Genomic DNA, 55961 nt, shown 5'->3' on the forward strand with positions numbered 1-55961 from the left:
CTCTCGATCGGCACCGCCTTGTTGTAGGCCAGGCCGATATAGCTCATGCCGACGGGCGAGTCCGAAAAGCCGCCGCCCACGGCGCTATTTGCATACTTGACCCAGGTATAGGTCGTCACGCCATCGGCGGCCAGCCGCGCGGCAGCCGCCCATTCGCTGGCCGGGATGTCATCGGTGGCGCCGCGCGCGGCGGCCGTGGCTCCCGACGTGAACAGGTAGGCGCCGCCCGCCACCGGCACCTGCGTCGACCAGCCATTGTTCAGGCCCGTCAGCGCGCCCGTGGCAAAGGTGAATGTGCACGTCGCGCTCGGCAGCGCCGGCGCGATGCTGCTCGCGCCGCGCTGATAGATGCGCACCGGCGCCACGTTCAGGCCATCGACGCCGTTCGCGCCAGGTACACCATCGGTCCCAGCCGTGCCGTCCCTGGCCAGCAGCACGGCCGCAGTCCACTCATTGGCAGCGATGTTGTCCGTGGCGTTGCGCGAACTGGCGCCCGCCACGCGCACATACAGCGGCGAAGTACCGGCCGGGATATTCTTCGACCAGCCATTCGCCAAGTCATTGCCGGCCGGCGCCGTGATGGCCGCGCTGGCAAAGGTATAGATCACATCGCCCGGGGAATCGACGGGCACGGCGACGGCACGCTTGTAGGCGAAGGCTTGCGCGGTGTTGATGCCGGCCAGGCCCGTGTCGCCCGCCACGCCATCGAATACCTTGCTGACCATATAGCTGGCGATGTAGTCGACGCCGAATTCGCGGATGCGCGCCTGCACGGTGGCCATGTCGGTCGTCATGCTGGCAAAATTGACCGTGGCCACGTTGCCGTTGACCGTCAGCGTCGTGCCAGCCGACACCGAAAAAACGATATCACCCACCACATTCACGGGCTTGGCCGTGATGGCAATCGAGGCGGGCGACCCGGCGCCCCTACTGTCGACGCGAAACACGGGTGTGGCGCCGGACATCAGGATGGCCTTACCGTCTGCCGTGGTGCTGAAGCGCACAGCCGACGCCTGCAAGCGCTTGTCGCGCGAACCCCCGATGGCGCTCATGCCAGCACTCCCACCGTCACGCGGCCATCGAGCCACCGGTGCGACAGCAGCACCACCACGCCCGGCACGCCATCTTGCAGGCCGTAGCGGCGATTGCGCAGCACCACGGGCTGCCCCAATTCCAGCATCATCATTTCAGGTTTGCCTTCAAATTCGTAAATGGTGCGTTGCACCTTGTTCAGCGCCAGGCGCCGGGCCGCTTCCGCCGCCGCATCCTCGTCCTGCTTGAGGCAGGTTTCGATCTGCGGCGGGTCGTCGGTCAGGCGGTAACGCGTGCGCACCGCCTCGTCGACGGCCGTGACCGTCATCCATTCCGTCGCATACATGTCGGCGTGCTCGGCCGGGATGCTCGTGGTCAGGCTGGGCTGCAATGTGTAGTTCCGGTCGTAGGCGATCTTGACGGCCGCCACCACCGGCAAGCGCTCCACCTGGCGCAGCGAGCCCTGCATCATCTGCGCGGGTCCGATGTCCACCGGCACGCCGGCCGCCGGCAGCGCGACCTGCACCAGTCGCAGTTGGCCGGTGCGCGACATGACCGCCTGCGCGCCTACGCTGGCCGCCAGTTGCTGGATGGCCTCGGCCTGATTCATCCGGTCCGCCACGTACAGGCCTACCAGCTGCTGGTGGGAGGCATCGAAGGCGGCCAGGTTGGCCAGATCCAGGTCGGCCAGCGTGAAGCGGTCGGCCGCCTTGCCATAGGCGGTAGCGATGCGCTGCACCAGCGGCGCGATGCGTGGCAGGTAGCCGCCGCCCTTGTCGCCCTGCACGCTGACCGTGATCGTGGTGGAAAACGGATCGCTGGTCAGGTTGAAGCGCCCCGCTTGGTCGTTCAGGGCCACGGCAATCGGCTTGCCATTGGTGCGCACCTCGAAACTCGACTCGACGGCCCCCAGGAAGCCATACTCCAGCGTGGCTGGATTCGTCAGCAGGGGCGCCACGTTGAAGCATTCACCGAAAGGAACCGGCAAGGTCACATCCTTGTTAGACGTCGTGCCGCCCAGCTTGGCCTCGGTAATCGGCGTATCCAGGCGCTGCATCTTGTCGCGCAGCGCCAGGTTGATCGATTCGGGGCCAGCGCTGCTGACATCGGCGACCAGGCCATCGAAGACCAGGCGGAAGTCCGCGCGCGGCCAGCGCAGGTCGCCGAACCAGACCTTGATCGACCGATTGCGCCAGACGTCGGCCAGCCAGCCGTCGAGCGAGCCGTCGGTGTTGGCCAGCTCGATATCGCCGCCCGACAGGCCCGCTTCGCCCGTCAGGCTGATCTGCTCCGTGAAGGCCAGGCCCCCCGTGGCCAGGGCCAGATACGCGGTGTTGGGCGGCACTTCCAACGGGCCGGTGATATACGAGCGCGAAGCGATATACCGCGTCACTTCGGCGCCTGCCACGCTCACCTGCACCTCGATCAGGGCCGTGCGGTGCGCCGCGTCATCCTGCAGCCATTCCAGAAATTGCCCATCGTTCATTTCGAAAACTCCACTTGTTTTGCCCACGCAGAGGACTTAGTTGATTTTTCGACGCCGGCCACGATCTCCTTGGCTGCCTGCTTGTTGGCGTCATAGTTGCTGGCGATTTGAGCACCGGCATTTTTGTTGGCGTCCGCATTCAGCTTGTCGATCTTCTCGTTCAGCTTCTTGTTGTCCTCGCGCAGACCACGGATTTCCGCAACGAGCGCATCCGATCCGGCATTCGATCCAGCTGAATACCGGGCGGCATCGAAGACCACCGGCGCGGGAGTGCTCGACAAAGCGGCCGAAGCGGCAACCGCCGGCGCATTGGTAAATTCCACGCGCAGGCCGCTCGACACGCCCATCGCCGCCTGCAGGTTGGCGATGGCTTGCGCCACCGTCAGCACGCTGTCGTTGATGGTGATCAGGCCCGATACCTGCGCCGTCAGGGCATCCAGGCTGGCCTGCTGCACGTCGACCTGCATGCCCGCCCATTTCAGCGCCTCGTCGTTGGCCGCCATCACGCGGGCGTAATCGGCCACATACTTGGCGTCCGAGGCGTTGACCACCTGCGAGGCAGCCAGGAATGCCTGCTCGGCTGCCGACAGGCCGGACTGCGCCGTCGTGTCGCCGGCATTCGCCGCCGCCAGGGTCTTCTCGAACTGGGCCCGCGCCTCGGCATACTTCTGCTCCGGCGTCAGCGTCGACTGGGCGCCCAGGGCCACGCTGGCGTTCAGGCCGTTGAGCGTGGTCACCCACGACTTTGACCTGTCCAGCGCCGTCTTGGCCGCCGCCGATTCCGTGTCGTAGGCCTTGGCCAGTGCATCCTTGGCCGATACCACGGCCTTGGCTGCCTGCACCTGGTCGAACAGTGCACGATTGACGTCGGCGATGCCGGCGCGCTGGATAGCCAGCAGCTGCGTTTCGCTTTTCGTCAGTTCGTTCAGCTGCTTCTGCAGATCCATGTGCTCGCTGGCGATCTCGCTGGCGGTTTTCACCACAGCGGCGTAATCGCCAGTCGCTGCCGCCAGTTGGTTGGTGTAGTCAGCCCCCGCCTTGAACGCGGGTGCCAGGGCCAGCAACTTGATATACATCTCCTGCCCGCTCGTGCTCGACAGGTCCAGGCCCAGCACCACCTGCTTGTACTGGTCGACCGTTTTTACGCCCGACATATTCAGCGCCGCCAGCGTGTCGGCGACGCTCGACAAAACCGGCGCCATCTGCTCGGCCTCGGTCAGGAAGTTTTCGGCAAAGAACTGAGTGCCGCTGGTCAGCGCGTCGAGGGTACCCGCCAGCTTGACCAGGTTTTCGCGTGCACCGATGGTGGCCACGCCCACCGCGCCGAAGGCATCTTGCGACGTGCGGCCGATAAGCTGCAGCGCGGCGTCGACGCCAGCGTAGTTCCCGGCTACGCGCTGCAGGGTCGCGCTGAGTTCTTCGTTGCCGATCTTGAACTGACCGAGACTCGGGACCAGCTCCAGCGCTATCGCATTGCCTACGCCCTCGAAGAACTTGGTGACGGCACCCAGCCTGTCCGCTTCCGTGGTGAGGCCGGTCAGGTTGATATTCAGCGCCTGGGTGCGCGTGGCCAGGCTGGCCGTGTCGACGCCCAGCGTATTGGCCAGCGTTGCGGACACATTGCGGATAGCCGCGTAGGTCTCCACGAACGCCGCCGACGTGGTGGCGTCGACCGCACTGGTGTCAGTGCCTGATTTGTCGCTGCGGAACCAGCCTCCTTTCTGCGACCATTTGGCGTAGTCGTTACCGGTGAACCCGGTCCCGGTCAACGTGCCTGTGATGCCGGTCTCGCCGTATTTCTTGTCACCCATGCCGAACAAGCGATTGCCAATGCCCCCAATCACGCCGCCCAGCGCCCCACCGATGGCGGCACCGATCGGGCCGCCCATGAACGCGCCAGCCACCGCACCAATGGCGGTACCGCCAATCACCGTGGCATTGCTGCCGAACTGGCCGGAAATAAGCTTTCCGCCCAGCACTCCGGCAGCGATGCCAGCAGCTGCCGTCAATGCCGCACCAGCGTAGGCGCCGGCCGTGACCGCGCCAGCGCTACCGATGCCTCCCGATGCCGCGTACAGGCCAGCAGCATCAGCAGCACCCACCAGGCCGGTACTGCCCAGGCCGGCACCGAAGGCCTCGATCGCGGTCGAGCCAAACAGCGTGCCCAGGCTGACCACACTGGTGCCCAGGCCTGCTGTCAGGCCAGCAAAACCCTGCGTGGCGATGGTGTAGGCAGTCTTGGCGCTCTGCACCAGACCGCCGACGCCACCCAGCCCACCGGCCGCGCCGGTACCGCCCAGGCCACCAGCAGAGGCAATGCCTGCTACGCCGGTACCGGATACAGAGGCGCCGATATTCAGGATCCATTTTTTGATGGTCATCTGATACAGCAGGTCGAGCAGGCCGTTTTTCAGCGTGTCGCGCAGGCGGTCAAATGCGGATTTTCCACTGTCGAAAATCGACACAAACGTATCGTGCGCCGTCGAATCGATCGATTCCCACATTTTGCGGTTGGCCTCGATCTCGGGCTTGGCCAACTGGTTGCTGTACCAGATCGAGTACTCTTCCTGCACGCGCTTCTGCGCCTCGGTACCGGCGCCGGCCAGGGCGATACGCTCCTGCCACATGGCCGCGTCGATTTTCAGCAGTGCGGCGGCGCGCGCCTTTTCATCGAACAGCGACTCGGCAGCGAAGCGGCGATTCTCGTCGGCGAGCTGGGCGGCATAGCCCAGCGCCTTGGTCTGCGCCAGCGTGGCCTGCTCGACGCGCACGCGCACGGCTGCCTCTTCCGTCAGGCGCTTGATCTGGTCCTCAGTAACTACCTTGCCGGCCAATTTTTCCTGAAGCAGGAATTTCTCCAGCGAAGTTTGTTCGCGGACCGCCACCATGGCCAATTCACGCGCATCGCTGGACTTGCCCATCATTTGATATTCCACCGCAAGCGCCGCAGCGGAGTCCTGGCGGGCCAGCGTGCTCTCCTGAATACGCGCAGATACGTCCTTTTCCGTGGCTCGAGCCTTGGCGATCTTTTCCTCAGCTGCCAGCTCGTCCAGCGCCGCACGCGCCACAACTAGGTGCGCGTCAGCCAGTTTCAGCTTGCCTGTCTTGATTTCCTCTTCCAGCTTGATGCGCAACTTCTGGCTCTCGGTCGCATCGACGTCAGTGGCGTTCTCCAGGCGGCCAGCCTCAATCTTCTCGCGGATGCTGGCGATCAACGTGGCATAGGCCTGCTCTTCCTTCTTCAATCCTGCCGCAGCGCCCTTGTCGGCATACTTCAAATTGATACGGCCCAAGATGTCGGCGTACTGCTCCGCATTCAGATTGCGCGTTTTCAGATCGGCGATCTCGGCCGCACGCTGTTCTTCACGGGTGGCGTAGGTCTTTTTCCACTCGTTATAGGCTTCGTTTCCCGTGACCTTCGCAACATCGGCCGCGCCCTTGGTGGCCTTTGCTTGCTTTTCAAGCAACTCGTTAATCTGCTTGTTCAACTCAATGCGCTTGAAAATCGCATCGTCGTTGCTGATTCCTGCAAAATCACCAGTGCGCGCATTGAGGTCGCCCATCCTTTTGGTTGCCGCCTCCAACTGCTTGATAATGGGCAGTTCCTTTTCCGCCTGTTGATTGGTCAGGCCCAAGTTTTTCAACTGCAGAAGGTTTTCCTGTTTATCAATCTGCGCATCAAGGGCCTTGATGATACGAGCGTGGGATTCCTCGAAAGACTCCGCAGCTTGATCACTGGCGACTTTGGCCTTTTTCCCGAAAACCTCCCACGCCAGAGCAGCAGTACCAAGTAGCAGAATGATGGCCCCGATCGGACCGCCCAAAAGACCAATCGCTTTGGATGCGACACCGGCAGCCGTAATGCCTGCAGCAGTTACGCCATTTAACGCAGCTTGAGCGGCAACCTGAGCAGCTGTCGCAGCTGTAAGTTGCCCAATAGCCGCCACCTTGGCGCGGTCAAGTGCTGCTGACTCTGTCAAGTATGCCGCGCGCAACGTTTCTGCGACGGCAAGTTCAGCGGTGGCCAAGCGCAACGTGCGCAGTGCGAAACTCAATGCGCCAGCAGCACTTGCGGCAGCAATTGCTGCTTGGGCGGCAACCATGTCAGCATTGGCCGAGCGAAGCCTGACAAGTGTAGCCTCATGAGTAACGGCAAGACCGGCGATTGCCGCCTGCGACTGAGCCACAAGAGACGTAGTTCTTGCCATTTCTGCTTCAGCTTGTGCCACTGTTGCTGCACGCAGGGCAATGCTCGCCGAAACCTGCTGATACGTTTTAGTCACCCATGTTGCCAACCACGTACCGATCTGGTACGCCGTCAAGGTCTTGAGGATGATGACCAGTCCGCCCAAATTCTCAGACAGCAGCCGAATAGCGCCAGTAATAAGCGCCACAGTGCCGTTTGCCTGTGCCTGTATGCCAAAAAATTCCAGCATTTCGTTCTTGAGCACTGTAAATGCGCCAGCGATCGTCTGGATGTTTTTACTTTCCTCACGCAGCGACTCCAGTGCCTTCGGCAGCACCGTAGCCATGATATTGGAGGTGATCTGCCCCTCCCCCGCCATTGCCTTGAGCGCGCCCACCGGCAGGCCCATGCCATCTGCCAGCGCTTTCATCAGCCGCGGCGCGGCCTCGTTGACGGCGTTGAATTCCTCACCGCGCAGCGTGCCGGAGGCGAAGGCCTGCGACAGTTGCAACTGAGCGGAAGCCGATTCCGTCGCCGTGGCGCCGCTCACACGCAGCGCCAGGTTGACGGTCTCGGTGATGTCGGCCACCTGCTTTTGCGTCGTCCCGAGTTCCCGCGTGCCATTGGCAATTCGGGCGTACAGCACCCCCGTGCTGGCCAGGTCCTGCTGCGACGTCCTCGCAATACGCTTGACGGCGTCATAGGACGCCGCATAGTCGGCCGCTGACGTCGACGCCAGGCGCAACTGCGCCGTGAACTTGGCGTATTCATCGGCCATTTTGATGATTTCGGCCAGACCGGCGCCAATGCCGATGCCGGCCAGCGCCGTCTTCATGGCATTGGCGGCCGCATTGATCTTGTCCTGGGTTTCCGTGACGACGCGGCGCGCCTGGGTCATGTCGGCCTGCAGCCGGGCAATGTCGGCGCGCAGCCGGATCTCAAGATCGCCAACAATCATCGCGTATCCAATAAAAAAGCCACCTCATGGGTGGCAGACGAAAAAAGACCGCCACGTGGACGGTCTATGCAAGAAACAACTCAAGGGCGCGTGCTGCTGCGCGGTCGTGGCTGATGCGCACGGCAACCGATCCACTCCAAGGCGGCCGGCAGTCGCGCTGCGTGGCGCGGTGCGATTCGGCCAGGTAGTCGACAGACAGGCGCCGAAGTAGGCGTGCCTCCCAGGGCGCAAGCTCAAACCCGCGCGCGGCCTGCCAGGCGGCCATCTCGGAAAACGTCACCGGTCCGGCGCCCATGCCGGCCGCCACGGTCGGGCCCAGCTCGTACAGATAGGCAATCAGGTACTCGCCCTCGTCGAATGGCGGCATTTCAATCTCGCCGCCATCGCGCTCAATGCGCTCGCGGCGAGACAGCTTGACGGCATCGGCGGGCACGCCGTTCTTTGCCTCTGGCACAGCGCCGAGCCAGGCACTGTGCCGTACGAACAGGCTTAGTTCGTCGCCGAGGCCTTCGTAAAATTTGCCCAGTCATTCAGGTAGGCGTTGACCTGGGTGGCGATGAAGCCAATGGTGGTGTCCAGGTAGACGGCCTTGTACAGCGCTTCGCCGGCCAGCAAGTCATAACCGATGTTCTCGAACGAATGCGTGAGCTGGGTCAGCGTATCGGCGCTTTCCTGCGCCTTGTCGTCGGCCGACTGATCTTCCTTGCCTTTTTTCTTCAGGCGGGTGAACAGCTTGTTGTTGTTGGCCGCCTGTACCTTGGCGTATTTCTTGGAGCCGGGACCGTACAGCGTGATGCGCATCGGCTTATTGGTGTCGGGCTTGCCATCGGCGCCATCGGCGTACATCAGCTCATCGTTGGCATCCTTCAGGTGCAGGACGGCGGTTTCTTCTACTGCGAATTTACGGATATCGGTCATGGTGTTTCCTTTCGAGGGAGATAAAAATGCCCGTGTCAGGCCCGCCCGCCCCTCGAAGGGCGAAGCGGGCCTGGTCGGTGCTGGGGTGGCCTGAGGCCGTAGGGGTTGCCGCTTACGCGGTGAGGGTGTCGGTCTGGCGCAGCAGGGTGAAGGCGCCTTTGACCGTGTCGTTGCTGGTGCCCAGGTTTTCGATGAATTTGGAAACCTGCGCCGTGAAGTAGCGCACGCCGCCGCCCTGCTTTTCCAGCTTGAAAGCGGGAATGGTGTAGTTGTTGGCGGCCGCTTCGACGATCATCTGACCGGCGTCATCTTCGACCCAGGCACATTCCATTTCCGCGTTCGGCAGCTTGTAGCTGCCCTTTTTCTCGCGGTCGTGTGCATTGCCGACCGTCGACAGCGTGGAGGTGCTGTATTCGCGGCCTTTCACGCCGCCGACGTTGGTGATGTCACCGACCTCGACCCAGGTGAGCGCCGCGAAGGCGGCGACCGTGTCGGTTGCCGGACGGGTCGCGCAGACAAACAGCTTGGTTCCGGCGACTGTTTCGAAATCGTTTTCGAATGCCATTTTGATACCTTTCAATAAAAAAGCCCGCACGCAGATTGCGGTACGGGCGGGCTGGAAAACCTGATGAAATTGCTAATTTGCTTCGACAAAGACCACTTTGAAGTCGCGCGACTGCTGATAAACGCCGGCCTCGTCGTCGGTCATATCGGGGCCAACCACATCGCGCATCACGCTGCGCACGGCAACTCCGGCCACGGTGCCGGTATGCGCGCCCGTGCCCAGCCGGGCCGCCTGCAGCACGGCCTTCTGTTCTGGGTAGGCGCTGGCGTGCACGGTAACCTGGACGCGCGCGGTGACCTGCACGGCGCGCTGGCCCCGCGACACGGTGGGTAACTCGACCCGGCTGATTTCCGTCAGTCCGATGGCCGGCAGCGGCATGCCCTGCGGCACGGTACCGGCCACGATGCGGGCCGCCGGCACCAGGCCCAGCACCGGCGCATGCGCGGCCAGCAGCGCGCGGATCACTTTGATGGCGCTCATTTCTTGGCCCGGGCCTTGCGGACGGGTGCGGCCGGCGCATGGTCACTGCCAGTGGTGGCGTCGATGACTTCGACAGCCTCGGCGCGGCGAATGTAGGCAGCAGCACGGCGCTGGCCGCGCGCAGCGTCGGTCATGTTGTATTCGGTACCGGCCTGCAGCTCGATCACGGTCACGCCATCGATCGAGCCGGGCATGGTTTTGAGCATCTTGATTTTCATGGTGGTCCTAATCGGTTTCGGCAGCTGGCACATTGATGCCCTCGGCAGTCAGGCGCTTGCGGATCTGCGCGCCCACGGCAGCGATGGCGGCGTCGGGCTTGGTGTCGAACGCCGGCCGCATATATGGGCGCGGCTTGGCGCCCGGGTGGTCAACCACCATGGCGCGGGTCTGGCCGATGACCAGGGCGCCCTTCTTCTTCGGCACGATCTTGTGCGGCTTGGTGCCGAACTCGACCATGTGCCCGTACCAGGCGCGCTTGTTGCCAACGCGCACCGATGCTGTCACGCGGCCGCCCTTGGCCTTGGTCACCACGCGCACGCTGCGGCGCAGCTCGCCGCTGTCGACCGGGATGTTTTCCCGCACCTCGGCCTTGAACACGTTGGCGCCCTGGCGCAGCGCCGAGCGCATGATGTTGCTCTCGATCTTGGCCGGCAAGGATTTGAGGAAGTCGTCCAGCGCCTTGCCGCCGGTGATGTTGCGGTCATCTGCCATTATTGCCCCTGGGTTGAATACTGCTCGATAGTCATTTCCAGCCATTCCCGGCGGCCAATCTCGGCCGGTCCACCGACGATCTGGAAAACCACGTCGGCTTCGCCATGCAGTGTGATGCGCATGGCGGAGGTGATGCCGCGTAGATAACGTATGCGCAGGCGCGCCGGGCGCGTGGCCACGGCCAGACCGTCCTGCACTGTTTCCGACTTGCTGGGCAAGGCGTCCTGCACCTGGGCCGGCACGCGCGTGGCGAACGGCGCCCAACCGCCAGGCTGCGGCCCATACTCACCCTCGACCATGCCCGGGCGCTCAATGGTGATGCGACGGTCCAGCTGTCCGGCGCGCATCAGACGCCATTCCCGATGCGGTGCGGGCGCAGCAGCTCGCGCGAGCCCAGCGGCAGCCCCGCCACCGACACCGCCAGCACGCTGTCCTCGCGGTTCTCGTACATGTCGCCGAACAGCTTCAGGATGCCGACCTTGATATCATCCGTAATCACCATCGGGAACAGGCCGGCGGTACCGGCATCGACAGCGGCCGCCATCGCTGCCGCGTCGACGAACACCTGACGGTTCAGGTAGGCCAGCGCGGCGCCTTCGGCGGCCGACAGGATCAGGGCGATCACATCGTCCTCATCGTTGCCGACGATGCGCTGGTAGCCCTTGGCCAACTCAAGTGTCAGGAACATGAATTACTTGTCCTTTTTCTTCGACTCAGTCGCTTCAGGCATTTCGAGCACTTCCAGGCTCAGCGCCGCGTCAACCAGCTCGGGCGGGCATTCCTCGCCCGGCTGGAACGTTTCTGGGTAGATCTCACCATCGCGTACGCCACGGAACTCTTTGCTGAAAATCATGGTTACTCCTTTCAAGGGTCGCGCCGGGCCAGGGAGGCCCGGCGTATGGGGTTAGGCTGCGATCTTGTGAGCTTTGAGCACGTCCGGGTTAAGCAGGCCGCCACCAACGCGTTTGGTGGTGTAGAAGTGCACGTACGGCTTGTTGGTGAATGGATCGCGCAGCACACGCACACCGGTGCGGTCGACGATCAGGTATCCGCGTTTGAAGTCGCCAAACACGATCGGCGTCGAATTGGCGGCAACATCGGGCATGCCCGCCATCTCGGCGATGCCGTAGCCCAGCACGGTGGCCGGCGCACCAGCTTCGAAAGACGGCTGCCACAGGTAATTGCCTTGGCCATCTTTCAGCTTGCGGATTGCCGCCTGGGTATTGCGGTTCATCGCAGCGCGGGCATTGGCCGTGTACTCACCGGGCAAGGCATACACCAGGTCGATCAGGCCGTCAGCGGTCAGCGTCGCCGCCGCGCCGCTCTTGACGGTCTTGATATCGCCCCAGGGATGGGCCGCCGCGTTGGCGCCGCCGGTGATGTAGGTCAGCAGGCCGTTCGGTTTGTTGATGCCATTGCCGGTCAGGAAGGCAACGCCTTCCTGAATCGAAAACTCGGTTTCCACTTCCGCCGCCAGCCACGCTTCCAGATTCACCGCAGCGTCGTCGAGCATCTGCTGCGTGGCGGCAGGGTTCGCGTAGAGCTCGCCGGTGTTGTACGCCAGGCTGCCCAAGGTAGGCCCGTTGGTTTCAGGGCGTGGCGCCGTTTCGCCCACCCAGCCGGAACTGGTGCCACGGTTATTAAACAGCTTGCTGAAGCCGTTGGTGCTGATCGATTGAATGGCACACAGGGCACGCATCGGCGACACCACCAGCAGACGGTCGGTGATGGTGCGGTCCCACTCGACCGGCGCCAGATAGCCGCCTTCGCTGGCCGTACCCTTGTTCAGCGAGGCCTGCACTTCGCCTTTTTTGAAGTGGGCGCGGAATGCTTCGGTGTACTCCTTGTCCTTCAGCTGGTTACCGCCACCATTCATGGCGGCCGCAACCATCAGCTCGTTGGCAGCATCGACCGATGCCTGCAGCTTGGCGATTTCTGCGTTGATGTTGTCGACTTTCAACGCCTGCAGGGCATCAGCGTTGCCCTTCTTGACGTCTTCCAGTTGCTTTGTGTGCTCTTCCTTGAAGGCGTGAAATGCCTTGTTCAGATCGGTGATCAGGGCATTTACGTCGCCGTCGGCGCGCACCGCCACAATACCGCGCGGGATAGGTTGGCTGGCCTGGTCAGCGTGCGCCGCCAGGGCGCTGGCGATCATCGCCGTGGCGATGCTGGTCATCATTACTTTTTTCATTACTTGCCTTTCAGATTGTTGATCAGGGTTTGCAGTGACGCTGCTACTTCTTTGGTGCCAGCGCTCGGCGTGGCGATTTTTCCAGCAGCGCCCGGCGTGCCAGAAAACAGGGACTTGATGGCTTCGCGGCGCACCGAACGGGAATGCCCCGCCCGGGCCATGGCCGCTTCCACCATCGCAAGATATTTCGTGTCGGCGCTGGCCTCTGGGTCGTGGCCCATCTGCTCGCGTGCCAGGATGCCGCTGGCGAAGCCCTGCTCGACGGCTTGCGTCGCGCCTAGCCAGCTTTCCTTGTCCATCATGGCGGCCGCCTCGGCCGCGCTCAGCCCGGACCGGGCGGCGTAGACCGAGGCCATGGCCGCATCGAACGGCGCCAGCTGCTCGGATGCCTTGATCATGTCGTGGCGGTTGCCGATCGCCATGGCCCAGGCGTTGTGGATCATCAGGAAAGCGCCGTCACCCATCAGGATCTCGTCGCCGGCCATGGCGATCACGGATGCGGCCGAAGCCGCGATGCCCATCACCTTGACGGTCACCTTGGCCTTGTGCTCGCGCAGCAGGTTGTAGATCGCCACGCCTTGGAAGAAGTCGCCGCCGGGCGAATTGACGTTCACCGTCACGTCGCGCACGCCGATATTGCGCAGGGCGGCGGAAATACGCTTGGTTGTCACACCTTCGCCGTCATACGAGTCGCCAATGCGGTCGTAGATGGAAATGGTGGCGGCGCCGTCGTCGGCCGCGGCGCGGATACCCGGCTCCCAACGTTCAAGCGCATCAGGGCGCATATCGAACTGGATGTTGCCCAGGCCCTGGGCGGCGTTGATCTCAGGCAGTTTTAACAGGGTCATTGGATGTCTTCGCTTGGTTGGTGGGCGCACGCAGCTCGTCGGCGCCCTTGTCATTGGAGCGGGCCAGGTCTTGCAGATCACGCACTTCGTTTTGTGTCATCCATGGCGCGTGGCCGCCGGAGCCCAGCGCCTTGGTGAAGAATTCGGCCTGGTCCTTCAGGGTGCCGCGCAGCAGCGCGCGCTCGTTGAATTTGGCGCGCAACTTCTTGTTGTCGTCCTTCGACAGCAGGGTGCGCTCGATGCCCTGCTCCCAGATCGTGAACCAGTGCTGCAGCGAGAACTGGACGAACAGGATGGCCAACTGCTCGATGCCGCTGCCCCAGGAGGTGTCGTCCATCATCAGTAGCGGGCGCGGCACCCCCATGGCGCGGGCTATTTCCTCGATCTGGTGATTGCGGTTTTCAAGGTGCTGAGAATCGGCGGCCGTGTTGGCAAACTGTTCGGCCTTCAAGCCCTCTTCGAGGATCATCCATTTGCCGGCATTCTCAGCGCCGGTCTTGTCGTTGATCGAGTCTTGCAGGCGACCAAAGGCTTTATCACTGAGCGCGTTGGCCGCCGACAGCGCGCCGCCGGCCATCACCCCATTCTTGAACAGCCTCGCGGCGGCCTTCTCGGCCTGCTGCGCGATGCCGATGGCTTCATGCGCCAGGCGCACCCGGGACAGACCCACCACGCCATCTTCGGACAGGTCGCGCAGGTGAAATACTTCTTCCGCCTTCAGAGGGACCGGATGGCCATCCTTGCGGGTGTACGTATAGACCATGTTCCAGCTGTCATCCAACTCAGCCTTGACACGGCCCGGGCACATCGGGATCAGGCGCAACACCTGGCCGCGCGACCAGATGACGCGCGCATAGGCGTTACCATGCATCATCACACGCAGCTGCATCAGCGCCTTGAATTCGTAGGCCGTCTGCCAGTTGTTCGGCTTGGCCTTCAAAATGTCATACAGCGGGTGGTCGGTGGCATAACGCTTTTCGTCACCGCGCTCGACCAGGTTGAGCGGCAGCATGCCGATCGATTCCGAGATCAGCGTGACGCAGCGCAACAGGGCCATGTTCTGCAGCGCCTTCGACGCATTGACGTAGGCGCCCGACGCGGTGCCGCTACCGGTGCGCATGAAGGCCAGCAAGTCAGGATCGTCCAGGCCGGCAAACAGGTGGCCGGTCGATGCCTGGACGCTGGGCGCCGCCGGCGCTGCCGCGACCGGCACAGGCGCCACTTCAATATCGGCCGGACGTGACTGTGCCTCCGGCGCTGTAGCTGGCCGGAAGAAATCTAAAAAGCTCATGGGTTATACAGTCCTTATGCCGCGCGATTCGTACACCGAGCCACCTTGCGCCGGCGGATTCAGTTCCATCAGGGAGACGGCGTCAAATGTCGCCATCAGCGGGTCGATCTTGGCGGACCCGGACGCCTGCTTGGTAATCAAAGTGGCGTTGCCTCTCGGCTCTACCTTGGCATTGCCCACGCACCAGGCCATCATCGGCTGGCCGCCGTGCTCAATTACGCCCTCGGCGAGCTTGCGCTCGGTGGTCTTGATGGCGCCGCCGAGGCGCCAGCCCTGCGAGATAGCGACGATTTTTTCCTGCGGCACGCCGGCCTCGACCATCGCATCGAGAATGGCGCCGATGCCGGCCGAGTCGCAGCCGACCTTGTCGAGCAGGCCGGATTGCTCCACTTGCAGCACGGCCGCCGCCACCTGATCGACGTCTTCGCCGATACGCTCGACCAGCACCAGGTCGCCCTGCTTGGCGAAGTCCTCGAAGCGGGCCGCCTCGATTTTTCGCCGCTCCATCACCGAGGGGTGCGCCCAAGCCCTGGTCCACAGCAGCCAGCGGCGCGTCTCACGCTCGCGCCCGATCACTGCCAGGCCAAGCAGGTCGTCCAGACCGCCGCCATCGATGCCAACGGTGGCCACTTCGCTGCGCGCCAGCAGATCGTCCAGGGTCAGCGCAGGGCGCAGGCCCTGCTGCTCCCAAAAATCGGCGCCCGGCCAGCGGTTCGACATCAGCGCCAGGCCGATCTGCACATTCAAGTGCTTGGCCAGGAAGCCGCGGAACTCCACTTCTCCCTTTTCCTGCGCCTGACGAAAGCCGCGCTCGATGAATTCCTCGTCGACCGACGTACCCATATTCGGGTTTGTTACGTAGGCGTTCGCCACCTCGCGATGCGCGCCGGCCTTGAGCATGTGCTCCGGAAACTCGTACAGAACCGGGTAAAACGCCGGGTCGTGAATCCGTCCATCGCGCACGCCGCGCGCATACAGCAGCCGCGACAGGAACGCGCCGGCCGGCGGATCGTCCGACTGCGTGGTCGCAAAGATCACGAAGCCTTCCGGCCGCGACGCCAGGCCGCCAGTCGCTTCCAGCAGCATGGCGTCGGCGCGCGGGCTTTTTCCAAACAGCCACAGCTCGTCGACAAACACGCCAATAGCCTTCTTGCCCGACACCGTCTCGCCATCGGCGGCCACCACCTTGAGGGTGGCGTTGGTGGTCAGGTGCGTGATGGTGCGGATATGGTCCTGCACCTTCAACAGCACGGCCAGCTCGTCGTCGGCGCGGATCATGGCCGCCATCGGCTTGTAGCTGTTGTCGGCCACCTCCTTCGTCGGCGCCAGAACGATGTACTCACCCTCCAAGCGCCAGTTCAGCAACAGCGCCGTGATCATGATGCCGGCGGCAATGGTCGATTTGCCGTTTTTCTTGCTGATCAGGAGCATGAACTCCTTGATCAGCCGCCGCCCTGTCTCAGCGTTGTAGGCGCCGAAGATGGCGGCCACGAAATCGAGCACCCACTTGCGCACCACGTCGCCCATACGTGGGCTGCCTGGGGCGTCGACCATACGCAGCTCTTTGAAAATCGCCAGGGCGGCCTCGGCCTGGTCAGGATAGAGCGGCGGACATGGCGTCAGCGGCCGCCCCGCAACTATGCGTGCCTCCCAGTCGTGGCACGCCGTGGTCCATTCCGGGTAGGGCGTCATTTACCGCCACCCGACACCAGGCGTGGCGGCGGTGGCGGCGCGCCAAAGCGGCCACTGGCGGCCTTTTGCGCGGCATCCAGCTTTTCCTCTTTCTTGCCGATCTCGCCGGGCTTCTTGTGCACGAAGGGCATCAAGGCCTTTGCGGCATCGATGCGCAGCTTCTCGCCCAGTTCAATATCGTTCATCGCCGCCATCAAGAACGTTTTCGGGTCCGTGTGCTGCAGCGCGCGGTTCAAATCGAACGTTGGGCGCGCCGGCGGAGCAGCTGGCGGCAGTGCCGCCGGCGCACCAGGAACGATGTTGGCGCGTGCAGCCCTTAGGTACTCAGCCACGGCCGGGTCTTTAACAAGACGTGAGCCGGCAGCGGATGCCGTCGCCGGACTGTACCCGGCCATGATCGCCGCATCCTTATTGCTGCGGCCGGCCAAAACGGCATCGGCGAACGCACGCTTTTTGCCTGTTAAAGCCATTAACAAAATCCTCAATGAAGGAAAAATTCTGCGCGTGGGAGAGGACGCGGTCTAGGTCGGCAAGGGGCGGGAACTTTTCGCCCCCCTCCCCTAGTTACCTCTTTGAAATATTTCTTTTGATGCATGTTGCATTTTTGCGATTATTGAAATATTTCTAAATATTGCTTTTGTGCCATCTATTCGCCATGCCGATGGGCGGCCTCTTCACGCTGCTTATCGCGGCTGTGGTGCGTGGTGCAAAGGCTCTGCCACCGGGTCGAATCCCAGAACACATTCATATCACCGCGGTGCGGATCGATATGGTCGACCACCTGAGCATACGGTTGGCCGATACCCTTGGTGGCGCACGCCAGACCGATGGTCACCGCATCCTGCTGGTAGCTGATACCCGCATTACGCAGGCAGTAGGCGCAGAAGGGATGCTTGACCAGGTAGGCGGCACGGGCTTGCTGCCACTTGTATCCATAGCCACGCGCGGTGCTGCTGGTCTTGTCGGCGCGCCAGGTGCCAGGCGTCATCGTGGCGATGCGCGCAGGGGCGGCGGTGATGCGGGGCTTGAGGTTGTGTAGTTTAGCCATTTCTTGACCTGGACTGCACATGGTCATTGATGATGAGCACCTCGTCACGCTGACGCAAAGACAGCATGGTTCCGTGATCGACAACAATAGTGTGCGCACAACCAAGCGCTCGACCCGAGCCGACCCACGATGGACTGACTATGCGAATATCTGGGCGCCCGAGGTGCCGAGCCAATGCACGAGGATACCCATGCTGACCATTGCACCAGACGAAAACTGTGTTGAGTGGTGCGGCCAGCATTTGCGCGCTAGTGCGACCTGAGTCTCGGATCTCACTCATGGCGCACTGTAGCTGACACCGCCGCCAGCCCGGCCGCCGCACTGGCGGCACATGCAGGGCAATGGGTAAGCGCCTGCAGCAAGCGGCGCGCCTCCTCGGCCATGGCCAGTTGCGCGGCCAGCTGGTTGATGCGGCGCATGTCACCGTCGTGAGTGGCGCGGATGATCATGTCACGGTAGTGGCGCGGGTTCATCGAACACCTCAAATAAAAAGGCCGCTGACGCATGGTTGCGGTCAGCGGCTAAGCCAGGGGCGGCGGAGATCTGGAATGCAAAAAGCCCGCGTCGGTAAAGAGGCGGGCCTTCATTTTTTGGTGGGGGCGGAGGGACTCGAACCCTCAGTGACTTTCGTCCACGGCTTTCTAGGCCGCTGTGTCTACCAGTTTCACCACACCCATTTACATTGACGGAATAATCACGTGTATATGAATCGAGACTATACCGGACAAAATTGTCCGGTGCAAGCTTATTTGGTAATCTGGATCAGTTCGTGCTCAATAACATCCCTGAGAAGATTTCGTGCCACAGAAAGGGTCTTTGCTCCATCTTGATCTAACTTAGCCTGCTTACCATGCACAAGCTTGCCCCGCAGACTCAAAACTGCCCTATATTGCTCAGAAAAGATACGACGCTGATCGCGCGATTTGCCCAACAAGAAACCCAAGCGGTCACAAAGGCGATTGGTCATATCCTTTATATCCCCGTCATCCCCGAGAATAGCCTCTAGTCCAATACACACTTCCAGCAATGCTACCGTCTGATTCTCAACTAGCCTTGAATCCATGTACCAATCAATAGCAGTCGCAATTGCAGCATTTTCTTCAATCTGCAGTAGTTCTACCACCTTCCCTGCTTGGCTGAATGAAGTGGCCAATATTGAAGCCACATCAAAGTCTTTGACACCTATCTTTCTCGCTTCGGAAGATATTGATAAACGAGATCCTCCGATAATTCGCGACAAGTCTGATTTAAGAAATTGCTTCTTTTCAACGCCCAAATAATTATCAAAAACAATTGCTTTAAGTTCATCAAAATTATGAGTTTCGTGGACAACTTTGCTCCACTCCAAAACAAAGATAAGGCTTTTTATAGCCGATAACATTTTCACTATTGTAGGTTGATTAAAATCAGTGCCGCAGTAACCAGAAACCTTTAATACCAGATCAGGAAATTTTCCAGCCTTAAAATCAAAATACATATCCTTGTTAACTTCCATCTTGGAATCTGGAAGACGATAGAAACGCGGAAATTCAATGCGCCATTCATAACTACGGGGGAAGCCTGAGAGATCCTCAATAATAGTTCTTACAATAGAATCTCTTGCCGTCGATTCATCTATTTCACCTCCAGCATCAATTGTTTTATGGACTTTATCCTCTGCAACGACAACAGAAGCGTAAACATGTTGGTAAACCGCGGCCTCGCTCATATAGTCTTTAAGCACCGATGCAATTGGCTTGATGGCTTCATCGTATAGATCATCAAACTGACAAAACACATCAAATGAGTACGTGCTTGGAGACTGAAAATAGCTAGTGATTTTGTGTACTGATTTCCCTTTTAATTCAATTCTTTTATCATCCGACATTTTTTACTCCAAGCGATTAATAATCCCGCTTAGACTATAGCATGCACATATCTTCGATACTTGTGGCGACTGCCCGCTGCGCTATCACATCGAACTCTTTAAGTGCCTTGTGAATCCGCGCCTTTTGGTCGTAAGCTGTAGCCTTTGGCACGTTGAGTTCCTTGGCAGCTTCGGAGATCGATACGCCGCGTTCGAAGAAAGAACGGATGATGGCGCCGCGCATGTTGCGCAGCGTGATACCAGCGCAGTGACCAATGGCCCATTCGGTGAGCGCAACAACTGCTTCACGGTAATCGTCGGTCATCTTTTCACGTCCTTGGCAGCACGGACACTCCTCGAAGCGCGGCGCGTAGCGGGCCACAATACATGCCGCTTGTAGCGCCGGAAGTTGAGCGATACGCGAACGAATGATACCTGCTTGGGCAGCGCCGTCGATCGATACCAGTCCCTTCCCCGTCCCAGATCCGCAACCTTTCATCAGCTTAGACATAGGCGACGACGCATATTGCTGAGACGAATAATTGAATGCGAATATCAGCGCATCATGTGTGTTTTTGAATAATTCTTGCATTTCGATCCCTTTGCTTTTTCTTGCCTGGCGGTACTGAACTTGGTAACAACCGATGATTCACAATAATCATGAAAGTGAGGAAATATGCGGCGTTGCGGGGTGGTCTTCGCCACTTTCCCGCCAACGCTTTTTCCATTTCCTATGCTGGGTGCAGCGTCACCGCCAGGCTCAACTGCATGGCGATGTGATGCTCAAGCTTCGCGCCGCGTGACACCTCCCAACCGGGCAGCAGGTGGATGCGGTCACAGGTCACCAGCTCGGCGATATCGCGGCGCATGCACATCTCCCACGAAGTGGTCTGATCCGGGTTCACCTCGGCAGGGTTGATCACGGTGTGGCCTTGGGCGCGCAGCTCAGCGGTGGCTGCGTGGAATGCGGGGAAGTTGAGTCCGGGCAGCCCAGTCATCGGGCCGGCGATGTAGATTTTCATGCTGTCACCCCCTTGCCAGCGATAGCAGTGCGGTCGGAAGGCAGGCTATCCGCGAATTCAATGATCGATGAACGCAGCCAATCCGCGCCGCGATTGAAGCCGTCAGCATAGGCCGTAGCCGTTTCCTTGTTGTGCGTCCAACCACCCACGCCGATATTCACCAAATGCACAGCAGCCAGTGGCCCGACGCCTTTATCGAGCACAACACGGGCCAGACGGCGTGCCATCATCGCCTTGCACACGCTCACCGGCTCCTCCAGCGGCACACCGTCACGGATGGCATCCAGTAACCTGGTGTCAAGCTCCACGTCTTGAGCATCGCCCTGTGCTGCTGGGACGATCGGCGCCGCGGCGATCATGGCGCGAAATACCGCATTGCCAGTCCAGAGTTTATTGATGGCCGTGGTGTCGATGCGTATTGCCTGCGCGCCAGCGGCTTGCATGGCGTCACTTGGCTCGGCCGGCACTAGCTTCCAGCCATGCGGCACGGCCATGGGTGGCACCTTCACTTCCGGCGGCTGCGCCAACAGCCAGTCGCCAAACTCGGTTGTCTCATGCCGGCCGAAGCCAAGCGTGCGCACCACACCCACTGCCGCGAGGCGTTGCATCATTTCCTTTGGTACGTCATGCCCGCCGGCGGCCGAATCCTCGCAGCAATCACGAAAGCGGCCGAGGGCCTTGAGTTCAGTCGGGGTGATTTTCATTCTGCTTGCTCCAAAAAAGTGATTTCGCAGGGCTGGCGCGGTGTCGCGTCGCCCATCAGGTAAATAATTGTCGACACGCCGCCACCCAGCACCTGGGGCGACATGCTGCGAAGAAAATGCTGCTTGCCGGCGAACAGCACCGGCTGGCAGGTGTAGAGCGCGCGCAGGAAGGCACGGTCGCGTTTGTAGGCCACCTCGGCCGGGGTTTCCGGCGCCAGCGCTGTGCTGCGGCGGCTCATTCTGAACCGCCCAATCTGGCATCAACTGATGACTGATGATAATCATGAATACTCGTATCCATGCGGGTTTGCGGGGTGCTTCCCGCCACTTTCTCGCCACGTCCAAAACCAATTTTCTCGGCGATGTCGTTCTGCGCCTGCGCCGCTGTCTCCCGGTTTTTCTCCAGGTAGGCCATGGTGGTCATGGGCGACTTGTGGCGCATCACGGCCTGGATGGTCTGGATCGGGACGCCCTGCTCCGATAGCATGGTGGCGAACGTGCCGCGCAGCCTGTGCGGGGTGATCCCCTTGATCTTGCAGCTCAGGTTGGCGGACTTCATGGCCTTGCGCGCGAAGCCCGGCGGGTGCTGCTGGGCGCCGCCGCGCTTGCCGGCGATCAGGCCCTCCACCTGACGGTGCGGCACCAGCTGCTCGACCAGCCAGGCAGGAACAGGCACGGGCTCGGCCTCGCGGCCCTTGGTGATGCCGGGCGTGTAAGTGGCCCGCTGCCAGTCCAGCCATTCCCAGCGCGCACCGGCCGCCTCGGACTCGCGCAGGCCAAGACCGAACATCAGGCGAATGGCCGTGGCCACAGATGGGTCTGCGCGCGTGACCCGGTCGACCGCGGCAAACCACTCGGCCACTGCTGCGATCGGCAGAATCGAGCGTGGGCGCTTCTGCACCTTCAGCATGCGCACCTGCCATGGGATTGACCTGATCAACTCGCGCTTCACTGCCCAGTTGGCGATCAGCTTGAGCACGCGCAGCCAGTGGTTCGCGCTGGCCGGCTTGTGGTCGACCAGGTGCAGGTTGCGCGCCAGCTCAACGTGGCTGGTGGTGATCTGGTTCAATGGCAGGTCGCCCAAATCGTAAAAGTGCAGGCGGGCAGTCGTTTCCACGCTGCGCTGGTGCGCGGCGCTGCTGATCGGGCCGTTCACCTCCAGCCATTCCTGCGCCATGGCCGCCAGCGTGGGCACGACCTTGCCGCCGTTGGCCAGGGTCAGCGCCTCGTCGTAGGCGCGCTGCGCCACAGCGCCGGCCTTCACCTTGTTGTTTTCGCGGGTGCTGCGCTGCACGCGCGCGCCAGCGATCTGGAAACGGTAGTGGTAATTCTTGGCCTTGCCGGTCCGGAACAGGTGGAAGCTCATGCAGCAGCCCGCCCGCGATACGATTCCCAGTCGAACACCACCCACTGGCCACCTTCGCGCAGCCGGTCGAAGCTGCGGTCGCCCAGGAATGACTTCAGTCCTGCCTTGCCCTGGTTCGTCAGCAGGATGGTCGGCATCAGCGCCCGGTACCGCTTGTCGATAATGTCGAACAGGTTCACCTGCTCGGCCTCGGTGCCGTACTGCACGCCGACCTCGTCGAGCACCAGCAAATCCACGCCGGCCAGCATGTCGAGTACCTGCGTCTCGGTGCGCTCGGAATCGCGGCGCCAAGTGTTGCGGATCATGCGCACGGCATCGATGGCGCTGGTGTAGAGCGCCGTGTGGCCCGCCATCACGGCCTGCGCAATGGCGATCGCCAGATGGCTCTTGCCGGTGCCCGGCACGCCCGAGAATACGATCACCGTGCCGCTGCGTCGGTGCGTGTCGAAGTTGCCGGCAAACTCCATGGCCACGCACAGTGCCCGCTCTTGCGCATCGTTTTCGACGACGAACGATTCAAACGTCTTGCGGCGGTATCGCACGGGAATGCCGGCCTGGTTCAGGCTGGACTCCAGGCGGCGCTGCGCCTCCGCCACAGCACGGGCCGCTTCTGCCTGGCCCTTCTCTGCCTGGGCCAGCTTCGAACACTCCGGACAGCCCATCCAGTGTGTCACGCGGCCGACAGCGAAGCCCTTGGCCGTGTAGGCACCATGCGATTCGCACGCTGCTTCGCGCTCGCTCTGCGCCACCGTCAGGGCGGCAAGGCGGTTAGGTAATTCGGCCATTCTGGATCCCTTCGTGATAGTTGATCTGTTCAAAATTGCTGTGGCGCGACGGCCGGGCTTGCTGCGCCGCTGGCGGTCTCTGCTGGGGGCCAAGCTTCGCCCAGTCATCACGGATCGCGTTCTGCAGCGCCTGGTCCCAATCCGCGTAGGTGTAGCCACTGGCACGCGCCTTGCCGACAAACGAATCGAAGTGCGCCTGCAGGTTCGCGTGGCCTTTCGCCTCAGCCCATGCCTTGACCTCGGCCGAGATCCCGAAATCGGATGGCAAAGGCGTCTTGGATGGCTTGCGGGAACTTTTAGGCGCGGCGGCGGCGGCGGCCGGAACGGTCGCGTGCTCTTTCTCTTGTTCCTGCTCCTGCTCTTGTTCCTGCTCTTGTTCCTGCTCTTGGCTTGCAAGGGGCTTTAAAGGGGCTTGCAAGGCAGGTGATAAACTGTCGTCCGCTCCACGCTGTTTCGTCATGCAAAAAGCCTGTGCGTAATGCTCGAAGAAGCGCGCCAGGAAAGGGTTTGCGGGCAGCGCGTCGTACTCGTTCTGCACGCCCTTGATACGCAAATCCTTGCCGTTCAACGCATCTGCGATCTGGTACTTGGCCATTTCGATAACCCATACCATCTCCGAAGCCTCGTCATACTCACAAAACCCAGCTTCGACGGCTCTTACAAGCCCCTTCGCAGCTCCTTCCAAGCCCAATCCCGTCTCATGCGCGATGAACATTTGAGGCACGTAGTACAGCCCCAACATGTTGGCGTGCGGCGACGTCATCAGGTACAGGGCGACGATCTGCGCCTCCGGCCCTGCAGCGCGCAGCTTTTTCCCGGTGGCGCCGATCCAGAACTTGGGGCCGACCTTTCCGTAGTCACGCATGCGCCGTACAACCAGGTTTAACTGGCGCCTCCAGCGAAAGCGGCCGACCGGATCGCCAGGCCTGCCTTGATGTGCCATGTTTCAGCATGTGATCTCCAACCTTCCATCCAGCCGTGAATAGGGTCGGGGCGTGACCGGCGGGCTGGAATCGCCTGGTCGCAGCTGCGCAGCCGCTGCCCCGTGTGAAACTTGTGCCGGCACTACATCCGGAAATCGAGCAGGCAGCTCCCCGCGTGTTAAATTGCCAACTCCACTCAACAATTTTAAAAAGGAGCACCCCATGAACAAAGCCGATGCTTATATCTCTGCAAAAAATATGCTCGATCTACTCGTTCAGAATCAGCCAAGCCTTCTCGCTGACACGAATGGAAACGCCAGAGCCTTTGGTTCCAACGTCGCAGATTTTTGTCACGACTTCATCGAGCAATACGCTAAACGCCTGATGGACCGGACGGAACAGAAGTAATCCCTTTAATCGCTGCGGACAAACCCAGGCCAGCGCTCGCCAACTGGCTTGGGTTGGCTCCATCACTCGCCAGCGCACACAGCGCGCTGATGATCATCTCGGCAGTCATTGCTGCCTGAAATTGCTCAACTTTGGCCTACGCCTTCTCACGGGACCCGCGCCCCGGATGCAGCACGCGATGCAGCACGTCCTTGGTGCGGGACATGGCCCGTCGCGCGCCGGTGAGGATGCGCACGATGCGCGCCTTCTTCTCCGCCGCCCGCGCGGCCTTGCGTAGCGCGATCTCGTAATTCGCTTGCGTGGGTGCGGCCACGACGGCCGCCAGCGATGCCAACGCGTCTGCGTCGGCGCTAGCCAGGTCGCAGATATCGCCCAGCCCCAGGCCACCCTCGTCTTGCGTCTCGATGGCGCGGACGCACAGGCCGAAGCGGCGCAGCATGTCGTTCAAGCAGTGCACGCGCGCGTCGTCGGGCATGCCGGCCAGGATCGAGAACACGAAGTTGGCCGGCAGGAAATTGCTGTCCTTGGTTTCATCGTCGAGCCAGCGCATGACCCGGTCGGAATTGTTTTTCACTCGCTGGAACTCGTCCGTATGAGCATCGAAGCGAATGCCGGTCGCACCTGGGCCACCAGCCAGCTCGTGCGCCTTGACGACGACATCTACCGCGCTCGCAATCGACAGGCCCGTGGCCCGCCGCCATTCAGCAACGTGCCCACGCAAGATGCCGATCAAAGTTCTGTGCGACTCAATACGCATGCTTTTTCCCATGAGGTAACTTATGCTGGGTGAATGAATAAAATTGCGAAACTGAAAACTGAGTCAAGTATCACTACCTGGTGCTGGCTGAGCGGCTTTACTACACAACTCCCGGTGAAGTGCCAGCAGCCGCAGGCCAATTGTCAAAGTCGGCCGCCGCCCGCGATTGCCCCTTGAAAAAGCACTGATTGCCGCTTGACTGCACGGCACTCTGTCCGCAAGCGCCTTCTGGGTGAGCCCAGTAGCGAGCAATTCTTCGGTGATTTTTTTTGTGTCCATACACAATTATTACATATGTATTTTGATTCAACAATACCTATGTATTTAAACTATTTATTACAATCGTAATATGAAGACAATATCTGAACGCTTGGTATGGGCTCGCGCACAAAAAAGCTTGCGCGATGGGAACGATTTTACGCAGATGGACCTGGCGACCAAAGCCGGAGTCTCCCAGGGCTCGATCGGGCATCTGGAGTCAGGTCGGACGAGTACGTCCAGAAGTATCACCAGCATTGCAAAGGCGCTTGAGGTCGATCCTGTGTGGCTTGCTGAAGGCAAGGGTGAGCCATACCCACTTCCACGAGAAGGGGCGCCTACGCCTGTAGATGCTATACCCGTTGTTGTCGCAGACGAGCATGACGCAGATTTCTATCAGATCCCGAAAGTGCAATTGCAGTTATCGGCTGGCATCACGGGCTTCCAAACTGTTCCCGAGCTATATGATGGGGTACGAGTAAGCGTGGCTAAAAATTGGGTCGACCGAAAGGGCTATCGCCCTAACGCCCTCATAGCACTGACAGTAAAAGGCGAATCCATGGAGCCAAATTTGTTCCAAGGGGATTTGGTAATTGTCAACACTGCAGATACAAAAATGGTTGATGGTGCAGTTTTCGCCGTGAACTACGAAGGAGAAGCCGTCATTAAGCGACTAATGCGAGATGCCGGGCAGTGGTGGCTAAGCTCCGATAATCAGGATCAGCGGCGGTTTTACAGAAAAAGTTGCCAAGGCGGAGAATGTATTATGGTTGGGCGAGTGGTGCGCCGCGAAACCGACCGTATCTAATACAAGGACAGAATGCGAGCTACTTTAAAATGGTTGTTAGCAGGGGCCGCCCTCACCTTTGCGGTGGGAGTGGCCACATACGCGGCGATGTACGATGACTGGGTCACCTTGCCCAGGGAGCGAAAGCTGATTTCCGAACACATGAAAGACCCTGGTAGCACACAGTTCAGAGATGACCGCCTTACTCAGGATGGCTGGCTTTGCGGGCGCTTTAACTCAAAGAATGAGTATGGAGCCTACACTGGATTTAAGCGGTTCATCTCTCACAGCAAAGCGGGCACGGTGTATGTCGAGGGACTGAGTCTTATCACTGAAGGAGACTTCGATCGCTCGCTCGAAGAAACCAACGCTCTGCTCGAGAAGAAAATTGCTCTTCATGAGCAACAGATTGCGGCCAAGGCGCGAGGTGAGACAATCACAAGGTATACAGACGGTGACAAAAATAGAATGGCAAGGGAGGAGCGGTTTGAAGATCGCTGGAAAGAGCTCTGCCTGAAATGACACTTCTACTTCCGTAAAAAAATCACAACAAAAAATTGAAGAAAGCCCCCCTTCCAACAATTTCGCCCAAAAATATTACATTCGTATTTACTCAGCAAAATACGTATGTAATAATTACTCCATCGATGCACAACTTAAACGATGGAGAGATCATGTCACACACCCCGAGCATTCCCGGGCTGCATAGAACGCACGCCGCAATCCCTTTCCTCGCCTGCGATACTTGCAACGCGATCATCCAGGCCAATACCAGTGATCATCCAGGCGCCGCGCCAGCTTCGGCAATCGACCTGATCGCTGACAACCTGCTTGACGCTGAACTGTGGCCCGAGGACAGCGAGCTCGTCGCCGAGATCCGCGCCATGTTCATGCACAACTGGGGCATGGATCAGACCCAGGCCGACGCGCGCATGTCACGCTTCAACTTCAAGTCCGCCCTCGCAGCATTGGAAGGCGGTGCAGCATGAAATTCAAGTTCAACATCTACCTGCTGATCGCTGTGGCCATCATCGGCGCCATCACCGGCAGCCTGGCCATGAGCCTGGGCGAAATCGAGCCAGCGGCCAGCGCCGCCATCATCCTTGTGTCCGTGTTGGTTCTAGGCTGGGGCGCTGGCAGCGTGTCGTCGCAGGCCGAGATCGATCGCCTGACCAGCATCGAGACCGGCCGCCGCATCCAGGCCAGCTGCTTGGTGAATACCCGCAACCGCTTGGAACGCGAACTTGAGCAGCTGCTGGATGTGAAAGGCGGTGCACTGTGAGCGCCGCCTGCACCGAAGAGCGTTTCCTGCGCGACGTGGCTCGCCATGAAATGACCGTGATCCGGGACGACGGCGTGAGCCGTCACATCCGATTTAAGAAACCGGACAGCAGCGACATGTTCTTCGACCTGATCACGTGGCCAGGCCACCTCTGCTACACCGGCGACATGGGCACCTACGTGTTCCAGCGCCTGACCGACATGTTCGAGTTTTTCCGTACTGACCGCACCTACAACCAGGCGCGCGGGCGGAAGTTGGGCATCAACCTAGGCTATTGGACTGAGAAGCTGATCGCTGTCGACGGCAACCGACATGGTGGCAAGCCGAAGGCGTTCGACGAAGACAAGTTCAAGCGGATCATCAACGAATACCGCGTGCAGTGGATGCGAGACGCCAAGGAAAGCAACTCGCTCGACAAGGAAGGGCGGCGCGAACTGTGGGAGGCGGTCGATGACGAAGTGCTGGGCATGCTGGATGATGGCGGCGACCGTGCGCAGTATGCGGCCTACGATTTCCACTTCGGGCCAACCGCCCTACCGAAGCGCGCCCACGGCTGGCAGTTCGATGACCTGTTCGAGCGCGACTTCATGGAATACACGCACAGCATCGTATGGTGCTGCTATGCGCTGGCATGGGGCATCGAACTATATGACGCCTCCAAGCAGCCGTTGAGTGAGGCGGTGACAGCATGAACGCGCGCCAATTCCTCCTGCCGATCCACGACGAGCTCGTGGTCGATGAATTCTCCTGCGGTGGCGGCATGTCGCAGGCGATCGAAGCTGCGATCGGCCGGCCGGTCGATATCGCAGTCAATCACAACAGTGATGCCTGTAGCATGCATGAGGCGAACCACCCTCAGACGAGGCATTTTTGCGCCGACGTCTTTGACGTCTCGCCGCTTGACGTCACGGGCGACATGCCGGTAGGCCTGCTGCACATGAGTCCCGATTGCACTGACCACAGCCAGGCCAAAGGTGGACAGCCGCGCAGTGCCCGGCTGCGCGGCCTGCCTTGGATTGGCGTGCGCTGGGCTGGTCAAAAGCGCCCGCGCGTCATGACGCTGGAAAACGTCAAGCAGATCCGCAACTGGGGCCCGCTGATCGCCAGGCGCTGCAAAGTCACCGGCCGCGCCATGCGGCTCGACGGCACCGTGGCCGCACCAGGTGAGCGTATCCCGGTGCAGCAACAATACTTGATACCAAACCCAGCGCATGCCGGCCGCACCTGGAAAAAATTCAACCGCATCATTCGCGGCATGGGCTACGTGGCCGAGGACAACCTGGTGTGCGCCGCCGATCACGACGCGGCAACCTCCCGCGTGCGCCTGTTCTGGGTGGCGCGCTGCGACGGCGAGCCGATCGTGTGGCCGACCCCGACGCGCCATAAGCTACCGCTGGCCGGACAAAAGAAATGGCGTCCCGCGCACGAGCACATAGATTTCAGTATTCCATCGAAATCTATCTTCGACCGGGCCAGGCCATTGGCCGAGGCCACGAACAAGCGTGTGGCCTTGGGCCTGAAACGCTACGTGATTGACAATGCCGATCCATTCATCATCGAACTGGCCAACTGGTCACGCGATGGCGTCACATCGATCCGCGAGCCGCTGCGCACCATCACTGCATGGCCGCGAGGCGGGTCCATGGCGGTGGTCGAGCCGCGCTTGGTGGCCGCTTTCATCGACCAGGCCAATGGAGGCTACAACGCGACGCCAGCGCGCGACATGCGCGAGCCGCTGTCGACCATTACCCACACAGGCGGCCAGCAGCGCCCAGTGATGGCGCACCTGCTGCACCTGCGGGGCAACTGCGCCGCGCGTGATCTCAAGGAACCGCTGCACACGATCAGCGCTGCGGGCCAGCACCATGGACTGGTGGAGTATCACCTGGCACCAGAGGCCGAAGAAGGCGCCCTGCGTTGCGCCGCTTTCCTGATCCGCTACTACGGCAGCGGCGGACAGTGGGGAGATTTGCGCGAGCCGCTGGCCACCATTACCACCAAAGACCGGCTCGCGCTGGTCACGGTGTGGATCAAAGGCGACCCGTATGTAATCGTGGATATCTGCCTGCGCATGCTCACGCCGCGCGAGCTGTACAACATCAGCAGCTTCCCGCCGAACTACATCATCGAACGCGGGCACGACGGACGGATTTTCTCAAAGGCCACGCAGGTGTCAATGGTCGGCAATGCCGTACCGCCAAAAATGGGCCAGGCAATCATTGCGGCGAATTACAAGCCGCTTTCACAGCTGGCGAGGGCGGCATGATGTACGACCTCGCCCGCGTCGAACGCCAGCACCTGGCCAATAAGAAGGGGCCCCTCTACACGCTGACGCGCAAGCGCTGCGCCTGCGGCAAGGCCACCACCGCGCGCCAGCTGCGCCAGTATGGCAGCTGCATCGCATGCGAACGCAAATCCACAACCTCACCAGGGAGATAGTATGGGGGCATTTTGTGTATATGGAATCAGCCGCGGCGTCTGCAAAGCAGCGGCATCGAAAAAGCAGTCGTTTAGCGAAGGAGAAGGCGCCAACCGCCGTAATTATTCACCTGCAGAATGGGGGGGCATGCGCGACGCCTTGGCGGAAAAAATGTTTAAGGAGGCCACGCGTCGCGTCAAAGTCAGTCCGGAGCTCGATACGCCGCAGTTTTGCCTGGATTGGCTAGCCGTCAGCCCAGGTGAAGTGCGGGAGCCGATCATCATGGTGCGCGGCCCGAAGCTGGACAAGCACGGCAATTTGATCAAACGCGCCGGCGTCGTTGTGGAGACCTGGCTGGAATACGCGGCCGAGTGCTCGCGGCGCAATATACCGGCGGCCATATGACCAGGTGTATCACCAGCGCCAAATGGCGTGGCGAGCGCGCCGAGCCCATCAGCCCTGCTGCTGTCCGCTTCAAGGCACAGGAGGCGATAGCTCCCAGCTGCACCGGCTGCCTGTTCGAGCGCTCGTACGGCGTGTGCTCGACGGCCGCAGTACTGGCCTTGGCCAACGGCCAGCCGGACTGTGACGACCGTTCACCGGCCGGCAAAACCTATATCTACGTGCTGGACAAAAGTGACCCAAGCCAGCTCGACCTGATCAAACCCTTGAAACAAACGGAAAGCACATCATGAGCACCACAACCGAAGTACGAAAATTCCTGCGCCTGCCAACGGTTATCGAAATCGTCGGCATCCAGCGCACGGCCATTTACGACCGCATCAAGCGCGGCACATTCCCGGCGCCGATCAGCCTGGGGCCGCGCGCGGTGGTATGGGATTCGACCGCAATCGCGGAATGGCAGGACAAGATCATCGCGGAAGCGCAAGGATCAACAGCAAAAAACTGATGTGGGTAGAAATGTGGGTAGGGATTTCAGAAATGAAAAAAGCCCTTGAAAATCAAGGGCTTTTTAAAAATACTGGCGGAGACGGTGGGATTCGAACCCACGATACAGGTATAAGCCGTATGCATCCTTAGCAGGGATGTGCCTTCGGCCACTCGGCCACGTCTCCTAGCTGATTACTCAACTATGTCTCTGTAGCTAACTGCGCTGCAGCGACGAACGTCATAATATCGATTGCCCCCCCTTTGGTCAAGGGCGTGGGGCAATATTTTTACATTTTTAAGCTTTTTCCAGCTCGAACGCTTTATGCAACGCGCGCACGGCCAGTTCCATGTACTTTTCATCGATCAACACGGAAATCTTGATCTCGGACGTGGAGATCATCATGATGTTGATACCCTCTTCCGACAGGGTGCGGAACATCTGCGATGCGACGCCCACGTGGCTGCGCATGCCCACGCCGACGACGGACAGTTTCGACACTTTCGCGTCGCCCGTGATGCTGGCCGCGCCCAGTGCTTCGCGGTTCGCTTCCAGCACGGCCAGCGCGCGCGTGTATTCGCCGCGCGAGACGGTGAAGGTGAAGTCCGTTTTACCGTCGACCGACTGATTCTGTATGATCATGTCGACTTCGATATTCGCGTCCGCCACCGGTCCCAGGATGTGGTACGCCACGCCTGGACGGTCGGGCACGCCGAGCACGGTGATTTTGGCTTCATCGCGGTTGAAGGCGATGCCGGAGATGACTGCTTGTTCCATGTTTGTATCTTCCTCAAACGAAATCAGGGTGCCTGAATTGGCTTCTATTTCCAGCGGCAACATCGGGTCGGTCAGCGACGACAGCACGCGCGTGGGAACGCGGTAGTTGCCGGCGAATTCCACCGAACGCGTTTGCAGCACTTTGGAACCCAGCGAAGCGAGTTCCAGCATTTCTTCAAAGGTGATGGTCTTCAGGCGGCGCGCCTCGGAGACCACGCGCGGGTCGGTCGTGTAGACGCCGTCGACGTCCGTGAAGATCAGGCATTCGGACGCCTTCATGGCGGCGGCGATCGCCACTGCCGAGGTGTCGGAACCGCCACGGCCCAGGGTCGCGATGTTGTCGTGTTCGTCGACGCCCTGGAAACCGGTAATGATGACGATCTTGCCCGCATCGAGGTCGCGTTTGACTTTTTCGTCATCGATCGACTGGATGCGTGCCTTGGTAAAGGCGGAATCGGTCTTGATCGCGACTTGCCAGCCAGCATAGGATACGGCTTGTTTGCCGATCGCCAGCAGTGCCATCGACAATAGGCCGACGGACACCTGTTCGCCTGTCGAGGCGATCATGTCAAGTTCACGGGGATCGGGTTGATCCATGATTTCCTTGGCCAGTCCAATCAGGCGGTTCGTTTCGCCCGACATGGCGGATGGCACCACCACGATTTGATGCCCAGCGTCGTGCCACTTGGCAACGCGCTTGGCGACATTCTTGATACGGTCAGTCGAGCCCATCGACGTACCGCCATATTTGTGGACGATTAAAGCCATAAGAGTGAAGTTTCCGCTCAAGAAGAATAAAAAAGGAGGGCTTTACTCTACATGCCGCAATGCAAAATAACAAGCTAAAAAGCGCATTAGCTCATACCAATTACACATATGGAAATAACCAATCCATGCAGTCCAGCTGGCTTGTACAGCCGTCCGCCGGCCACCGTGGGAGTGGCCGTGGCAGCGGCTCCTGCGCTCAGCAGGACTGCCAGCGCAGGGTGATGCGGGGACGATCCAGCAAGCTCAGGCAATGACAGTCGAGGCCAATACCAGCCGCATACAGCAATTGTTGCGCCGCACAGACAAGGGGCAGGCGTTCGCGCTCCCAGGCGGGCACGTCGAATGCCTGGTAATGGTATTTCAAGCTCTTGGTGGGACGGTTCAGGGCCAGCTTCAGGCGCTCGCCGCCCTGGCGGAAATCGATGCTCAAGGTCTGTGCTTGCAGCCAGGCAACATCGATGCCCTGCCCGCCCTCTTCCACCGCGTCGAAGTGCAGCACGCCGCCATACGCGGGAAACGCCAGGCTGGCCTCGCCTTTCCAGGAAAATTGCTGGCTGGCCCTTTCCAGGCCAGGAATGCCCGCATCGTCACGCTCGCGCATGCCGGCCAGGTCATCGAGTTTCGGCGTCAGGTATAAACGGTCGCGGTGGCGCCGCACGTGGCAATCGGGATGCGTCACCAGCAGTTGCGCGTCGGGCCGCGCTTCCAGCAACTGCGCCAGCATTTCCACCAGCCACGCCGTCGATGGCATGCGTAAGCCGCGCGTGCCGAACCAGTGGCGCAGCAGGTTGTAGCAGCGGTCCGCGCTCAATTCCCGCAATTTCGCCAGTTCGATGCAGTCGCCATCGAGGCACGCCGCCAGATCCTGCGTCGCCAGTTCCCTCAGCAGGCGCTGCGCCGATTGCGCATGCTGGGCGCTGCGAGCGAAACGCTCCTGGAAGCCGGGAAAGGCCTGCGCCAGCACGGGCATCACCTGGTGCCGCAGGGCATTGCGGGCAAAGCGGGGATCGTCGTTCGATTCGTCGTGGATATGCACGATGGCGTGTTTCGCCACATAGGCTTCGAGTTGCTTGCGCGACACTGGCAGCAAGGGCCGCGCCATCACCAGGTCAGGATTGCCCAGCAACTCGGGTGCGCTGTTGGCGCCATCCATGCCGGACAGGCCCGCCGTGCCGGAGCCGCGCAGCAGCTGCAGCAGCACCGTCTCGGCCTGGTCGTCCTGGTGGTGGGCCGTCAGCAGCAGGCGCACGCCGTGCGCGGCGCACAGCTCGCCCAGGGCCGCGTAACGGCGCTTGCGGGCCGCCTCTTCCGTGCCCGTCTTCGCGTTCGCTTCCACCGTCACGCGGCGCGCCTCGAAAGGCACGCCCAGGCTGGTGCAGGCCTGCGCGCAGTGGGCCAGCCACGCATCCGCGTTCGGACTCAGACCGTGGTGCACGTGAAAGGCATGCAGGGCCACGCCCTGCTCTTGCGCCCAGGCATGCGCCAGGTGCAGCAGGGCCGCGGAATCGAGGCCGCCGCTCAGGGCGATGCCGATGGCGCCGCCCGCCGGCGGCGCGCAGGCGTCCAGCGCGCGGGCAAAAATATCGGCGACGGTGGCGGTTTGTTGCTTTTTCAATTCGGACTCCGGGAATGCAAAGAGGGACAGGCGGCAGCCGAGTGTGTTCGACTGCCTGCCTGTCCCTGGTGTTTTATGCTTGTTTTAACCCAAGACCTTGAAAGGCCGGGGTCAGACCTTAAGGTCAGACCCCGGACTCTGCCATTGGGTTTAAATGAATTACTCGCTCGGCGTGGTTTCCTTGAACTTGCCATAGCTCAGCAGCTTTTCATGGCGCGCGGCCAGCAAGTCCTTGGTTTTCATGCCCTGGAACTGGCGCAGGGTGTCGGCCAGCGCGCGCTTCAGCAAGGTGGCCATCTGTTTCGGATCGCGGTGGGCGCCGCCCAGCGGTTCGTTGATGATCTTGTCGATCAGGCCCATGGCTTTCAGGCGGTGGGCCGTCAGGCCCAGCGCTTCGGCCGCGTCGGAGGCGCGCTCGGCGCTCTTCCACAGGATGGAGGCGCAGCCTTCCGGCGAGATCACGGCATAGGTCGAGTATTGCAGCATCAGCACGGCGTCGCCCACGGCAATGGCCAGCGCGCCGCCGGAACCGCCTTCACCGATGATGGTGGCGATCAGCGGCACTTTCAGTTCCGCCATCACGTACAGGTTGTGGCCGATGGCTTCCGACTGGCCGCGCTCTTCCGCGTCGATGCCGGGGAAGGCGCCTGGCGTGTCGACGAAGGTGAAGATGGGCAGGTTGAACTTTTCCGCCACTTTCATCAGGCGCATGGCCTTGCGGTAGCCTTCCGGTTTCGGCATGCCGAAATTGCGCATGGCGCGCTCTTTCGTGTCGCGGCCCTTCTGGTGGCCGATGACCATGCACGGCTGACCGTTGAAGCGGGCCAGGCCGCCGACGACGGACAAATCGTCCGCGTAGCTGCGGTCGCCATGCAATTCGTGGAAATCGGTAAAGATTTCATTCACGTAATCCATGGTGTAGGGGCGCTGCGGGTGGCGCGCGATCTGCGCCACTTGCCATGGCGTCAGCTTGGCGTAGATATCCTTGGTCAGCTGCTGGCTCTTCTTGGCCAGGCGGTCGATCTCTTCCGAGATGTCGACGGCCGAATCGTCTTGCACGAAGCGCAACTCTTCGATCTTGGAATCGAGTTCCGCGATCGGCTGTTCAAAATTGAGGAAAGTCGTTTTAGTCATTGTACCTCCAGGTTTTACCGGCCACGGCGCCAGGGCGCGCGGCGTCATCTATGTTTATTTTACCGTACCGGCTGGTGCGCCGGGGGCTGCATCGGGTGCGGCAGGGGCGGCTGCAGGGTCGAGACTGCGCCACAGATACCACGTCGCCACGGTGCGCCACGGTTCCCAATTGGCGGAAACTTCGCGCGCATCGCTGCGGGAAACGGGTTCGCCGGAGAAGTAATTGACGCTGATGCCCTGGATCAAACCGGGGTCGTCGAGCGGCAAGACGTTCGGTCGCAGCAGATTAAATATCAAAAACATCTCGGCTGTCCAGCGGCCGATGCCGCGGATCTGCACCAGTTCGGCGATGACGGCTTCGTCATCCATCTGGTCCCACTGGCTGGCGTGCACGCGCTTGGCCTTGAAATGGTCGGCCAGGTCGAGGATGTATTCGGTCTTGCGTTTGGACAAACCGCAGGCGGACAACTGCTCGGCGCCCGCCTTCAGCACTTGCGAGGGTGTGCATTTCGGGCAAGCCAGCAACAGCTTTTTCCAGGCAGCATCGGCCGCCTTGGGCGTGATCTGCTGCCCCACCAGCGAACGGGCCAGGGTGGTAAACGGGTCGCTATGGCCAACCAGGTGCAGGTCGCCAAATTGCGGGATAAGCTTTTTCATGATGCGGTCGCGCTTCATCAGCTCGATCTTCGCCTCTTCCCAGTAGTGCGGCACCTGGATCACCTGCGCCGTCACCGGGGCTTCCCCGTTGTCCCTGGACGTCGCCATCATGCGCGGCGCCAGTTGGTCGAGCCGTCAGGCTTGTCTTCGAGAATGATGCCCGCGGCCAACAGTTCGGCGCGGATCTTGTCGGACTGGGCGAAGTCGCGCGCCTTTTTCGCCGCGCTGCGCGCCGCGATAGCCGCTTCGATGCCGGCCGCCTCATCGACGCCGCCGGCGGCGGCGCCGACTGTCGCTTGCAGGAATTGCTGCGGCGTGCGTTCCAGCAAGCCGAACACGCCCGCCAGGCCCTTCAACTGACGCGCCAGGGCGGGCGACTTGCTCTTGTTGACTTCCGTTGCCAGGTCGAACAGGGCGGCCACGGCCAGCGGCGTGTTGAAATCGTCGTCCATGGCTTCGCGCACGCGCACGGCATGGGCTTCGTTCCAGTCGATGGCGCCCTCTTCCACGGCCACGTCGGCCAGCGCCGTGTAGAGGCGCGTGAGCGACAGGCGCGCGTCGTCCAGGTGCACGTCCGAGTAGTTCAGGGGGCTGCGGTAGTGCGCGCGCAGGATGAAGAAACGGATCACTTCGGCATCGAACTTTTGCAGCACTTCGCGGATGGTGAAGAAGTTACCGAGCGACTTGGACATCTTTTCATTGTCCAGGCGCACGAAGCCGTTATGTATCCAGTAATTGACGCTCGTGTGGCCGAACGCGCCTTCGGACTGGGCGATCTCGTTTTCGTGGTGCGGGAATTGCAGGTCCGCGCCGCCGCCGTGGATGTCGAATTGTTCGCCAAGCAAGGCGCACGACATGGCCGAGCATTCGATATGCCAGCCCGGGCGGCCACGGCCCCACTTCGAATCCCATTTGACTTCTTCCGGCTCCGACTCCTTCGACGACTTCCACAGGACGAAGTCGAGCGGATCGCGCTTGCCCGTGTTCACGTCCACGCGCTCGCCCGCGCGCAGATCGTCGAGCGACTTGCCCGACAGCTTGCCGTAGTGGGGGAAATTGCGCACGGCATAGTTCACGTCGCCATCCGCGCCCTGATAGGCCAGGTCCTTCGCTTCCAGCTGCTCGATCAGGCGCAGCATCTGCGGCACGTATTCGGTGGCGCGCGGCGTGTGGTCAGGCGTCAGGATGCCCAGCGCGGCCGTGTCTTCATCCATGTAGCGGGTGAAACGCGTCGTCAGCTGCGAGATCGTCTCGCCGTTTTCCACGGCGCGGCGGATGATCTTGTCGTCGATGTCCGTAATGTTGCGCACATAGGTGACGTCGAAGCCCGAGGCCTTGAGCCAGCGGTAGATGACGTCGAACGCCATCATCATGCGCGCATGGCCGATATGGCAATAATCGTAGATGGTCATGCCGCAGACGTACATGCGTACCTTGCCAGCTTCCATCGGAACGAATACCTGCTTCTCGCGAGCCAGGGTGTTGTAAATCTTTAGATTGCTCATCATACTTTGCAAGTGGAGCGGCCGCCAGCCAGGCAAAACGACAGGCAGGCGCGGACACCGGGGGTGCCGCGCCACTGAACTGCCGTGTGCGCCAAGACGGGACGACCCGCTGTATTGTTGTTCTTGTTTGTTAGAATTAGGGCGTTAGCGGTCAAGTATAACATTGATAAAAACCATACTGGCCCGATATGAATCAGGTTTTTACGATGTTCAACCGAATTTTCATTTCTTTACAATTAAAGCAAGTTTAGAGAAAAATAACGATTAAGGACGCCTTCATGCAAGAAACCAAACCGCAGCGCCTGTCTTTCCTGGCCCGCTTCTGCACCCTGTTTGCCGGCCTGACCCTGGGCAGCGCCGTCGTGGCAGCCGCACCGGCGGCCCCCATCGATCCTACGCCCCATGTGGCCCTGAAAACCAGCATGGGTGAAATCGTGCTGGAACTGGACCAGGAAAAAGCGCCGAAGAGCGTCGCCAATTTCTTGCAGTATGTCAAAAGCGGATACTACAAGGGCACCGTGTTTCACCGCGTCATCGATGGCTTCATGATACAGGGCGGCGGCTTCGACAAGAACATGAAGCAGAAGGCGACGAAAGCACCGATCAAGAGCGAATCGCAAAATGGCTTGCCCAACGTCACCTACAGCATCGCCATGGCGCGCTCGGGCGACCCGCATTCGGCCACCTCGCAATTCTTTATCAACGTCAACGACAACGGCGCGCTCGACTATCCCGGCCGCGACGGCTTCGGCTACACGGTATTCGGCAAAGTGGTCAAAGGCATGGACGTGGTCGACAAGATCAAGGCCGTGCCCGTGGCCGACAAGGGCCCGCACCAGAACGTGCCCGTCACGCCCGTGGTGATCGAATCGGCGACTTTACTCAAGACAGCGCCCGCAAAACTGTAAAATAGCGTTTTTGCCGCCGTGGCGTGCCTCGGCCCCAAATCAATTTTTCATCCAATTTATTAAGGATTATCATGACCTCCGTCATCATCACCACCAATCTGGGCAAGATCACCGCTGAACTGGACGCCGACAAAGCGCCGAAAACGGTGGCCAATTTCCTGGCCTACATGAAAGCTGGTCACTACGACAACACGATTTTCCACCGCGTCATCGACGGCTTCATGATCCAGGGCGGCGGTTTCGAGCCAGGCATGAAACAGAAGCCAGCCGACGCCACCGTGGAAAACGAAGCCAAGAACGGCCTGAAAAACGACAGCTACACGCTGGCCATGGCCCGCACGTCGGACCCGCACTCGGCATCGGCCCAGTTCTTCATCAACATCAAGAACAACAGCTTCCTCGACTACCCAGGCCAGGACGGCTGGGGCTATGCCGTGTTCGGTAAAGTGACCGACGGCAAGGAAGTCGTCGATGCCATCCGCGCCGTGAAAACCTCGCGCGCCGGCATGTTCGCCGACGTGCCAGTGACCGATGTCATCATCGAGAAAATCGAAGCCGCTTAAGGTAGCCCTGCAAACCTGCTGCGCAGCCCACTGCCGGGTTTCCGTTGCTCGCTGTACTCAAGGTACAGCTCCGCTACTCGACCCGGCATCGGGCTTGCTCGCTACGGTTTTCAGAGCCACCTGCAACAATTCATTCCATACACCAAACAAGCCAGGCAGCAATCATGCGTCCCGCAAGCAAGCAGTCCCTTCACTACGGGAGCGTTGAACGATGACAATGCCTGCCGCACTCTTTATTTCCGACCTGCATCTGCAGAGCTCGCACCCGCGCACCAGCGCGGCGTTTCTTTCCTTTCTGGAACACCATGCGCAATATGCGCAAGCACTATATCTATTAGGCGACCTGTTCGAATACTGGGCCGGCGACGATGACCTGGAAGATCCGTTCAATGCGCGCATGACGGCCGCCATCCGCGCCGTCAGCGACGCGGGCGTGCACGTCTACTGGATCGCCGGCAACCGCGACTTCCTCGTCGGCTCCGGCTTTGCCGCCGCCGCCGGCGCCACCCTGCTCAGCGAACCGCACGTGGCCACCATCGCCGGCCGGCGCATCGTCCTGCTGCACGGCGACGCCGAATGCACGAACGACGTCCAGTACATGGAATTTCGCGCCATGGTGCGCCAACCGGCCTGGCAAAAACAGTTCCTGTCCATGCCGCTGGCGCAGCGCAAGGCCATCATCGACGGCTTGCGCCAGAGCAGCCGCGCGCACAATGGCGAAAAAACCATGGACATCATGGATGTCACGCCCGATGCCGTCGCCCAGGTATTTGCCGAATATGCCAGTACCGTGATGATCCACGGCCATACGCACCGCCCTGCCCTGCACCAGGTCGACAATACCTTGCGCTATGTCTTGCCGGACTGGGAGTGCGACGTGACGCCGCCGGAGCAGCCGCGCGGCGGCTGGATTGCCATCGATGCACGCGGCAACATCACGCGCCACGACCTCAACGGCGATATCATCGACTAGGCGTGCGCCGACCCTGCCGCGGGGGTTTGTCCGATAGCCGCGCCCGCCTGGATTTGCTGTAATCGTGCCATGCACACTGTTTACATCGGCACGGCCGGCTGGAGCATTTCCAGCGCGGCCGCCAGCCACTTCCCGCCCGATGGCAGCCATCTGCAGCGCTACGCCCAGGTGCTGCACTGCGTGGAGATCAATACGTCCTTTTACCGTCCACACCAGAGCGCCACGTATGCGCGCTGGGCCGCCAGCGTCCCCGAACACTTCCGTTTCAGCGTGAAATTGCCTCGCCGCATCACGCACGAATTGCGTTTGCGCAATTGCGCGGTGGAACTGGATCGCTTTGCGGCAGAAGTCATGCATCTGGGAAATAAACTGGGCTGTGTGCTCGTGCAACTGCCGCCCAGCCTGCGCTTCGAGGCGGACGTGGCCGCCGCATTTTTCAGTGCGCTGCGCCAGCGCTTCGATGGCATGCTGGCCTGCGAGGCGCGCCATCCCAGCTGGTTTGATGCGCCAGCCACCGAACTGCTGGGCGCAAGCCGCATCACGCGCGTACGCGCCGATCCGCCCGCCGGCCAGCCTGGGCCGCACGTGCCGACGACGGACGTGGCCTATCTGCGCCTGCACGGCAGCCCGCGGATTTACTATTCCGACTATGCCGCTCCTTGCCTGGCCGCCCTGGCCGCCGAATTGCGCACGCCGGCGCGGGCGGACAGCTGGTGCATCTTCGACAACACGGCGGCCGGCGCCGCCCTGTTCAATGCGCTGGACCTGCAGCGGCAGCTCGCTTGAAATAGGCGTGGCTTTTTTTGTTCTTAGTGTTATAGTTAACTACAACACCAGTTCAACACTACACCAAGGAGTCCCGATGCCCCCAGTACTACGCTCGCGCCGTCCCGCCCTGCCCTTGTCGGAGCACATCCCATGAGCGGCGAATGGAATGACAATAGTCCCATCTACCGCCAGCTCAAGGCGAAAGTGGTGGGCATGATGCTCGATGGCGTGCTGCAGCCCGGCGACGCCTTGCCGTCGGTGCGCCAGGTGGCCGCCGATTACCAACTGAACCCCATTACCGTCTCGCGCGCCTACCAGGAACTGGTCGACGATGCGCTGGTAGAAAAACGCAGAGGACTCGGCATGTATGTACTGGATGGCGCCCGCGACAAATTGCTGGCCAGCGAACGCGAACGCTTCCTGCGCGAAGAGTGGCCGGGTTTGCTGGAACACATCAAGCGCCTGGGTCTGAACCTGGAACAACTGCTGCAGGCCAGCCACGACGGCGACGCACACGGAGAAAGCGCATGAATGCATTGAACAAGGACAGCATCATCAGCGCGCGCGGCTTGCGCAAGCAGTATGGCAAGCAGGTGGCCATCGACGGCATCAGCTTCGACATCGCGCCCGGGCGCATCGTCGGCTTGATCGGCCCCAACGGCTCGGGCAAGACGACGACCCTGAAAGCCATCCTGGGCCTGACGGCCAGCGACGGCGAGCTATCCGTGCTGGGGCGCGACCCGCGCACGCAGCGCGACGCCCTGATGGACGACGTGTGCTTCATCGCCGACGTGGCCATCCTGCCGGGCTGGCTGCGCGTGGGCGACGCCATCGACTTCATCGCCGGCGTGCATCCGCGCTTCGACCGCAGCAAGGCGGAGCGCTACCTGGCGCACACCAGGCTGGCGCCGAAGATGAAGGTCAAGACGATGTCGAAAGGCATGATCGTACAGCTGCACCTGGCGCTGGTGATGGCCATCGATGCCCGGCTGCTGGTGCTCGACGAGCCGACCCTGGGCCTCGACATCCTGTACCGCAAGCAGTTCTACCAAAACCTGCTGGAAGATTATTTTGATGAAAACAAGACCATCATCATTACCACCCACCAGATCGAGGAAGTCGAGCACATCCTCAGCGACCTGCTGTTCATTCGCGACGGCAAGATCGTGCTGGCCTCGACCATGGAAGAAGTGGGCGAGCGCTATATCGAAGTGATGGTGGGACCGCAGCACGTCAACCCGGCGCGCGCCCTGCTGCCGATCAGCGAACGCAGCGTGTTCGGCAAGTCCGTGATGCTGTTCGATGGCGTCGCCCGTACCCAGCTGGCAGCCCTGGGCGAAGTGCGCACGCCCAGCCTGGCAGACCTGTTTGTCGCGACCATGAAAGGATCGTACCAATGAGTATTTCCCCCCTCAAGAAGATGCAATGGCTGATCCGCCGCGAGCTGTGGGAGCACAAGGGCATGCTGCTGTGGACGCCGGCCGCCATCGGCATCGTCATGACGGTGCTGGGTGTCCTGATGACGATAGGCGCCATCGCCAAGACCGGACTGCACTCCTCGCTGTCCGTCAATGGCGAGGCCGTGTCCTGGAGCGCCATCTTCAATACCCGCACCTTCGGCCCGCACCGGGCGGAGATCATCGACAATGTGGTCAACAATTACACGTACACGGCCGCGCCGCTGTTCCTGGCACTGGGTTTCCTCGTGTTTTTCTATTGCCTGAGCGCGCTGTATGACGAGCGCCGCGACCGCAGCGTGCTGTTCTGGAAGTCGCTGCCCGTGTCGGATGCGCAAACGGTGCTGTCGAAAGCGGCCATCGCCCTGCTCGTCGCGCCGCTGATCGTGGCCGCCGCCGCCAGCCTGACGTCGCTGGCCCTGCTGCTGATATTGAGCAGCGTGCTGGCGCTCAACGGCATCCACGTGTTTGCCGAACTGCTCGCCTCTCCCGGCCTGTATCTGGGTCCCTTGCGCGTGTTCGGCCTGCTGCCCGTGTATTGCCTGTGGGCCTTGCCGACGGTGGGCTGGCTGCTGATGGTATCGAGCTGGGCCAGGTCCAAAGTCTTCCTGTGGGCCATGGGCATCCCGCTGCTGCTGCTGGTCCTGACGGTTTGGGTGGGCAAGCTGACGCAGATGGAAACCGATGTCAGCTGGATACAGATGAATGTCATCGGCCGCGCCCTGCTGGGCACCATTCCCGGCAGCTGGTACCTGTTTGCGCCGGAACTGCTGCCGCAGGTGCAGGCCCTGGAGCATGGCTCGCACCTGGTGGCGCGCGTCGACGTCTTCAGCAACTCCTGGTCCAGCCTGGCCTTGCCAGCCCCGTGGCTGGGCGCGGCGGCCGGCGCGGCCATGATTTACGCCGCCATGCGCCTGCGCCGCTGGCGCGCGGAAAACTGAAACACTGCCTTTTGCCCCCGCATGACGCCCCGCCCGCCGGGGCGTTTTTTATTCCAGCCCCCTCTTTTTCACCCTGCCGATATTAACTATGTTTCTGATAGTGATAATCAAAAATCCCCTGCGCCTATAAAGACTATTCATTCGATATGCTTATATCGATATTAAAATTGCAAATAATTATTTCTATCGTATTTTATTGCCAATTAAATTTGATAATCACCGCAGCAAAAAGCAACAACTAGCAATCTGATAGCAAGACGATTTTTTGACGAAAGCCGCCAAAATACTGGAACGACACCGCGGAGAGGGCCGAAAACTGCCATTTCGTGACAATCCGTGATTATTGCCTTGAGCGAAGATTGACAGAATATAGCCATGGATAGTGGTCAAAATGAAATTGATTGTTTCAAAATTGAAACTACCATCAGAGTGACAGCGGATGTGATTGCCTGAAAACCAAGCGTGTTCGCCTGAAACAGCGCGTCCGGCAAGGCCGAACGGAACACAGCGCGATATTAAAAAACAAGGCAGGCGGAAATTAATGTGGAAATGGCATTTTAAATATTTTCAATGGCCGCACTTTTCAACCAGCGATTTTTAGTCAGATATGTTTTACTTGCCACTGCAGCCCTCGGCAAGCATTCAAGAACGATCACGGCCCAAGCCACGCCGGAGAAACCATGGAAACGAAATATATTTATTGATTTTTTAATATCTTAAAAAATTAAACGAAAACATAACCTATTCCGGAGAATTTCAAATGGCCACCACCCCGACCGTAGCACCAGTTTCCCCCAATGCCGAAGGCGCAGCCGCCAAGCTCGCCACACCGGCAAAAAAAGCCGCCAATGCCAACAATGGCGACCGCAAGCAGTATGACGAGGATGAACTGGCACGCGGCGCCGATGCAAGCCAGACCATGCCCCCCGAAAACGTCGTCGAAGTCACGGGCAGCGCCGATTCCGCCAATGCCGGCGCACTGGGCGCGGCAGCTGCCGCGGCTGCCCTCGCGGCGGCGGGCGGCGGCTCCGCCGCAGGCCAGGCGGGCAATGCAGGCGCCGACCTGGGCACGCCGCAAAGCGACAATAACGGCGGCGCTGCCGGCACGGTCGGCGCGGGCGCAGGTACCGCAGGCATCCCCAGCAGCAGCGTTGTGGATGTGGCAGGTGCATCGGCCGGCGCAGGAGCGGGCGCCGGCGCAGTGGGCGGCCTGAGCGGACTTGGCGCGCTGGGCGCCATCGGCGGCATCGGCCTGGTCGCGGCCGCTGCTGGCGGCGGTGGCAGCACCGCCGCCACCGGTGCAGGCACGGGTGGAACCGGCACGGGCGGCACGGGCACGGGGGGTACCGGTGGTACAGGCACGGGTGGCACGGGCGGCACCGGCGGAACCGGCACGGGCGGCACGGGCACAGGTGGCACAGGTGGCACAGGTGGTACAGGTGGCACGGGCGGTTCGACCGGCGGCCAGGGCGATGGCAGCGGCACGGGTGGGACGGGCGGTACGGGTGGCACGGGTGGGACGGGTGGGACGGGTACCGATCCGACCCATCAGTCCGTCATCTATTCCATCACCGACGCGGCCGTGCTGGCCGCGGCGGCAGCCCTCGCTGCTGCCAACAGCGCGCTGGCCGATGACGCCAATGCCGCTTCGGCAGCCCTCACCGCCGGCACGGCGCAGGCAGCCGCCGATGCGGCCGCCCTGGCCGACCAGTTGGCAGCCCAGGCGCAGGACGCGGCCGCCGCCGCACTGGCAGCGGCCAATAGCGCGGCCAACGATGACTCCCTGGCGGTCGCCGCCGCCAACCTGTCTGCCGCGGCACTGGCCGCCGCGACCGCCGCCACGAACGCGGACGGCGCGGCCGCAGCAGCAGCCGTCACGGCTGCCGCCTCGCTGGCCGCCACCACTTCGGCACAGAACGACGACGCGGCCGCCGCCGCAGCGGCCCAGGCGGCAGCGGCAGCCCATGCCGCCGCCGATGCCGCCAATGCCAAGGCGGACATGACCGACGCCAACGCCCTCCTGCTGGCCGCCGATGCGGCCGACGTGGCCGCCGCCGCGGCCGCAGCACAAGCCAACCTGACCGATGCCGCGGCGCTGGCCGTCATTTCCGACGCCGATGCCGCCAACGCGGCCGCCGCCCAGGCACTGGCCAACGCCACGGATGCCGATGCCCTGAATCTGGCCCTTGCCGCCGCCATCCAGGCCGCCGCCGTCGCGACAGCCCAGGCCAACCAGACGGACGCCGCCAGCCTGACGGTCACCGCCAACGCCGACGCCAGCGCCGCTGCGGCGGCCGCCACGCTGGCCAACGCCACCGATGCCAATGTACTGTCCGGCGTTGCCACTGCGGCAGACATTGCCGCAGCCAACGCCATCACCCTGGCCAATGCCACCGACGCGGCGGCCCTGGGCCTGGCCTCCGCCGCCGCCGATAGCGCCGCCGCGGCAGCCACCGCACTGGCCGCGCAGACGGATGCCGTGGCGCTGGCCATGGCCGCCGATGCCGCCGCCGGCGTGGCCGCATGGGATGCCTCGAATGCCAACGCCACCGACGCGGCGGCTCTCCAGATCAGCGCCGATGCCGCCCTCACGGCCTCGAACAATGCCGCCGCCCTGGCCGCAGCAAGCGATGCGACGGCCCTGGGACTGAACGTCACGGCGGCCGTGCAGGCAGCCAATGCCGCTGCCGCCACGGCAGCGCTGACCGACGCCAATGCGCTGGCGCAGATCTCCGACGCCGACGCGGCGGCAGCGCAGGCGGCCGCCACGCTGGCCGATGCCACCGATGCCGCCGCGCTCGACGCTGCGGCGGCCGCCGCAACCGCCGCAGCAGCCAGTGCCGCCGCGCTGGCAGCCCAGAGCGATGCCACGTCGCTGCAAGCCGCCTACGATGCGGCAGCCGCCGCCTCGGTAACGGCCACGGCGCAAGCGGACCTCACCGATGCCCCGGCCTTGACGGCGCAGGCCAATGCCGACGCCATCGCCGCCGCCAGTGCGCAAGCCACCGCCAACCAGACCGACGCCGCCGCGCTGGCCGCGGCAGCCGCCAGCGCCGACAGCAATGCCGCCCACGCACAGAGCGTGGCCGACCTGACGGATGCCGATGCCTTGCAGGCAGCCTATGACCAGGCCGTGATCGATGCGCAAAATGCACACAACCAGGCCAACCTGATCGACGTGAATGTCGCCCTGAACACGGCCGCCAGCGATGCCGCCGCCGCCACCCTGGCTATCACGGCAGCCATCAACGCCGGCCTCGGTTCGGCGCCCGACGTCGTTGCCCTGCAGGCGCTCGTGACGACGGCGCAGACGGCAGCCACTGTGGCCGATGCCGCCTTGTCGGGCAATACGGCCACGCTGGTCGCCAATGCGCTGGCCGCCGCCAATGCCGCCATCGCGGCGCAGGCAACGGCCGATCTTACCGACGCGAACGCCCTGGCGAACACGGCGACCCAGGCCACGGCAGCAGTGGCAAACTGGGCGCTGCAGGGCGTTTCCCTGCTGGCCAATGCCATCACCGACGTGGGCCTGGCCCAGACCGCGGCCAACGTCGCCAATGCGACGGCGGCCCTGACGGACGCCGCCGCGCTGGGCAGCGCCTCGACCGCCGCCAGCCTTGCCGCCGCTGCCGCCCAGGCGACGGCCGACCTGACCGACGCCAACGTGCTCGACGCTGCCGTCGCCACGGCCAACGGCGCGCTGGCGACCCTGACCACCATCGCCAACCAGACCGATGCCACGGCACTGGGCATTATTTCGAGCACGGCCGCAGCTACCGCCGCTGCCGCCACCACTGCCGCCAATGCCACCGATGCCGTGGCCCTGGCGGCCATCTCGAATGCCGATGCGCTGGCGGCCACGACGGCCGCCAGCCTGGCCAACCTGACCGACGCCACGGCCCTGGGCCTCGTCTCGACGGCCGATGCCGTCGCCGCCGCCACCTTGCAGGCGACCGCCAACCTGACCGATGCCACGGCCCTCGGCCTGATCGCGACGGCGGCCACCGCTGCGGCCACGGCCGCCGCCAACGTGGCCAACCTGACCGACGCCGTGGCGCTGGGCACCGTCAGTGCCGCTGCCACGGCCGCCGCCAATGCGGCCGCCGCCACGGCAGCGCTGACGGATGCCACGGCGCTGGGCCTGGTCTCGACGGCCGATGCCGCCACGGCCGCCACCCTGCAAGCGACCGCCAACCTGACCGACGCCGTCGCCCTCGGCCTGGTGTCCACGGCCGCCACGGCGGCAGCCAACGCGGCGGCAGCCACGGCCAACCTGACCGATGCCGTTGCGCTGGGCACCATCTCCACCGCCGCCACGCAGGCGGCCAACGTCGCCGCGGCCACCGCCAACCTGACGGACGCCGTCGCCCTGGGCCTCGTATCCACGGCCGATGCCGCCGCCGCCACGGCCGCCCAGGCCACGGCCGACCTGACCGATGCCGTCGCCCTGGGCCTCGTGGCGACAAGCAATGCGGCCGCCGCCACGGCCGCCGCCGCCCTTGCCGGCCTGACGGACGCCGTCGTGCTGGGCACCCAGCATACGCTGGACGTGACAGCCGCCACGCTGGCCGCCACCAAGGCCGCCCTGACCGATGCCGCGGCACTGACGGTGATCGCCAACAACGACGCCGCCAATGCCGCCAGCCTGGCCGCCTACTCGCACGCCCATCCGCTGGACCTGGTGGCGGCGCTGGCTGCCACCACGGCGGCCACCACGGCGTCGCTGTCGCTGGCCGCCGCGCAATCGGCGCAGGCGGACGATGCGGCCGCAGCCTCGACGGCAGCCACCGCCGCCGCATCGCTGACGGCGCTGAACAACGCGATCGCCGCCGACAATGCCGCCACGGCGGCCGCCACGCTGGCCACCACCTCCCAGGCCGCCTACCTGGCGGCGCAGGCCGCCGACACGGCAGCGACGACGGCGCACAACGTCGCCGCCACCTCGCTGGCGGCAACCCAGGCGGCGCAGGCGGCCGATGCCGCTGCCGCCTCCACCGCTGCCACGGCAGCCAGCGCCCTGGCGGCACTGAACGGCGCGCTGGCGGACGACGCCAATGCGGCCACCACGGCCCTGACGGCACAAAACGCCCTGAATGCCTATACGTCGGCGCTGGCGGACGATGCCGCCGCCGCAGCAGCAGCGATCGTTGCTGCCACCTCCCTGGCGGCCACGCACGCGGCGCAGCAGGCCGATGCGGCGGCAGCCAGCACGGCGGCCATCGCACAAAATGCCTTGGCTGCCCTGAACTCGGCGCTGGCGGACGACGCGGCGGCGGCCAGCACCGCCCTCACCGCCACGAATGCGCAGGCCGCCGCCGCGGCCGCCGTTGCCGCAGACACGGCAGCGGCCGCGGCGCAAGCCGTTGCCGCCATCTCGCTGGCAGTCACCCAGCACGCACAGGCGGACGATGCCGCCGCCGCAGCAGCAGCCGCCGTGGCAGCGGCTTCGCTGGCCGCCACGCAGACGGCGCAAGGGCTCGATAGCGCCGCCGCCGCCGCCGTGGCGGCCGCCGCCACGGCGCTGAGCGCCTACAACCATGCCTTGGCCGACGACGCCGCCGTGGTCCAGGCCACGGCCAATCTGGCTGCGGCGCAATTGGCCGCCACCAATGCCCATGCCGCCGATGCCGCCGCCGCGGCCGCGGCGGCCACTGCGGCAGCGGCGCTGACCGCCTACCATAACGCGCAAACCGACGACACGGCGGCGCTGAACGCCAACAATGCCTTGACGGCGGCCCAGCAACTGCTGGCTGCCATGCAAAGCGGCAACGTCCTCGTCAACTTGCAAGCCGTCGCGGATGCCGCGCAAAATGCGGCGACCCTTGCGGCCGCCGACGACGCCGCGGCGATCACCGCTGCGGCGACTGCCCTGGCGGCGCAAAATGCGGCGCAAGCGGCGCAAGCGGCCGACGCCGTCGCGCTGGCCGCCCACGCGGCGCTGCAGCTGGCCGTGGCCAATTTGAACATCGGCCTGAACGTCGGCACCACCGCCGCCACGGCGCAAGACTCGCTCAATGTCTCCGTCGGCGCCCAGGTCGCCCTTGGCAATGCGTCGCAAGCCGATGCCAACGCAGCGCAGGCGCTCGCCGCACTGAATGCGGCGCGTGCCGACGATGCGGCAGCGGCGCAGGCCCACGCCAATGCCCAGGCCGCCGATGCGGCAGCGGCACAGGCACAAGCCGACGATAACGCGGCGGCACAGGCAGCAGCCACCGCCGCCGCCTCGCTGGCCGCGGCGCAAGCCGCGCAAGCGAGCGATGCCAGCGCCGCCACGGCGGCCGCCAATGCCGCCGCCGCCCTGGCTGCGCTGCATGCGGCGCAGACCGACGACGCGGCCGCCGCCAGCACGGCGGCAGCCGCCCTGGCCGCCCAGCAGGCAGCCCAGCAGGCGCATGCCGACGATGCGGCCGCCGCCGCCGCCGCGACCAGGGCCGCCCTGTCTCTGGCAGCCACCACGGCGGCGCAGGCGGACGACAATGCCGCCAGCGTCGCCGCCGCCAATGCCGTCAGCGCCCAGGCGGCGTACACCGCCGCCCTGGCCGCCGACGCCGATGCCGCCACCCTGGCAGCGGCGGCACAGGTGGCGCAGGCTGCCGCCACGGCCGCGCAGCAGGCGGACGCCACGGCAGCCGCCTCGGCCGCCGCCGCTGCCGTCGCCCAGGCGGCCGCGATCAGCGCCCAGCAGGATGACAACGCCGCCGCCAACGCCGTCGCCCAGGCTGCCCACGCCGCCGCAGCCTACCAGGATGCCCTGGCGGCCGACGCGGCCGTGGCAAGCACGGCGGCCACGGCCGCCGCCGCCCACGCGGCAGCGACGGCGGCACAGAACGACGATGCCGCGGCAGCGGCAGCGCAGGTGCAAGCCGCCATTTCACTGGCTGCCGCCCAGCACGCCCAGGCCGACGATGCGGCAGCGGCCCAGGCCGCCCTCAATGTCATCAATGCGCAGGCGGCCTACAACGCGGCAGCAGCAGCCGATGCCGCCGCCGCGACGGCGGCAGCGGCAGCAGCCACCTCGGCAGCGGCCACGCATGCGGCCCAGGCGGACGATGCGGCAGCGGCCGCCGCGGCGGCCTTTGCGGCACAGGCCCACGCCAATGCGGCATCGGCCCAGGCCGACGACGCGGCAGCGGCCCAGGCCAACGCCAACGCGCAGGCAGCCGATGCGGCCCTGGCGCATGCCAATGCCGTCGCCGCGCTGACCGATGCCAGCGCGCTGGCCGTCATCTCGAACGCGGATGCCGCCAATGCCGCCAATACCCAGGCCATCGCCGACCAGACCGACGCGCATGCGCTGGGCCTGGCCGCCGATGCCGCCGCGGCAGCGGCGCTGAGCGCAGCCCATACGGCCGACCTGACGGATGCCAATGCCCTGCACCTGGCAGCCGACGCGGCAGCGGCAGCAGCCCTGCAAGCCCAGGCCCAGGCGGACCAGACGGACGCCCCGGCCCTGAGCGCCACCGCTGCCGCCGATGCGGCGGCAGCGGCCGCAGCCCAGGCGCTGGCCGACCAGACGGACGCCGCGCACCTGCTCGTGCTGAGCCAGGATGCCCTGCACAATCCGCAGACGGTAGCCGACTTCCACACGGGCTTGCCGACGGCAGGCGGCGACGTGATCGACATGTCGGCCATCGCCCACCTGACGGCGGCGGCAGCCGTGGGGGTCAACCTGGGCACGGACTTCGGCGCCGACAACCTGTTCATCTTCGACAGCACGGCCGTATCGATCCACGATGCCGCCAGCGCCATCGCGGCCGACAGCAGCGTGCTGTCGGGACAGGGCTACATCGTCATCGCCGATGCGCAAAACAACGGCGCCGTCACGGTGTATCACTCGAGCGACTTGAGCAACGCCCACGCCATCGACACGGCGCTGGTGCTGCTGAGCGGCGTGAACATCACGCAGCTGACGGCGGCGAACTTCCATGTCTGATGCCATGGCAGCGTAGCCAGGACGGCGGCAGGAGCGCGGACGCAATCGCGCCGCGCTCCTGCCGCCCGGTGATACCCAGTGCAACCCTGCAGGCCACGTGGCCGGAAAAACACGGGATGAGAGTACGCAGTTATCCAGCATCGCAACCTTGCCGGCGCCCCTGGGCCGGCATCCTGCCCTGCATCGCGGCCGTACTGGCGGCCACCGTCATGGCAAGCGTCCCCCCTTCCGCCGGCGCCCAGGGCGCCACGGCCTGGAGCTTCGACCAGGTCTTGCAGCAGGCGCTGCAAAGCCATCCGACCATCGCCGGCAAGCGCTCCGCGCAGGCGGCCGCGCGGGCCGACCTCGATGGCGCGCAATGGCAGCGCTTTCCCAGCCTGTCGGCCGAAGTACCCACGGGGTCGCAGGAAACGGGCGGCGTGGTGCGCATCGAACAGCCCCTGTGGAGCGGCGGACGCATCGACGCGGGCATCGATGCCGCCGGCAGCCGGCTCGACGCGGCCGGCGCGGCCATCGAGGAAGAACGCCTGTCCCTGTCCCTGCGCGTGATCGCCGCCTACACGGAAGCGCTGCGCCAGACGGCCCGCGTGCGCTCGGCCGAAGAAGGGCTGGCAGAACACCAGCGCCTGCTGGACATGATCAAGCGCCGCGTGGTGCAGTCGGTCAGCTCGCAGACGGACCAGCGCCTGGCCGAATCGCGCGCCTACCAGGCCGCCAATGACGTGTCGAACGCGCGCCAGGCGCAGGAAAACGCGCTGGCGCAGCTGTCGCAGCTGGCCGGCAAGCCCGTGCGCCTGGTCAGCAGCACCGGCATCGGCGTGGGCGAACCGCTGCCCGACGCCAGCCTGGAGCGCGTCATGCTGCAGGCCATCGCCTACTCGCCCACCCTGCACCGCCTCGATTTCGAGGCGCAGGCGGCCGACTCCGACATCACCCTGCAGCGTTCGGCCTACATGCCGAAAGTCGTGCTGCGCATGGAAAAACCCACGGGCGGCATCAATGCCGACAACCGCACGCGCGCCATGCTGGTGCTGCAGGCGCAGCCGGGCGCCGGCCTGTCGGCCAAGGCGGGGGTGGACGCAGCCGTCGCCAAGCGCGAAGGGGCGCGCGCCGCGCACGATGCGGCCGAACGCGACGTGCGTGAGCGCTTTACCCTGGACTGGAACGAGGCCGAGGCGAGCCGCCAGCGCCTGGGCAATGCGGGCGAAGCGAGCACCACCTCGACACAGGTGTTCGAATCGTATGCGCGCCAGTACGTCATCGGGCGCAAGAGCTGGAACGACGTACTCAACGCCGTGCGCGAAGCCACCCAGGCGCAGTTCGCCCTGGAAGACACGCGCGCGCAAGCCATCGCCGCCAGCCTGCGCCTGGCCGCGCAGACGGGCACCCTGGCCGGGCGCACGGCGCCGGCCGGCGTGGCGCAACGCAATTGACACCGACAGCACACACAGGAGACAGCGTGGATACCTCCATCAAACACGGCTTGCTGACCCTCGTCGACCGCGCCGCGCGGCTGACGGGCCAGCACCTGGCCGCCGCCCGCCTGGCCGACCTGCAGCGCCAGCTGGAAGACCTCGACGACCATGGCGCGCCCGCCATGGTCCTGACCGCCATCTGGCAGGCGGCCGGGCTGGAAGGCGCGGCGCACCTGCTGCACGAACCGACGCCGGGCGAGCTGCCGTTCGCCGTCTACAGCCCCAGCACGGGCTGGGGCCTGCTGCAGTCGCGCGGCGCCGACGGCGCCTGGCGCGGCGAAGGCGTCGATGGCCGCGCCTTGCAGCTGGCATCGCTGGCCGGCCTGGCCTGCGTGGGCCTGCCGCGCCGGCCCGAAAAGAGCGCGGCGCGCCCCGGCGCCCTGGGCCTGGTGCGCGACGCCCTGTGGCTGAAGAAAAGCGTGTTTGTCGACGCCGTGCTGGCCACCGCGCTGGTGACCCTGCTGACCATGGCCACCTCGCTGTTCTCCATGCAGGTGTACGACCGCGTCATCCCCAACCAGAGCTTCAGCACCCTGTGGGTGCTGGTGGTGGGCGTGGCCCTGTCGATCGGCCTGGAATTCATCCTCAAGCAGGTGCGCAGCCGCATCGTCGACCACTCGTGCAACGATGTCGACCACGAACTGTCGGAATGGTTTTTCCAGCGCATGCTGGGCATCCGCATGGAAGCGCGCCCCGCCTCCGTCGGCACCCTGGCGGCGCAGGTGAAGGGCTTTGAAATGGTGCGCGGGGTGCTGACATCGACCTCGCTGTTCGTGCTGACGGACGTGCCCTTCGCCCTGATCTTCCTCGCCATGATCACCATCATCGGCGGGCCGCTGGTGGTGGTGCCGCTGGTGGCCCTGCCGCTGGCCCTCGTGTGCGGCCTGATGTTCCAGCGCGCCATCCAGGCCCACACGCGCAAGAACCTCAACGCCAGCAACCGCAAGGCGGGCCTGCTGGTCGAAGCCGTCGATGGCGTGGAAACCCTCAAGGGCAGCAGCGCCGAATGGATGATGCAGGCGCGCTGGGCCGAGCTGGTGGCCGAGAGCAGCCACGCGGAACAGAACATCCGCGACTACGCGGCCCTGTCGCAGAACATCACGGCCGCCTTCCAGCAGCTGACCAACGTGGCGCTCATCTCCATGGGCGCGTGGTTCGTGGCCGAGAACCAGATGACCATGGGCGCGCTGATGGCGTGCACCATCATCAGCAACCGCGCCCTGATGCCCATCGTGCAACTGCCCGCCGTGATGGTGCAGTGGGCGCACGCGCGCGCCTCGATCGACGGCCTGGAACAAGTCATCAGCCTGCCCAACGAAGCGGACAACGCACAGTTCGCGCTGACGCCGCGCAGCCTCGATACGGGTTTGCGCTTCGAACGCATCCGCTTCACGTATGGCGGCGCGCAAAAGGTGGCGCTGGAAGTGGAAAGCCTGGCCATCCGCCCCGGCGAACGCGTCGGCCTGGTGGGCGCCATTGGCTCGGGCAAGAGCACCCTGCTGAAACTGGCGTCGGGGCTGTACCAGCCAGCCGAGGGCAAGGTGTACCTGGGCGACGTCGACATGGCCCTGCTGGCGCCGCCCGTGGTGCGCGAAATGGTCGGCTACCTGCCGCAGGAAACGCGGCTGTTCAGCGGCAGCCTGCGCGACAACCTGTTATTGGGACTGGCCGACCCGGGCGAGGAAGCCATCCTCGCGGCGGCCAGGCGCACGGGCCTGATCGAGCTGATACTGGGCCAGCCGCGGGGCCTGGCGCTGGCCATCACCGAGGGTGGACGCGGCGTGTCGGGCGGCCAGCGGCAATTGATCGCCGTCACGCGCCTGCTGCTGGCCAAGCCGAAAATCTGGCTGCTCGATGAACCGACGGGCGCCATGGACGCGAAGACGGAAGCGCGCATCGTGGGGCTGCTGGGCGAACTGGCGGCCGAAGGCGTGACGATGGTCGCCACCACGCACAAGAACGCCCTGCTGCCCCTGCTCGACCGCCTGGTGGTGCTGCAGGCGGGCAGAGTGCTGCTCGACGGACCGCGCGACGTCGTCCTGGCCAAGCTGTCGGGCAAGCCGCAAGCCGTTCCCGCTTCCGCGCCCGCTCCGGCGGTCCAGGCGGCGGCGCAAGGAGCCGTCGCATGAAACTGGCCAAGGTCGACACGAAGGAGGAAACCAAACGGGGCCGGGTGCTGATCTGGAGCTGCACGGCGGCGCTGGCGGGTGTCATCGCCTGGGCGTCGTGGGCGGAGCTGGACCAGGTCACGCGCGCCAATGGCCAGGTGATCGCCAGTTCGCGCAACCAGGTGATCCAGGTGGCCGACGGCGGCGTGCTGGCCGAACTGCGCGTGCATGAAGGCAGCGTCGTGAAAAAAGGCGAATTGCTGGCGCGCTTCGACCGCACGCGGGCCGAGACGAGCTACCTGGAGAGCACGGCCAAGGCGGCCGGCCTGAAGGCAACCGTGGCGCGCCTGCAGGCGGAAGTATTTGGCGGCACGCCGAAATTCCCGCCCGAACTGCAGGCGTTTCCCGAATTCCGCGCCAACCAGATGACCTTGTTCACCAAGCGCCAGGGCGCCGTGCAGGCGGAAGTGGGCGCGCTGGAAAGCGCCATGAAGCTGATCAAGGAAGAGCTGGAAATGAACTTGCCGCTGCTGGAGACGGGCGACGTAAGCCGCGCCGAAGTGCTGAAGCTGCGGCGGCAAGTGGTCGACATCCAGGCGCAGATCACCAACCGGCGCAACAAATACCTGCAGGACAGCCAGACGGACCTGGTGAAAGCCCAGGAAGACCTGGCCGGCGTGCTGCAGACGGTGACGCAGCGCAAGGAGCAGCTGGGGTCGACGGACATCTACGCGCCCACGGATGGCATCGTGCGCAACGTGCGCCTCACCACCCTGGGCGGCGTGGCCAAGCCGGGCGAGGAAATCCTGCAGATCGTGCCCACGGACGACGACCTGATCATCGAGGCGAAAGTGAAACCGGCCGACATCGCCTTCATCAAGCCGGGCCTGCCCACGGCCGTGAAACTGGACGCCTACGACTACGGCATCTACGGCCGCCTGCGGGGCACGGTCAGCTACATCAGCGCGGACACTTTAAGTGAAGACAACAAAGGCAACGAACAGCCCTACTACCGCGTGCAGATCAAGACCAGCGGACGCAACCTGGTTGGCAAGAACGGCGAGCCGATCCTGATCCAGCCCGGCATGACGGCCACCGTGGAAATCAACACGGGGCGCAAGACGGTATTGCGCTATCTCACGAAACCGATCACCAAGACGTTCTCGGAATCGATGGGGGAGCGCTGAAGCAGTGTGCTTTTAGCGCGCAGGCTTCAGGCGGCCGATGACGCTGGCCACCTTGGCCGTGATCATGTCGACGGCGGGGCCGTTGGCGCCGTGCGGCAGGATGACATCGGCATTGCGCTTGGTCGGCTCGATGAATTGCTTGTGCATGGGGCGTACTGTTTCCAGATACTGCTCGATGACGCTTTCCACCGAGCGGCCGCGTTCCGTAATGTCCCGTTGCATGCGGCGGATGAAGCGCACGTCGGAGGCCGTGTCGACAAAGATCTTCAGCGACATCATGTCGCGCAAGTCCTCGTCATACAGGGCAAACAGGCCTTCGATGACGATCACGGGGGCCGGC

General features: G+C 63.1%; 56 protein-coding genes and 1 tRNA gene (1 of these 57 running past the window's edge). 22 read left to right on the top strand and 35 right to left on the bottom strand.

Annotated elements, in window-relative coordinates:
• The 27 genes from AC07VL_RS22290 to AC07VL_RS22420 all read right to left on the bottom strand — a co-directional run.
• On the bottom strand, positions 1–1052 hold a 1052-nt coding region (locus AC07VL_RS22290), incomplete at its 3' end, for a hypothetical protein (protein WP_494807788.1).
• Entirely contained in the window at positions 1049–2518 is a 1470-nt protein-coding gene (locus tag AC07VL_RS22295) for a hypothetical protein (RefSeq protein WP_494807789.1), read from the bottom strand. The genes AC07VL_RS22295 and AC07VL_RS22290, both read right to left, overlap by 4 nt.
• Entirely contained in the window at positions 2515–7662 is a 5148-nt protein-coding gene (locus AC07VL_RS22300; protein ID WP_494807790.1) for a tape measure protein, read from the bottom strand. The genes AC07VL_RS22295 and AC07VL_RS22300 overlap by 4 nt, the downstream gene beginning before the upstream one ends.
• 64 nt (positions 7663–7726) lie before the next feature.
• Positions 7727–8095 (bottom strand): phage tail assembly chaperone, encoded by a 369-nt coding sequence (locus AC07VL_RS22305; RefSeq protein ID WP_494807791.1) that lies wholly within the window; start codon positions 8093–8095, stop codon positions 7727–7729.
• A gap of 56 nt (positions 8096–8151) precedes the next feature.
• Positions 8152–8580, bottom strand: coding sequence for a hypothetical protein (locus tag AC07VL_RS22310; RefSeq protein ID WP_494807792.1), 429 nt, complete (start codon positions 8578–8580; stop codon positions 8152–8154).
• Between the two features lie 112 nt (positions 8581–8692).
• Complete coding sequence (locus AC07VL_RS22315; RefSeq protein ID WP_494807793.1) at positions 8693–9145, bottom strand: hypothetical protein; 453 nt, start codon at positions 9143–9145, stop codon at positions 8693–8695.
• A 72-nt stretch (positions 9146–9217) separates the two neighbouring features.
• Positions 9218–9625 carry a tail completion protein gp17 gene (gene gp17 / locus AC07VL_RS22320; protein ID WP_494807794.1) on the bottom strand — a complete coding sequence of 136 codons (408 nt, stop codon included), beginning with the start codon at positions 9623–9625 and terminating at the stop codon, positions 9218–9220.
• A complete protein-coding gene (locus tag AC07VL_RS22325) occupies positions 9622–9843 on the bottom strand; it encodes a hypothetical protein (protein WP_494807795.1) in 222 nt (73 codons plus the stop codon). The genes gp17 and AC07VL_RS22325 overlap by 4 nt, the downstream gene beginning before the upstream one ends.
• 7 nt (positions 9844–9850) lie before the next feature.
• The gene (locus AC07VL_RS22330; protein WP_494807796.1) at positions 9851–10336 is read right to left on the bottom strand and encodes an HK97-gp10 family putative phage morphogenesis protein; all 486 of its coding nucleotides are present in this window, start codon (positions 10334–10336) and stop codon (positions 9851–9853) included.
• Positions 10336–10683, bottom strand: coding sequence for a head-tail adaptor protein (locus tag AC07VL_RS22335; RefSeq protein WP_494807797.1), 348 nt, complete (start codon positions 10681–10683; stop codon positions 10336–10338). The genes AC07VL_RS22330 and AC07VL_RS22335 overlap by 1 nt, the downstream gene beginning before the upstream one ends.
• Positions 10683–11024, bottom strand: a complete 342-nt coding sequence (locus tag AC07VL_RS22340; RefSeq protein ID WP_494807798.1) for a head-tail connector protein — start codon at positions 11022–11024, stop codon at positions 10683–10685. The genes AC07VL_RS22335 and AC07VL_RS22340 overlap by 1 nt, the downstream gene beginning before the upstream one ends.
• A 3-nt stretch (positions 11025–11027) precedes the next feature.
• On the bottom strand, positions 11028–11189 hold the full coding sequence (locus AC07VL_RS22345; protein WP_494807799.1) for a hypothetical protein: 162 nt from the start codon (positions 11187–11189) through the stop codon (positions 11028–11030).
• Positions 11190–11240: 51 nt separating this feature from the next.
• Positions 11241–12527, bottom strand: coding sequence for a phage major capsid protein (locus AC07VL_RS22350; protein ID WP_494807800.1), 1287 nt, complete (start codon positions 12525–12527; stop codon positions 11241–11243).
• On the bottom strand, positions 12527–13375 hold the full coding sequence (locus AC07VL_RS22355; protein WP_494807801.1) for a head maturation protease, ClpP-related: 849 nt from the start codon (positions 13373–13375) through the stop codon (positions 12527–12529). The genes AC07VL_RS22350 and AC07VL_RS22355 overlap by 1 nt, the downstream gene beginning before the upstream one ends.
• The gene (locus AC07VL_RS22360; protein ID WP_494807802.1) at positions 13353–14666 is read right to left on the bottom strand and encodes a phage portal protein; all 1314 of its coding nucleotides are present in this window, start codon (positions 14664–14666) and stop codon (positions 13353–13355) included. The genes AC07VL_RS22355 and AC07VL_RS22360 overlap by 23 nt, the downstream gene beginning before the upstream one ends.
• A 3-nt stretch (positions 14667–14669) precedes the next feature.
• Positions 14670–16358: a terminase large subunit gene (locus AC07VL_RS22365; RefSeq protein ID WP_494807803.1), complete on the bottom strand. Its 1689-nt coding sequence runs from the start codon at positions 16356–16358 to the stop codon at positions 14670–14672.
• Positions 16355–16828: a terminase small subunit gene (locus tag AC07VL_RS22370; protein WP_494807804.1), complete on the bottom strand. Its 474-nt coding sequence runs from the start codon at positions 16826–16828 to the stop codon at positions 16355–16357. Before AC07VL_RS22370 ends, AC07VL_RS22365 begins: the two co-directional genes overlap by 4 nt.
• Before the next feature lie 176 nt (positions 16829–17004).
• On the bottom strand, positions 17005–17406 hold the full coding sequence (locus AC07VL_RS22375; RefSeq protein ID WP_494807805.1) for an HNH endonuclease: 402 nt from the start codon (positions 17404–17406) through the stop codon (positions 17005–17007).
• A gap of 272 nt (positions 17407–17678) precedes the next feature.
• The gene (locus AC07VL_RS22380) at positions 17679–17879 is read right to left on the bottom strand and encodes a hypothetical protein (RefSeq protein ID WP_494807806.1); all 201 of its coding nucleotides are present in this window, start codon (positions 17877–17879) and stop codon (positions 17679–17681) included.
• Between the two features lie 272 nt (positions 17880–18151).
• The gene (locus AC07VL_RS22385; protein ID WP_494807807.1) at positions 18152–19273 is read right to left on the bottom strand and encodes a hypothetical protein; all 1122 of its coding nucleotides are present in this window, start codon (positions 19271–19273) and stop codon (positions 18152–18154) included.
• Positions 19274–19307: 34 nt separating this feature from the next.
• Positions 19308–19844, bottom strand: coding sequence for a hypothetical protein (locus AC07VL_RS22390; protein ID WP_494807808.1), 537 nt, complete (start codon positions 19842–19844; stop codon positions 19308–19310).
• Positions 19845–19983: 139 nt separating this feature from the next.
• On the bottom strand, positions 19984–20274 hold the full coding sequence (locus tag AC07VL_RS22395; protein WP_494807809.1) for a DUF4406 domain-containing protein: 291 nt from the start codon (positions 20272–20274) through the stop codon (positions 19984–19986).
• Positions 20271–20978 carry a hypothetical protein gene (locus AC07VL_RS22400; RefSeq protein ID WP_494807810.1) on the bottom strand — a complete coding sequence of 236 codons (708 nt, stop codon included), beginning with the start codon at positions 20976–20978 and terminating at the stop codon, positions 20271–20273. Before AC07VL_RS22400 ends, AC07VL_RS22395 begins: the two co-directional genes overlap by 4 nt.
• Positions 20975–21217: a hypothetical protein gene (locus AC07VL_RS22405; protein WP_494807811.1), complete on the bottom strand. Its 243-nt coding sequence runs from the start codon at positions 21215–21217 to the stop codon at positions 20975–20977. The genes AC07VL_RS22400 and AC07VL_RS22405 overlap by 4 nt, the downstream gene beginning before the upstream one ends.
• Positions 21214–22344, bottom strand: coding sequence for a tyrosine-type recombinase/integrase (locus tag AC07VL_RS22410; RefSeq protein WP_494807812.1), 1131 nt, complete (start codon positions 22342–22344; stop codon positions 21214–21216). Before AC07VL_RS22410 ends, AC07VL_RS22405 begins: the two co-directional genes overlap by 4 nt.
• Positions 22341–23129 carry an ATP-binding protein gene (locus AC07VL_RS22415; RefSeq protein WP_070304219.1) on the bottom strand — a complete coding sequence of 263 codons (789 nt, stop codon included), beginning with the start codon at positions 23127–23129 and terminating at the stop codon, positions 22341–22343. Before AC07VL_RS22415 ends, AC07VL_RS22410 begins: the two co-directional genes overlap by 4 nt.
• Positions 23113–24072: a hypothetical protein gene (locus AC07VL_RS22420; protein ID WP_494807813.1), complete on the bottom strand. Its 960-nt coding sequence runs from the start codon at positions 24070–24072 to the stop codon at positions 23113–23115. Before AC07VL_RS22420 ends, AC07VL_RS22415 begins: the two co-directional genes overlap by 17 nt.
• Before the next feature lie 202 nt (positions 24073–24274).
• Between AC07VL_RS22420 and AC07VL_RS22425 the strand changes: the two genes are divergently transcribed.
• Complete coding sequence (locus AC07VL_RS22425; RefSeq protein WP_494807814.1) at positions 24275–24460, top strand: hypothetical protein; 186 nt, start codon at positions 24275–24277, stop codon at positions 24458–24460.
• 136 nt (positions 24461–24596) lie between these two features.
• On the opposite strand, the gene AC07VL_RS22430 is transcribed toward AC07VL_RS22425, so the two are convergent.
• Entirely contained in the window at positions 24597–25217 is a 621-nt protein-coding gene (locus tag AC07VL_RS22430; RefSeq protein WP_494807815.1) for a toxin YdaT family protein, read from the bottom strand.
• A 349-nt stretch (positions 25218–25566) separates the two neighbouring features.
• Between AC07VL_RS22430 and AC07VL_RS22435 the strand changes: the two genes are divergently transcribed.
• The 10 genes from AC07VL_RS22435 to AC07VL_RS22480 all read left to right on the top strand — a co-directional run bounded on the left by AC07VL_RS22435 (position 25567) and on the right by AC07VL_RS22480 (position 30873).
• On the top strand, positions 25567–26283 hold the full coding sequence (locus tag AC07VL_RS22435) for an XRE family transcriptional regulator (protein WP_494807816.1): 717 nt from the start codon (positions 25567–25569) through the stop codon (positions 26281–26283).
• Positions 26284–26295: 12 nt separating this feature from the next.
• Positions 26296–26784, top strand: coding sequence for a hypothetical protein (locus AC07VL_RS22440; protein WP_494807817.1), 489 nt, complete (start codon positions 26296–26298; stop codon positions 26782–26784).
• A 152-nt stretch (positions 26785–26936) separates the two neighbouring features.
• Positions 26937–27251: a hypothetical protein gene (locus AC07VL_RS22445; protein ID WP_494807818.1), complete on the top strand. Its 315-nt coding sequence runs from the start codon at positions 26937–26939 to the stop codon at positions 27249–27251.
• A complete protein-coding gene (locus tag AC07VL_RS22450; RefSeq protein ID WP_494807819.1) occupies positions 27248–27544 on the top strand; it encodes a hypothetical protein in 297 nt (98 codons plus the stop codon). The genes AC07VL_RS22445 and AC07VL_RS22450 overlap by 4 nt, the downstream gene beginning before the upstream one ends.
• The gene (locus tag AC07VL_RS22455) at positions 27541–28236 is read left to right on the top strand and encodes a hypothetical protein (protein ID WP_494807820.1); all 696 of its coding nucleotides are present in this window, start codon (positions 27541–27543) and stop codon (positions 28234–28236) included. Before AC07VL_RS22450 ends, AC07VL_RS22455 begins: the two co-directional genes overlap by 4 nt.
• Positions 28233–29810, top strand: a complete 1578-nt coding sequence (locus tag AC07VL_RS22460; protein ID WP_494807821.1) for a DNA cytosine methyltransferase — start codon at positions 28233–28235, stop codon at positions 29808–29810. The genes AC07VL_RS22455 and AC07VL_RS22460 overlap by 4 nt, the downstream gene beginning before the upstream one ends.
• Positions 29807–29983 (top strand): hypothetical protein, encoded by a 177-nt coding sequence (locus AC07VL_RS22465; RefSeq protein ID WP_494807822.1) that lies wholly within the window; start codon positions 29807–29809, stop codon positions 29981–29983. The genes AC07VL_RS22460 and AC07VL_RS22465 overlap by 4 nt, the downstream gene beginning before the upstream one ends.
• A 1-nt stretch (position 29984) precedes the next feature.
• Positions 29985–30368, top strand: coding sequence for a hypothetical protein (locus AC07VL_RS22470; protein ID WP_494807823.1), 384 nt, complete (start codon positions 29985–29987; stop codon positions 30366–30368).
• On the top strand, positions 30365–30658 hold the full coding sequence (locus AC07VL_RS22475) for a hypothetical protein (RefSeq protein ID WP_494807824.1): 294 nt from the start codon (positions 30365–30367) through the stop codon (positions 30656–30658). The genes AC07VL_RS22470 and AC07VL_RS22475 overlap by 4 nt, the downstream gene beginning before the upstream one ends.
• On the top strand, positions 30655–30873 hold the full coding sequence (locus AC07VL_RS22480) for a helix-turn-helix transcriptional regulator (protein ID WP_494807825.1): 219 nt from the start codon (positions 30655–30657) through the stop codon (positions 30871–30873). The genes AC07VL_RS22475 and AC07VL_RS22480 overlap by 4 nt, the downstream gene beginning before the upstream one ends.
• 73 nt (positions 30874–30946) lie before the next feature.
• Here AC07VL_RS22480 and AC07VL_RS22485 read toward each other — a convergent pair.
• The 6 genes from AC07VL_RS22485 to cysS all read right to left on the bottom strand — a co-directional run bounded on the left by AC07VL_RS22485 (position 30947) and on the right by cysS (position 37308).
• Positions 30947–31039: transfer RNA gene (locus tag AC07VL_RS22485), tRNA-Ser, on the bottom strand.
• A gap of 110 nt (positions 31040–31149) precedes the next feature.
• Entirely contained in the window at positions 31150–32397 is a 1248-nt protein-coding gene (locus AC07VL_RS22490) for an aspartate kinase (RefSeq protein ID WP_070221317.1), read from the bottom strand.
• A 196-nt stretch (positions 32398–32593) separates the two neighbouring features.
• Positions 32594–34012: a tRNA lysidine(34) synthetase TilS gene (gene tilS, locus AC07VL_RS22495; protein WP_494807826.1), complete on the bottom strand. Its 1419-nt coding sequence runs from the start codon at positions 34010–34012 to the stop codon at positions 32594–32596.
• Positions 34013–34171: 159 nt separating this feature from the next.
• Entirely contained in the window at positions 34172–35146 is a 975-nt protein-coding gene (locus AC07VL_RS22500; RefSeq protein ID WP_034784047.1) for an acetyl-CoA carboxylase carboxyltransferase subunit alpha, read from the bottom strand.
• A gap of 54 nt (positions 35147–35200) precedes the next feature.
• Entirely contained in the window at positions 35201–35911 is a 711-nt protein-coding gene (locus AC07VL_RS22505) for a DNA-3-methyladenine glycosylase family protein (protein ID WP_494807880.1), read from the bottom strand.
• Positions 35911–37308 (bottom strand): cysteine--tRNA ligase, encoded by a 1398-nt coding sequence (gene cysS / locus AC07VL_RS22510; RefSeq protein WP_494807881.1) that lies wholly within the window; start codon positions 37306–37308, stop codon positions 35911–35913. The genes AC07VL_RS22505 and cysS overlap by 1 nt, the downstream gene beginning before the upstream one ends.
• A 311-nt stretch (positions 37309–37619) precedes the next feature.
• Here cysS and AC07VL_RS22515 point away from each other — a divergent pair, with 311 nt between their 5' ends.
• The 11 genes from AC07VL_RS22515 (at position 37620) to AC07VL_RS22565 (ending at position 55621) form a co-directional block, all read left to right on the top strand.
• Positions 37620–38216, top strand: coding sequence for a peptidylprolyl isomerase (locus AC07VL_RS22515; RefSeq protein ID WP_494807882.1), 597 nt, complete (start codon positions 37620–37622; stop codon positions 38214–38216).
• A 71-nt stretch (positions 38217–38287) separates the two neighbouring features.
• The gene (locus AC07VL_RS22520) at positions 38288–38779 is read left to right on the top strand and encodes a peptidylprolyl isomerase (protein WP_494807827.1); all 492 of its coding nucleotides are present in this window, start codon (positions 38288–38290) and stop codon (positions 38777–38779) included.
• 217 nt (positions 38780–38996) lie between these two features.
• On the top strand, positions 38997–39752 hold the full coding sequence (locus AC07VL_RS22525) for a UDP-2,3-diacylglucosamine diphosphatase (protein WP_494807828.1): 756 nt from the start codon (positions 38997–38999) through the stop codon (positions 39750–39752).
• Positions 39753–39821: 69 nt separating this feature from the next.
• A complete protein-coding gene (locus AC07VL_RS22530; protein ID WP_494807829.1) occupies positions 39822–40538 on the top strand; it encodes a DUF72 domain-containing protein in 717 nt (238 codons plus the stop codon).
• A 132-nt stretch (positions 40539–40670) separates the two neighbouring features.
• Positions 40671–41051, top strand: a complete 381-nt coding sequence (locus tag AC07VL_RS22535) for a GntR family transcriptional regulator (RefSeq protein ID WP_494807830.1) — start codon at positions 40671–40673, stop codon at positions 41049–41051.
• Positions 41048–41920, top strand: coding sequence for an ABC transporter ATP-binding protein (locus tag AC07VL_RS22540; protein ID WP_494807831.1), 873 nt, complete (start codon positions 41048–41050; stop codon positions 41918–41920). Before AC07VL_RS22535 ends, AC07VL_RS22540 begins: the two co-directional genes overlap by 4 nt.
• A complete protein-coding gene (locus AC07VL_RS22545; RefSeq protein WP_494807832.1) occupies positions 41917–42918 on the top strand; it encodes a hypothetical protein in 1002 nt (333 codons plus the stop codon). Before AC07VL_RS22540 ends, AC07VL_RS22545 begins: the two co-directional genes overlap by 4 nt.
• Before the next feature lie 760 nt (positions 42919–43678).
• The gene (locus AC07VL_RS22550; protein ID WP_494807833.1) at positions 43679–50851 is read left to right on the top strand and encodes a hypothetical protein; all 7173 of its coding nucleotides are present in this window, start codon (positions 43679–43681) and stop codon (positions 50849–50851) included.
• Between the two features lie 209 nt (positions 50852–51060).
• Complete coding sequence (locus tag AC07VL_RS22555; RefSeq protein ID WP_494807834.1) at positions 51061–52284, top strand: TolC family protein; 1224 nt, start codon at positions 51061–51063, stop codon at positions 52282–52284.
• Positions 52285–52310: 26 nt separating this feature from the next.
• A complete protein-coding gene (locus tag AC07VL_RS22560) occupies positions 52311–54455 on the top strand; it encodes an ATP-binding cassette domain-containing protein (protein ID WP_494807835.1) in 2145 nt (714 codons plus the stop codon).
• Complete coding sequence (locus tag AC07VL_RS22565; RefSeq protein WP_494807836.1) at positions 54452–55621, top strand: HlyD family type I secretion periplasmic adaptor subunit; 1170 nt, start codon at positions 54452–54454, stop codon at positions 55619–55621. Before AC07VL_RS22560 ends, AC07VL_RS22565 begins: the two co-directional genes overlap by 4 nt.
• A 12-nt stretch (positions 55622–55633) precedes the next feature.
• Here AC07VL_RS22565 and udk read toward each other — a convergent pair whose 3' ends face one another.
• On the bottom strand, positions 55634–55961 hold the 3' portion of the coding sequence (gene udk, locus AC07VL_RS22570) for a uridine kinase (protein WP_494807837.1). 317 nt of this gene lie beyond the right edge of the window; the window shows 328 of its 645 coding nt (coding positions 318–645); the start codon falls outside the window, past its right edge; the stop codon is at positions 55634–55636.

The organism is Janthinobacterium sp. GW821-FHT03C08 (genome assembly GCF_059420905.1).

What these genes read in the sequence shown, in the direction of transcription:
- AC07VL_RS22555 (WP_494807834.1), top strand. Translation starts at nt 51,061, where the DNA reads ATGGCAAGCGTCCCCCCTTCCGCCGGCGCCCAGGGCGCCACGGCCTGG.
- AC07VL_RS22410 (WP_494807812.1), bottom strand. Translation starts at nt 22,344, where the DNA reads ATGAGCTTCCACCTGTTCCGGACCGGCAAGGCCAAGAATTACCACTAC.
- AC07VL_RS22500 (WP_034784047.1), bottom strand. Translation starts at nt 35,146, where the DNA reads ATGACTAAAACGACTTTCCTCAATTTTGAACAGCCGATCGCGGAACTC.
- AC07VL_RS22345 (WP_494807799.1), bottom strand. Translation starts at nt 11,189, where the DNA reads ATGATTTTCAGCAAAGAGTTCCGTGGCGTACGCGATGGTGAGATCTAC.
- AC07VL_RS22375 (WP_494807805.1), bottom strand. Translation starts at nt 17,406, where the DNA reads ATGGCTAAACTACACAACCTCAAGCCCCGCATCACCGCCGCCCCTGCG.
- AC07VL_RS22310 (WP_494807792.1), bottom strand. Translation starts at nt 8,580, where the DNA reads ATGACCGATATCCGTAAATTCGCAGTAGAAGAAACCGCCGTCCTGCAC.
- AC07VL_RS22520 (WP_494807827.1), top strand. Translation starts at nt 38,288, where the DNA reads ATGACCTCCGTCATCATCACCACCAATCTGGGCAAGATCACCGCTGAA.
- AC07VL_RS22420 (WP_494807813.1), bottom strand. Translation starts at nt 24,072, where the DNA reads ATGGCACATCAAGGCAGGCCTGGCGATCCGGTCGGCCGCTTTCGCTGG.
- gp17 (WP_494807794.1), bottom strand. Translation starts at nt 9,625, where the DNA reads ATGAGCGCCATCAAAGTGATCCGCGCGCTGCTGGCCGCGCATGCGCCG.
- AC07VL_RS22540 (WP_494807831.1), top strand. Translation starts at nt 41,048, where the DNA reads ATGAATGCATTGAACAAGGACAGCATCATCAGCGCGCGCGGCTTGCGC.
- AC07VL_RS22355 (WP_494807801.1), bottom strand. Translation starts at nt 13,375, where the DNA reads ATGACCCTGTTAAAACTGCCTGAGATCAACGCCGCCCAGGGCCTGGGC.
- AC07VL_RS22430 (WP_494807815.1), bottom strand. Translation starts at nt 25,217, where the DNA reads ATGCGTATTGAGTCGCACAGAACTTTGATCGGCATCTTGCGTGGGCAC.
- AC07VL_RS22385 (WP_494807807.1), bottom strand. Translation starts at nt 19,273, where the DNA reads ATGTCGGATGATAAAAGAATTGAATTAAAAGGGAAATCAGTACACAAA.
- AC07VL_RS22530 (WP_494807829.1), top strand. Translation starts at nt 39,822, where the DNA reads ATGCACACTGTTTACATCGGCACGGCCGGCTGGAGCATTTCCAGCGCG.
- AC07VL_RS22535 (WP_494807830.1), top strand. Translation starts at nt 40,671, where the DNA reads ATGAGCGGCGAATGGAATGACAATAGTCCCATCTACCGCCAGCTCAAG.
- AC07VL_RS22450 (WP_494807819.1), top strand. Translation starts at nt 27,248, where the DNA reads ATGAAATTCAAGTTCAACATCTACCTGCTGATCGCTGTGGCCATCATC.
- AC07VL_RS22360 (WP_494807802.1), bottom strand. Translation starts at nt 14,666, where the DNA reads ATGAGCTTTTTAGATTTCTTCCGGCCAGCTACAGCGCCGGAGGCACAG.
- cysS (WP_494807881.1), bottom strand. Translation starts at nt 37,308, where the DNA reads ATGAGCAATCTAAAGATTTACAACACCCTGGCTCGCGAGAAGCAGGTA.
- AC07VL_RS22505 (WP_494807880.1), bottom strand. Translation starts at nt 35,911, where the DNA reads ATGGCGACGTCCAGGGACAACGGGGAAGCCCCGGTGACGGCGCAGGTG.
- AC07VL_RS22325 (WP_494807795.1), bottom strand. Translation starts at nt 9,843, where the DNA reads ATGAAAATCAAGATGCTCAAAACCATGCCCGGCTCGATCGATGGCGTG.
- AC07VL_RS22525 (WP_494807828.1), top strand. Translation starts at nt 38,997, where the DNA reads ATGCCTGCCGCACTCTTTATTTCCGACCTGCATCTGCAGAGCTCGCAC.
- AC07VL_RS22425 (WP_494807814.1), top strand. Translation starts at nt 24,275, where the DNA reads ATGAACAAAGCCGATGCTTATATCTCTGCAAAAAATATGCTCGATCTA.
- AC07VL_RS22465 (WP_494807822.1), top strand. Translation starts at nt 29,807, where the DNA reads ATGATGTACGACCTCGCCCGCGTCGAACGCCAGCACCTGGCCAATAAG.
- AC07VL_RS22565 (WP_494807836.1), top strand. Translation starts at nt 54,452, where the DNA reads ATGAAACTGGCCAAGGTCGACACGAAGGAGGAAACCAAACGGGGCCGG.
- AC07VL_RS22550 (WP_494807833.1), top strand. Translation starts at nt 43,679, where the DNA reads ATGGCCACCACCCCGACCGTAGCACCAGTTTCCCCCAATGCCGAAGGC.
- AC07VL_RS22315 (WP_494807793.1), bottom strand. Translation starts at nt 9,145, where the DNA reads ATGGCATTCGAAAACGATTTCGAAACAGTCGCCGGAACCAAGCTGTTT.
- AC07VL_RS22475 (WP_494807824.1), top strand. Translation starts at nt 30,365, where the DNA reads ATGACCAGGTGTATCACCAGCGCCAAATGGCGTGGCGAGCGCGCCGAG.
- AC07VL_RS22365 (WP_494807803.1), bottom strand. Translation starts at nt 16,358, where the DNA reads ATGACGCCCTACCCGGAATGGACCACGGCGTGCCACGACTGGGAGGCA.
- AC07VL_RS22445 (WP_494807818.1), top strand. Translation starts at nt 26,937, where the DNA reads ATGTCACACACCCCGAGCATTCCCGGGCTGCATAGAACGCACGCCGCA.
- AC07VL_RS22295 (WP_494807789.1), bottom strand. Translation starts at nt 2,518, where the DNA reads ATGAACGATGGGCAATTTCTGGAATGGCTGCAGGATGACGCGGCGCAC.
- AC07VL_RS22545 (WP_494807832.1), top strand. Translation starts at nt 41,917, where the DNA reads ATGAGTATTTCCCCCCTCAAGAAGATGCAATGGCTGATCCGCCGCGAG.
- AC07VL_RS22480 (WP_494807825.1), top strand. Translation starts at nt 30,655, where the DNA reads ATGAGCACCACAACCGAAGTACGAAAATTCCTGCGCCTGCCAACGGTT.
- AC07VL_RS22395 (WP_494807809.1), bottom strand. Translation starts at nt 20,274, where the DNA reads ATGAAAATCTACATCGCCGGCCCGATGACTGGGCTGCCCGGACTCAAC.
- AC07VL_RS22435 (WP_494807816.1), top strand. Translation starts at nt 25,567, where the DNA reads ATGAAGACAATATCTGAACGCTTGGTATGGGCTCGCGCACAAAAAAGC.
- AC07VL_RS22390 (WP_494807808.1), bottom strand. Translation starts at nt 19,844, where the DNA reads ATGCAAGAATTATTCAAAAACACACATGATGCGCTGATATTCGCATTC.
- AC07VL_RS22370 (WP_494807804.1), bottom strand. Translation starts at nt 16,828, where the DNA reads ATGGCTTTAACAGGCAAAAAGCGTGCGTTCGCCGATGCCGTTTTGGCC.
- AC07VL_RS22340 (WP_494807798.1), bottom strand. Translation starts at nt 11,024, where the DNA reads ATGTTCCTGACACTTGAGTTGGCCAAGGGCTACCAGCGCATCGTCGGC.
- AC07VL_RS22350 (WP_494807800.1), bottom strand. Translation starts at nt 12,527, where the DNA reads ATGAAAAAAGTAATGATGACCAGCATCGCCACGGCGATGATCGCCAGC.
- AC07VL_RS22405 (WP_494807811.1), bottom strand. Translation starts at nt 21,217, where the DNA reads ATGAGCCGCCGCAGCACAGCGCTGGCGCCGGAAACCCCGGCCGAGGTG.
- AC07VL_RS22490 (WP_070221317.1), bottom strand. Translation starts at nt 32,397, where the DNA reads ATGGCTTTAATCGTCCACAAATATGGCGGTACGTCGATGGGCTCGACT.
- AC07VL_RS22300 (WP_494807790.1), bottom strand. Translation starts at nt 7,662, where the DNA reads ATGATTGTTGGCGATCTTGAGATCCGGCTGCGCGCCGACATTGCCCGG.
- AC07VL_RS22400 (WP_494807810.1), bottom strand. Translation starts at nt 20,978, where the DNA reads ATGAAAATCACCCCGACTGAACTCAAGGCCCTCGGCCGCTTTCGTGAT.
- AC07VL_RS22460 (WP_494807821.1), top strand. Translation starts at nt 28,233, where the DNA reads ATGAACGCGCGCCAATTCCTCCTGCCGATCCACGACGAGCTCGTGGTC.
- AC07VL_RS22440 (WP_494807817.1), top strand. Translation starts at nt 26,296, where the DNA reads ATGCGAGCTACTTTAAAATGGTTGTTAGCAGGGGCCGCCCTCACCTTT.
- AC07VL_RS22470 (WP_494807823.1), top strand. Translation starts at nt 29,985, where the DNA reads ATGGGGGCATTTTGTGTATATGGAATCAGCCGCGGCGTCTGCAAAGCA.
- AC07VL_RS22335 (WP_494807797.1), bottom strand. Translation starts at nt 10,683, where the DNA reads ATGCGCGCCGGACAGCTGGACCGTCGCATCACCATTGAGCGCCCGGGC.
- AC07VL_RS22380 (WP_494807806.1), bottom strand. Translation starts at nt 17,879, where the DNA reads ATGAACCCGCGCCACTACCGTGACATGATCATCCGCGCCACTCACGAC.
- AC07VL_RS22415 (WP_070304219.1), bottom strand. Translation starts at nt 23,129, where the DNA reads ATGGCCGAATTACCTAACCGCCTTGCCGCCCTGACGGTGGCGCAGAGC.
- AC07VL_RS22330 (WP_494807796.1), bottom strand. Translation starts at nt 10,336, where the DNA reads ATGGCAGATGACCGCAACATCACCGGCGGCAAGGCGCTGGACGACTTC.